Source organism: Paraburkholderia sediminicola (assembly GCF_046026895.1).
Classification (GTDB): Bacteria; Pseudomonadota; Gammaproteobacteria; order Burkholderiales; family Burkholderiaceae; genus Paraburkholderia; species Paraburkholderia sediminicola_C.
This window is the reverse complement of record NZ_JAQQEU010000045.1, coordinates 1-57,671: the sequence shown is the minus strand read 5'-3', so window position 1 is coordinate 57,671 and position 57,671 is coordinate 1. Positions and strand designations below refer to the sequence as shown.

Here is a 57,671-nt window from a genome sequence, read left to right as displayed (position 1 = left end):
CGCGAGGCACGAGGAAGCCCGCCAACTCAGGCGCAACGAGGGTGCTCAGGAAACACTTGCCGTGGTTAAGAAAAAGCTCGCACCCAAGGGGTGCGAGCTATGAATCAGTTCGGCGTGGAAACGGCACCGTACGAAAGCGCCTCATCTGCAATGAGGGGAAGCAGGCCCCGTTTCCTTGCCACCGCCGCCATCTGACGCACAATGGCGAACTCGCGCGCGTTGACCTCGAGCGTCACATAGCACTTCCCGCTCGTTAGCTGTCTCCAGAACTGCGAGCTCCCCGGAGAGCTCGGGTAGCTGCCAGGAGGAAGCTTCAGGCTGCTCTCTTCCCTGGCCATCCAGTCATACGGCTCAAGGAAGCTTGCCCACGGTATCTCGTCCATGCCAAACTCGGCGGCCCATTCATCGCCTGAATTATGGGCAACCGGAAAAAACAGCCCGGACGGCACAAACCCAAAGTCGGCGGTTGCGGCAACAACCTCCGCCGCAACCACCCACTCCATCTTCATCAATGCCTCAGCAACGTCTTCCGTTATCAACATGAGTTGTCCTTTCGCGTCGTTTGATTTGGGCAGGGCTCCATGCAGCCCCGTCTTATTTGTATAGTCACCCGTGATTCACTCTGCTCGGTACGGACTCCACTCCGCGCTTGCAACCGTTTTGCTGCAGACGCTTCACGCGAGGCAGCAACCTGCCCGGCAGCGGCGCATAAAGGCGCGGACCGTCAGATTGACAGCAACCAGACAGACGCGTACGCTCATTACCCCTTTTTTAAAACCGCATGAGACTTGCCGAGGGCTGTGATGGGTGACGTGATTGACCTGCTCGCATTCAGACGGGCGCAAGGCAAACCGCTACAAGTGCAAGATGTCCCCGAGTTGGCGCCCGAGGCAAAGGCGGGGCCGGCAATCGAACCGAAGCCCAATGCCGAGCCCTCTGCTCGCGGGAGCCGGTTGCATCGCACGACGCGCCAGGGAAGGGGCCGGCACGTGCCGCCCATACGCCTGACTGAATCTCAGAGGGCGGCGTTTCTCCAGTTGCTCGATTTCCAGATGTCGACCAACATCGTCGTCGACGAGCACGACAGGGACTATCTGGCCGACCCGGCGGAGCACGAGCGCGCCCGAGCGTTCTTTCGTGCGTTCGGGTTCGACATTGATGCTATCGAGAATGCCGAAGCAATGTGGGAACTGTGGTCGGCGCTCGATGCGGAATACACCTATTTCGTCAAGATGGTGCTTGATAACCCGAACTCCTTTTGCACGATGACGCTCGGCGAGCCGGAGGTCTGGTTTGAGTACATCGTCGCTGTCGCGAGCCAGGACCTCGATGAGGCGCAACGGCTGTCGTTCATCGTGCACGACGCGCACCTGTACCGCAGGTGACGATGCGGCAGCTCAGACGCGCCTTGCCTCGAGTTGCCACCTCTCTGAAGACCGACTGCGCAACCGGCACTGTTGCCGCGCAGAGATTGCTATACATTGCAGGCCATGACGAATCGCATCGTCAGCTGGCAATGGTGCGCCAACACCGTCAAATTAGGGTGGCGCGCCAACGCCCCCTTCATCCACCCCGGTCTGTGACCGCGTCCGGGTGCCTCCCGGATAGGCTTTGTGGCGCGTAGTGCTCGTAATGGAGCTCGCTACGTGCGAGGGGGAGGCAGCGGATTAATCCCGGCCTAGCGCCGGCGTAACCCCGCTGCTTTATCCCATGACCGCTGGCGTCTAGCCAGAGGAGCTGGTGCGAACGCGAAACGGGCCCGGGTAGGCAATGCCCCGGTGTCCCTGACCATCTGAAAACTGGGTGCGAGTCCCAGTCGGGGAGGAGCGCGAAAGGCGCGCAACCCGTACCAGACACGAGGGCAGCGATATCGCATGTCGCGAGGCATGCCTCGACCGGACCTGGCGAGTGCCAGGGACCGGCCGGCCGACCTGATGGTGACCGTGGGTAGCGCCACGCGAGCCTGATGGCGGGCTGAGAGCTTAACCGTGTAAATGCGCCCTGTCGAGCGGGGTGCTATCTGGAAAGTGCAAGAGCGATTAGGGCCTTCAGTGCCTGGAACACGCTGGAAGATTCGGACGTCAAACAACATTTGCTAGTAAGCGAGGGCCTTCTCCCGGTTCGACCCGCTGAAAGACGGTAAGCCCGGAATGTTGTCGTTTGGATTGAGGCGGTCGCGGTCTGCATGAACGCAGGACGATGGTCTAAGCGGTGCAAAATGCAGTCGGAAGCTCGCCAGGCTGGCACCTGGCGGGGCGGGCGTAACGACCCCGACCAACCTCGAGACTGTATAAGCGAGCTGATTCGACAACGACGTGCGGGGTCAGTCCTGCATCGAGTCGTGTCAGCGACAAAGCAACAAGGTGGAAGAAGGGCAGGCCATCGCGCGTGGCAGCGGATGGCTGATGGACGACGGGTTTGGCGACCCTTCGTCCGCTGATGGTCCCTGGCCGGACCAATCGCAAAGATTGTGCCGCCGTGCGCGCAATCGTATCGATGCAACAGTGAATCCGGGGCGTCGCCGGAACAAAAACGACGTTTGCTTCGAGGCCCCTCAACCGGGGGGCCTTCCCCCCCCCCGATAAGTGTCCATGAGAAGCCTCGCGGCGCCAACCAGGCCGCGTTCGTCCATTGCACAGGCGGCATGTGACACTTGCGCCGCCCCAACCCATTGGCCATCTGCGAATGCACCGGGCGCGTCTCGCCGTCACTCGACTCCTAATCAAACAGGTCCTGCCGCACGGGCCCGAACGGGTCAATGCCGTCGAAGGTCATTCGGTTCGTTACCGGATGAATGCCAATTTCGGACAGTCCCTCGCTTTTTACTTCGCCTGGCAGGTCATTGCACTCGCCGGCAACGACAACGATGCGCCCACTCCTCACCAGATGCACGAGCAGGCATAGATACGCCATGAACAGCATGCCGGACCAAAAAAACGCTTGCCAGAACACGACTGAATGCATCAACCCGAGCAGCGTCGTGGGGTGGTCGTTGCCCCACGCAATGCAGATTGTGAATCCAAGAGGAATGGCTACAACGAGGACCACCACCAATGCGAGAGTTCTGAGCACGTGCATCGTGCCTCCAGTTGTTGGAGTTCGTCTCGTCGACTATATCGCCCGTGCGATGCTGCAGCAAGCCGCCCGGTGGCAGCATAGAAAAGCCTCCCTGACACAAGGGAGGCAATAAGCGGCGTTGGGCCGCGTGGGCGTAATACGACGCCACTTCACTTCTTCATTGGCGACGAGCCGTGCGGCCAGTCAGCGTACCGACAAACACCCTGGCTGGTGGACCAGGGCGATTGCCGGTGGTCACGCCGTCATGGTTGTCGCTCCTTGTCGATGGCTATGGGGCGCCTCTCCATGCGTTGCAACGTCGCAATTTCCTTTCGTGTTCAATGGTCCTGAGATGTCGGCGACGCTATAGCGGCCACCACGATAGGCGTAGCTACCGCCTGGATGCGGCGACTAGCGAACGCAGTCGACCGATTGCGTATCCGGCAAAAAACGTCAGCACCAAGACGAGCACTGCGTCACTGTATGACCAGCCAATCATAAACCCCTCCAACGTGGATGAATGGCAAGGGCTGTCCTCGCCGCCCGAGCGTAAAATGCGCTGTCGCGCTCTACATCAATTCCCAAGGTCCGAAGGACCCTGGTTGCCTCTTACGTCTTGCGCATCACAAACCTAAACGGCTCCGTTTCAAACCGGTCCGTCAAATCCTTCATGACCGCCTCGCCGTCATCGCCGAATATCTCGCAAAAGCGACAGGGCGTCATAAATCGGCGCCACCTCATCACACACAGCACGTCGCGGAAATGTCGGTCATCAAGGTACCAGCATAGCTTGTCTGTATCGACGCGAAACTGAATTCCATCATGTAGATTGAGAAGGAATTCCGCTATCAGACCTGTATATCGGTCAAGCTGACGGCATGCCTGTAAAAGGCGCCGGGCAGCCTGAGCTCCGGGTTCCCTGGAATGCTTCGGAGCAAGGGGAAAAAGGCTTTTTTCTTTTGTCATGGTGTGCAGCAGCGAGTTGAGATAAATCGTATAGCCACTGTTTTTATCTCGACCAAGAACCATCTATCCTTCGCTACTGCACCCCAACTTGCTCAACTTGCTCAACATTTTTGAGTTACGAAAGTTGAGCAGGTTGAGCAAGTTGACGACCAAGCTGGAAACTGTCGCACGTTGCACGACTGGCTAAACCCGCAAGATAGTCCAGTCGGCAAGTGCGCGTTAAATCAGGTATCAACGCACGGCATTCGCCGGTGCAGGTCCCGAACGCAAACCCGGCAAAGATATTGGGAAAGCGGGCCGACCTTCAATCATCCGACTCATTGAGCGGGCCGGTAGTCCTCGGCAAAGACCAGTACCACTTCGTGTCCTTGCCTTTTCGCGCATCCACGCCCAGATTCCCTTGAGCTCTGCGCACCGACGCAGCGGAAATACCCTGCGACGCCGCCTCGGCCATCACATCGTTACTGAGAACAGCGCCATCGCACAGAACGCGCCTCAGAAACGCCTCCGCCGTGGCAACTCTGCTCACCTTCTCATTGGCCTCTACCGCATCAAACTCGCCAGATAGAAGGTCCCTCACCGGACCGTGGAGCGCATCGCCCCAGACAACACATGACGACTCGATTCCTGGAAATGGCTCCGATTGCTCGATGTGGTATTCGAAACCATCGCCTTCGGGGCCGATGTTTGATTTGCCGCGCGCGAGGATGCGTCGTTCGTCGCCGTCGCTGGATTCAGTTTTACCCGCGAGCATGATGATGCGAGGCACGGCGGAAAACGCGATTGAACCGGTCACCCGCTCGACGGGGTCTCCGCCGCCTTTCGACAGGTGGGTAATTCCGATTAGCGCCGCTCGCAGCGCTGCAGCCAGGTCAACCAGTGGTTGCAACCCCCTCCGAACCTCAGTGTTTTTGTGGCTGTCGCCACTCACCGCCGTCACGATGGGGTCCACGATGATGAGTCGAACGTCGCCGATTCGTTCCGCTTCTGCCTGCAACTGCGCCATATGACGGCTGGGGTCAAACGGAAGCAACTCGCCTCGTGACCGATACCCAGTCACAAAGAAAATGCGCGAGTCATCCCCACCGGCCGCCACCAGTCGGGGTTTGAGCGTGTCTGCTGGGTCATCCTCGCCGGACCACATCAGTACATGGCCTCGCTCGCACGTCGAGCCGTCGGGCCATCGACCGCCGCTCGTCACCGGTGCGGCCATCGCCATGGCTAGCGTGGTTTTGCCCAGGCCCGGTGAGCCGGCGAGGAGTTGCAGCTTGCCAGCGGCCAGCCAGCCCCGCCAGAGCCAATCGACGGGCTGCGGCTTTAACTCCGCGCCGTTCAGGAGCACAACACCGTCCTGCGGGTGCTGCTTTCGAGTTTTATCGACTGTACTCATACGCAGGCTTCCCTCGCCATGCGTGTCGGCAAGACGCCGGTCGCGACCGCGCGGCTCAGCAGGCCACGTCGCAGGTATCGCTTTATCATGCTAGACCACCCTCCTTTATGAAAGAACAGTGATGTCTAGTCACGCTTTTTAGCGGATGGCCTCGGTGGCCATCTCGCTCAGTTTCCGTGCATTACGCGCGCGGGCGCGTTGGATTGCCGGAGCGGCCGATGACGGGGACTGTGAGACAATCACCGGGTCGTCGATAGCCGGTGACGCCGATGCGGCTGCGCTCGGCACGTTGGCAGCCTCATCAGCTTTCACACTGGCAATAGCAAGACCGAAGCGCTGACCCAACCAACTCTGGATGAGGTCGTCATGCCAGTAGGGCCTTCTGCCGATATGTATAGGGGCGGGAATTTGCCCCGCCTTGACAAGATATTCGACGGTCCTGATAGAGCAACGCAGCAGCGCGGCGACATCGGTTTTGGTACGTAGGGGACCGGAATGAGCGGACATCAGAGAACTCCGTAATTGAGATTCTCTGTATATCAACCGGAAGTTAGATTTCCGGTTGAGGCCATTCCACTGCAGGCGTCTACGATGAACGCGCACAGCTTGATGTCCGTCATGAACTCCGCCTGAATAAGCGCGCCACTTACAAGCCAGAGAACTGGCTCAAGAGTCCGTTCCCACCGGAGCCGAATTGACGTGGTGCGACCGTTGTGAGGTCGACCCTGAAGCGCACGCCGGTAACTTCCGGCGGCAACGCTGGATGAACAGAGGGGATGTCCGCTGCCGAAAAAAAGCGCAACGACGCCAGCGCCGCTTGCTCGTCAAAGGCCAGTGAGGCCTCGCCATACAAGGCCCCATGCAACGTAGCGTTTACTCTGGCAAGAAGCGAGCGATATTCAGCCGGCGTCACTGCATCGCCGATTCTCTCGACCAAGTCAGAGATGCGAAGGCCACCAGCCGAGGGCTGGAGCAACATTGACGCGACGAAGACCTGGACGCCGTCGACTGGACGTAGCTGCTCCAGCGAGAAGACATGAACCCTTGACGTGCCAAGGGCGGTCTTCACCTCAAGGCGGACCTCGGCGTCGCTGAAGTCATAGCGCTCTGTGTCTTGCACTCGCCAGCATGCCAGCGCTTTCTGGACATCTTTCGCCCGCGAAAGCAGAAACAACTCCCCCCACACCCCCCGGACGCTCTCCGGGGCCGCGTCCGTTTGAGAAAACAGTTCGGACGCGGTGTCAACGAGCGCGCGGATGTCCGCAAATGATGGCGGCACACTAACGTCCTGACGCCGCAGCCCTCGTAAACCTGCGTGAAATCTGCGTTAGTACGCAGAAAATTTGTCTTCTGCGCAGCGACGCGCAAGTGAGCGCAACAGAACGCAAGTTGTTGTTTTTTAAAGAAGTGCCTATACTTGAAAACCTCGTATAGGGGGCCGGATTGGCGTTCGGGACGTAGAGGCCGGAGGTTCGAATCCTCTCACCCCGACCAGATTTTGGTTAAAAATCAATGGCTTAGAAAATATTGCCGTTGTTGCTGTACTACAGTGAGCTGTGTAGTACAAACCTTTGATAAAGCCTTGCGAAACTCTTCGGTTCGCAGGGCTTTTTTCATTTCATTTCATTACATTTCATTACAACAACGCAATCAGGTCGATAACAACAACAGATACGACGCCATCACAGGCAATGTCCGCCCAATCGGACAGTGCCCATCCCAGACACCCTTGAAAGCATCACGGGCTATCCAGACAAGCTCAAGATTTATCTGATGCCAGCCAGTTCGTACTGGCAGATTCGCTATTTTGACGGCATCAAGACCCACAAGCGCAGCACCAAGACGTCAGACAAACGTGAAGCCGTCGAGTTTGCCAAAGCGATGTACCGGCAGATCATCACCGGCAATTTCGCCGGCGTATCGAAAGCGCCCCAGACCAGTTTCGAGTACTTGACGCAACAGATGCTCGAATCTCAGCAAGGACGCGTCGACCGCGAGGAAATCACTGGGGATGCGCATCGCAACGACAATTACATGCTCGAGGCGAGATCGTCCCGGAACTCCGCACCCATAACGTAAAAGACGTTTCATTCGACGTGCTTGACCGATTCGTCATTAAGCTCAGTGCCGAAAAGCTAGACCCCTCAACCATTCAGCGGTACGTGGGCATCATCAACAAGGTGCTTCAGTATGCGGCGAAGCGGAGCGCAATCGACGCACTGCCCCGCTTTCCGAAGATCAGCAAACAGGGCAAGCCGCGCGCTTGGTTTAACCCATAGGGGTACCGACAGCTATACACTCGGGCTAAGGCGCTCATTGGCACCGAGCACGTCGTTACCTCGCCAAACGGGAGCGGGCGACAGAACGAAACCCGCAAGGTCAAGGTCACGGCCGACCTCTACAACACGATTGTCTTCATGGTTAACGGCTTCATCCGGCCGACCGACCTGAAAAACATGCAGCACAAGCACGTTGATATCGTCCGGGAAAATCGCACCTATCTGCGTTTTTGACGCTCCCTGAGAGCAAGAAGCACGACAAACCGATTGCCACAATGCAGCGTGCCGTTGACGTGTACGAGCGTCAATGCAAGCTGTACGAACCGGACGTCCTTACCAAGCCGGATGACTACCTGTTCATGCCCCAGTATTCAAACTGGGACACTGCGCTAAAGCGCCTCCAGCACCAGTTCAATTTTCTGCTGGATGACCTCGGCATGAAAACGGACGCACGCGGTAACGAGCGCACCATCTACAGCCTGCGCCATACCTGCATCATGTTTCGCCTACTAAACGCGGACGGCATTGACATGCTGACGCTGGCCCGTAACGCTCGGACTTCCGTCGAAATGATCGAGCGCTTCTATGCCAGCGAGCTTACAGGCGAAATGAACATCGACGTGATCCAGTCGCAACGCAAGAGCAAGAACAAGCCAGAAGCGAAGGCTGAGGTACCGCACCAAGAAGCTGCCGACAAGCCGAAAGCGAAAAAGCAAGGTGAAAGCAGCGCCGGTAAGTCCGTCTGTCATGCCCGGCACCGGTAGCGAAGAGCTGAACCTTCCAGCCAGTTCCATCCCTCCACTGTCCTTGTCGTAATCACCCCGCCTGGAGCCGGACTTTTCGTTAAGTCCGGCCTTTCCCTTCATTCTTGAATTTCCCCTACGACAGGCCAGACGAGCCGCCGTGTACTTGGCTGGCCTGCTCGGTACCTGCGCAGCCCCGCACTCAAGCAACGCGCCAGAACGCCGTTAAATCGCTAGACGGCTATGGCAACATTGATCGTGACAACCCCAGACTGCCTCACTTGCCGACCTGGTTGACGTCGCCACGTGACATACGGCATCCCTGATCTTGCCAGCATTCCGCATCTATTCTCTGAATCAACGAAATGAGCAGTTTCAACACCATCCTCGCGACGCTTCGGTCCGGACTGCCCGACAATTACTACCTCGCTGGACCAGACTACGGACCTGCACAAGCTCGTCAAGCTGGTCGTCACCGCCAACCCGCAGCTCACGTCCGGGTACGTGCACGTCTTCTCTGTCGCGCAAGCAGAGAACAAGAAGCCGGACGAGTTCCTCCCGTGGCTCAAGGAAGCGGGCGGCATTGAGACCGTGCGCAAGAAATTCCTCGCGGATGGAACGCTTAACCCCAAGTACGAGTCTCAGCGCGAGAAGAATCGCATGGGCAAGATTCACCATCGCTCGTAATGCCCCGCAAGCCGCATGTGTCACCATCGACGCGCTTACGCTCGCGGATGCGAATCTTGATCCAGTCGAGAAGCCGACGGAGTGCGTGGCCATCGTCGTGCGCAATCCGGACGGCAGCATCCGTATCAAGGGATTCGGCTCCAGCAAGAGCCTGATCGATTCCGCCTATCTGGAGCATGCCGCCGAGCAGAACAAGAAAGCCGTGTCCGAATCCAGCGGAACACCTTCCCTAACGGTAGCGCAAGCTGTCACACAATCCCCGTCGGCGTTGCCCGCCGAAGACCTCGCAACCATCGCGGACGCACTGATCGCCGTTTAACCAGCCCGTTGGTCAGCGTGATACCGACCGCCATTTAAATAGGAATACGAAACATTAAACTTGCTACTATGATCTACCCTACTGCTTCCACAGAAGCCATGATCCGCATGTTCATTACGCCTGGGCACTCATTTCCGGGTACGAACCGCAACGGCATCATCCTGTACGGTCCCTTCGGAACAGGGAAATCGACCTGCGCGAAGCTCCTGCCTGCTGCCATCGAAGCCAAATACTCGACGCAGACGCCGAACGTGCGGTACGAAAGCTGTGTGGCTGGGAACAACGGGGTCAGCATGATCGAGTCCATCCACAACGAGAGCATGACCTCCCCTGTAAGCGGAAGCTTTCACTACGTTATTCTTGACGAAGCCGACAATCTGACAGCGGACGCGATGAAGCAGCTTAAAAGCGTCATGAACTCGACCGACTCAACTGGCCGATTCACCACCGCCTTCATCACGACGACAAACCACATCGACCGAATCGATGCGGGTGTAAGGTCCAGAAGCCAATGCATTTCGTTCGCGCCGTCAAGCACAGATGTTTGGATTCCGCTTGTCCGCAGTTTGCTTGACGAACACGGCGTGCCGAACGTCAGCAGGATCAGCGACGACTATCCGAACCAAGATCATCGCCCTCGGTAATGACCCCCGATCCATCCAGGGGAACAGCGAAATCGTAGCGATGCAACTAAAAGCCGCGATCGCGCAGCTTCAGGCGCGGTCTGCCGCGGCATGATCCCATAGGCCAGCATAAGACCTTGTCTTGGCACACTTGACCGGACAGGTCTACGTGCAGCGATAGGTTTAACTAGCGCATCTCTTTGCAAGGGCCTATGGCCCCCAGCAATTCGGCCAGTTGCAGCTCGCGCTGGCACTCGCATTTGCATTCAGCAGCCTTGGCCTCGCGTTCAGCGACGAATCCGTAGCGCCGATGCTCGGCAGGTATAGCCGCCTGCGCCACTTCGTCTGTTACATGACCTTCCGCTTACGCTTCGTTTCGACGCTCGGTGTCATGCTTGCATTCGCCGTCGGAGTTTGGGTCGGTATTGATCGGGCCGATGCGTATTTCACGCTGGCAGTCAGCGCTGTCCTCATCGTCGAGCCTGCGACACGGCCGTGTAGAGATCGTGGAACTTGTGGCCGATGGCGGCGTGCAGCCGGTTCCACGCCTGCCAGAACGTGACGGAGGTGTCCGGCTTGCGGAGCAGCAGACAAGTCGCCCGCACGAGGTGGTCCGAACCGCCGCTCGCGCGGTCCATGGCGCCGAGCTTCTGGTCCAGCACGCCAGCGAAGGCAAGCAGATTGTTACGCTGGTTCTACAGGGCAACGCGCGTCGCACCGATGCGCGACGGATCCTCCGGTTCGCGCCAATGAAGTTCCTCGACGAAGAAGTTCCTCGACGATGAAGTCGACATTTCTTATCGCTTCTGAGGGGTAGCGCACGAAATACATCGCGGGCCTATACATTTCCCTAGACTTTTTACGTCACAATCGTACGTAAAACCAAACGAGAGAAAGGGCAACAGCACCTTCGCTTTTTCTGGTTATTTATCGAGATGAAATATGCAATGATCGCCGCGGAATCAGCGGAGCATGTCTGAACCCCGCGCGAGCAGACGTTCCGGCAACCCTGCGGCGGGCTCAAGGACCTGTTCAGCGGAGAGCTGGTCGGTTACGCGATGAGCGAGCGTATGACCAAGCATCTGGTGATGCAGGCGGTGTTTCGGGCGGTCGCGTCGCACCGCCGGGCGGTCGCGTCGCACCGCCGGCCGGTCTCATTCACCACACAGACCGCGGCAGCCAATATTGCGCGCATGCTTACCAGAATCTTGTCAGCCAGTTCGGCATGCAAGCCTCAATGAGCAGACGAGGAAACTGCTTTGACAACGCATCGATCGAATCATTTTGGGGCACGCTGAAGAGCGAGTTGGTCTATCGTCGGCGGTTCGCCAGTCGGCAGCAGGCGCAGCAAGAGATCACGGAATACATCGAGATCCTTAATAACCGGCAGCGGACACAAGCGCAGCTTGACTATCTGTCGCCCGCGGTTTTCACGCAGCGTTTCTACTTGAACAAGATCGCTGCTAAACCCGTTGGCGTCCACGGACTCCGACCGACCTCATTAACTCTCATGCCATGAATCCACGCCATAGTGCTACTACTGCGCCGCAACTCACCCGTCCTGCGCACGCGGCATACATCGACGGTTTGCGTGCGGTCGCAGTGTTGTCGGTCATCGTTTATCACCTGTACGCGCAGTGGTTACCCGGCGGGCTTATAGGGGTCGACATCTTTTTCGTGGTTTCCGGGTTTGTTGTCAGCGCATCCGTTGGCAACCTCGAATCGATGCAGTTTTCGCGCTTCGTGTTCTATTTCTATTCGCGTCGAATGCAGCGGATCGTGCCAGCGCTCGTGGTGTGCCTGCTGGTGACAGGCTTGTTTTCAGCACTGTTCATTCCAAACGCGTGGCTGAGCGATACCAACAAATACACCGGCTTCTCTGCTTTCTTTGGGTTGAGCAATCTGGTGCTCGCGATAATCGGTGATGAATATTTTTCGCCACGCGTCGAATTCAACCCGTACCTGCATACCTGGTCGCTTGGCGTAGAAGAGCAGTTTTATCTGATCTTTCCGTTGCTTTTCTTCATGTGGGTGAGCAAACGTCCGAGAAAGACGCTTTGCGTTGTTCTGTTCGCCGGCGGGCTCGCTCTGTCCGTGTTGAGCGCATGGTGGCTTTCGAGGCGAAATGACGGGCTCGCCTTTTTCCTGATTTTTGGGCGTTTCTGGGAATTGGCATCCGGTATCCTGCTATACCAGTTGCTCGCGCTCGCGAAGCGCCCGCTCGGCGTGATCGACCGCAATGGGACGCTGGGTTCGATGGCGTTGCTCGGTGGTTCGCTGCTGCTGCTTGCGGCCGGTTTCAAGGTCTTGCGCCCGGCGCAGCTTCCTTTTCCGGGAGCGCTGCTGCCGGTTGCCGGCACGCTTGGCGTACTGTACGCGCTGCACGGAAGAGAGCCGCGGGATTGGCTGCACAGGCTGCTCATTTCACCAGCGGTGATTTTCGTCGGCAAGATCTCATATTCGCTTTATCTCTGGCACTGGCCTGTGATCGTGCTGCTGCGGTGGACGACGGGGATCGATGCGCCTGTCTGGCGCGTGCTTGCGGCCGTACTGACCTTCGCGCTGGCGACAGCGTCCTGGTACTACGTCGAGAATCCTGCGCGGCGCTCGGCGGTCCTGAAAGGCATGCGGCGTCCCGCTGTCGTAGGTGCGGGCTTAGCTACGTTGACGTGCGGAGCGCTGTTGTGGCTCGGCATTCAGGCAGCCCAGCTGAAGCTGAATCTGTCGCTGAGCGTGGTGGCACAACGTGCCGACGACTGGTATCCGAGCCGCTCCCTTGAGCCCAGCAATGACGGATGTCTGGACACGTGGAATAGGACGAAGCTCAACGGGGGGCCCGTATGGACATATTCACGTGCGGGATGTTCGCTTCCGGCGACCTATCGCGGGCGCCTGTACGTGATCGGCGATTCGCACGCGATGGCCTACAACAGGATGTTGCGCGAATTCGCCCGGGATACTGGCGTGAAGGTCTTCGCGTACAACAATGGAGGCTGTCCGTTCATGGCTTTGCTGCCGCGCAAACAAGATGAGGTGGCGAGCTGTGCGCCGGCGACGGATGCGGCAATCGCTCAAATCGAGGCGCAGGTCAGGCCCGGTGACGTGGTCTTCATGCCTTCGCTGCGGCTGCCACGTTTCTCCGACGAGTGGGCCCGCTTCGACGACTCGAGCACCTTTGGCTACATGTTTGGTCCAGAGGCCGTGCAAAGCCGGGTAGACGGCGTGCGAGAGGCTATTCCAATCTTGCAGAAACTGGCAGCCAAAGGGGCGAAGGTCATCCTGGAGGGGCCGACACCCGAGTTTCGGAGCCAGCCATTCCGATGTTCGGACTGGTTCAATCGCGACAATCCCATCTGTTCCGGCGGCGACCGCATCGCCCGTGCGGATCTGGAAGCCTTGCGGGCGCCGGTGCTCGACTCCTATGCGCACATCGCGCAGGCGGTCCCCGAAGTTAGCGTATGGGACCCGTTGCCATCACTGTGCCCAGATTCGGTCTGCTTAACGCACACCGCCGACGGCCGGCCGCTCGTCTTCGATGGCGATCACCTCAGCGGCTATGCGAACAGGCTTCTGTTGCCAAGCTTTAAGCAGCTCGTCAGCAAGCTTATGGAAGCGGGGTCCGCGAGCTGATGCGGGGAAGAGTTCCGGCGATGGCTGGCGAGGTAGTTAGTCCGAAGATCGAGTACCGGCTGTGCGAGCTTGGGTACTGTCAGGTTGACGGAGGGGGCGACGAATATAATGGGGCATGCAGAAAGGTTCCCTCTCCGTTCTGCCGTCGGCCGATGCAACCGGTTCCGTTCAAGGGCTATGGAGTGCCGTTACAACCTATAGGGACTCTTCCTTTTTAGCAAGGTCGGTTCGTGGTTCATGTGTCTGTTGCCAGGTTCCCCGCCATGGCGCGCATTGGGCATCCACCGCAACGAGGGGCGCAGGGTTATCCACCGCGGCACCCGCGGCCCTTCTCTGGCCCGAGCGGGTGTCGCGGTGGATAACCTGTGAGAAGGCCCTCCCGGTTCACCCGTTCATCGGTAACATTCCCCAGGTCGTCAGGGACACGATTCGGCATCCAGCGGCGAGACAGGCTGCGCACCTATAAACGGCCTTCTATGAGCAGGAAGCTCACGAATTATCGGGCAGGTCCTTTTGGCGCCTCCGTGCAGAAGCGCCGTAGCGGGGAGTCAGGGGCGGCTGCCTGTTCCCGAGACCCGCCGTCAACCGTTGCCGCGGTCCATTGTGGTCTGAAGCCGATCGTCGCGCCCGTGAGACTCCAGTGTCTCACCGCCTTCTATCCGCCGGCGCGAGGCCAGCCTCATCCCGTATGCGCGTTACGCCGGAATCACCTGCCGGGAACACACCCCATCTTGAGAATCGGTTGCGTTAGCAACCCGGCCGTTTAGCGGGCATGTTCACTCCAGACCGTATGTGCTGCGTAGTTGCCTAACCGACCGTTACCTCCTGCCTGCCAGACCCGTTAGGGGGCCTTACGCCGACTTCAACTGCGCTCCTTCAGGGATCACCCCGTCCTTCAGATAGCGCCACAGCGCGATCGCGAGGCGCCGCGCCACCGCGACGATGGCAATGCGCCGCGCCCGCCGATTCGGTCCCGTGCCCTGCGTGCGCTGGTTGAACCACTGCGTCAGCGCACTGCCGGGCTGGTAGCGCAGCCAGCACCACGCCATCTCGACCAGTAACGCGCGCACGCGCCGGTTGCCCTGCTTGCTGATCCCCTGATCGACCTGGCTCTCGCCACTGTCGTAGGGTTGCGGCACCAGCCCGACACACGCACCGACCTGGCGCCGGTTGCTGAACTCCCGCCAGAACAACTCGAGCGCGAGGCGCGTCGCGCCCACTTCGCCAATGCCCTTCAGGCGCGCGAGGGCATCGCTTCGCTGGCGCGCGGGGGCCGGCGCACTCGCCTGCCGCGTCTTCTCAAGCGCCGCGAGTTGCTGCCTGACCAGCGCCAGCCGTTCACACTCGCGTAGCAGCCGCTCGCGCAATTCGGGCGGCAGCGGCGTGCCGTCGTGGCATCTCACCTCGTCACGGGCGAGCCGGTCGGCGAAGTGCTTGTGATCGACCTCATCCCAGCAACCCAGTGTGACCAGCAGTTTGCGCATCCGGTCGCGATGCTGCAGCACCTCCTTCTGCAGTTGGCCGCGATCGCGCATCAGTTGGCGCGACGCCTCGTCCTGCGGCGACGGCACGTGAACCACGTGCATGCGGTCGCGCTCGCCGCGCAGCCACGCGCGCAGGTTAATTACTAGCTTGATCGCGTCAAGCCGGTCGGTCTTCGCGCGCCGCCTGTGACGTTCAACCGGAATGCTCGCCGGATCGACCACATAACACTCGATGGCGTGCGCCTGCAGCGCGCGACAGATCCAGAACCCGTCCTGGCCGGCTTCGTAGCTCACGACGACCCGCACGCCCGCGGGCAGCGACCACTTGTCCTTGTACCGGTCGATCAAATCCAGCACGGCCTGCAGGCGGGCGGCGGCTTGCGCTTGGGCCACACTGTGTGTACGGCCGGCTGCTCGCGCCGGCCATCCTGCAGCGCGACCTTCCACTTTGCCGCAGCGAGCTCGAGTGAGACTGCCAGCACCACCTCTTCACCACCCGTCGTGAACGTCTGATGCGTGCGCATGATGCTCTCTCCTTTGAACAGGACTCGACACGCTGATTTTACGTATCAGTTGGTCGACGCCCCTGCTCATAGGATCTTGCTGGGCGGTGTCGTTGCATGCCCGGGCCCGGATAATAACCGCGCAGCAGGACTCCATTCGGGACTCGGTGTACGTTGTCACGTCACTAGGTTGTAGCTCGAGTTCCCCGCTGCCGGTCTGACCTTGTCGCTACCCTTGCCGTTGCGTCCTTGGTGTGGTCCCTACGTGCGTGGAGATGAACCGTACGGCATTAGCGCGGCCTCGTATGCGAACGACGTGGTCTCCACGGTGCGTGCGTAGGGATGAGCCGATGACAAAATAGTCGTGGACGGCGCCAATCAAGTTGGCCGACCGGCCGTGCTGCTTGACGCTGTCTAAGTCGCCCGATCAGGCGCGCGAGTGGTCCCAACGCGCTTCCTCCAACGAAGCGTCGGAATCGGCGCAACCAAGCACCAGACGGTCGTTGCCAAGCGCGCCGACATCCAACATAAGATGCAGAAGAAGCTGCCAAAGCAGCTTTCCGACCTCAATTCAAACCGCTCTGATCTACCGGTCAGCGCATCCCATTGAAAGGGGTCGAATCACTGATTTTCTGCGTGTACGTTGTACACCCAGCGCAGACCCAGCTTGACTTGATAACGTTTAGTTATGCAAATTCCTCACTTTAGTACTTCGTGTAGTACTCGATGAGAAATTCCTTTAAAAAACAATGCAAATGTGAGTTGTGCGCATTCTTCGGGACGTAGAGGCCGGAGGTTCGAATCCTCTCACCCTGACCAGAATTTCCTTGTTAGTTCAAGGTTCGAAAACCGCCCAGCTTGCTCGGCGGTTTTTGTTTTTGGCGCGCTTTTCCTGCTTCTTGCGCCGTCCTCCACACCGCTACGGTTTTTGGGGTAACGCCATCCCGCTGGCGGCTCCCGCGCGCCCCTCTGCTATATTCTCTTCATCCTCTCCCCTATTCTTCACGCCGCGTGGAACAACTTCCCTTATGGGCGCAGATTGGCGCCGTCTTTCTGCTGCTTATCTGCTCCAGCTTCTTTTCCATTTCCGAAACGGCGATGATGGCGCTCAACCGGCATCGGCTGAAACATCTTGCCAATCAGAACGCGCTCGGCGCGAAGACCACCCAGAGCCTGCTCGCGCACACCGATCAGCTGCTGAGCGTCGTGCTGATCGGCAACAATCTGTTCAACACGATCATCCCGGTGCTCACCACGTCGATCGCGCTGCACACGTTCGGCCGCAACAACCTCGTGCTGTCGATCGCAACCGGCATCGTCGCGTTCCTGATCATCGTATTCGCGGAAATCACGCCGAAAATCGTCGGCGCGACGTTCCCCGAGAAGATCGCGCTGCCCGCGAGCCTGCTAATCGCGCCGATGATGCGCATCGCCAAGCCGCTCGTCTGGTTCGTGAATCTGTTCGCAACCGGCATCCTGCGGGTGCTGCACATCAACACGAAAGGCGCGCGCGATATGCGCCTGTCCACCGAAGAACTGCGCACCATCGTGCTGGAGTCGGGCAGCTTCATGCCGACCAAGCACCGTAGCATTCTGCTGAACCTGTTCGACCTCGAAAACATTTCAGTCGACGACGTGATGATCCCGCGCCGCCGCATCGAGGCGCTCGACTTCGAGGCGCCCTTCGAACAGATCCTGCATCAACTGGAAACCTGCTATCACAACAAGCTGATCGTCTACCAGGGCGACATCGACCGCGTGCTGGGCGTGCTCCACGTCCGCAAGACGCTCGCGGCCCTGCACAACCAGGAGCTTGAGCGCGAGACGCTGCGTGAATTGCTGGCCGAGCCGTACTTCGTGCCGACCGGCACGCCGGTGTTCCAGCAGCTCCAATACTTCCAGGAGAGCCGTCACCGCACCGCGCTGGTCGTCAACGAATACGGCGAGCTGCAAGGTCTGGTCACGCCGGAAGACATCATCGAAGAGCTGATCGGCGAATTCACCACGTCGATTCCGCGTAGCGCCAATTCGCGTGGCGGCTGGAACGAGAAGGGCGAATGCATCGTCGCGGGCAGCATGCCGCTGCGCGAGCTGAACCGCTGGCTGCAACTCACGCTGCCCACCGACGGGCCGAAAACGCTCAACGGCCTGATCCTGGAAATTCTCGAAGACATTCCCGACGGCGACGTGTGCGTGCAAATTGGCGAGGTCAAACTCGAAGTCATGCGCAGCGACGATCAGGCGATTCGCACGGTCAAGCTGTTCAGGCCGCCGTCGCGCGCGAAAGCCGGCAAAGCCGTGCTGCGCTGAACGCCGCGCCGTCTGGTTTCGAGACGCCGCCAGCATCGCACACCCGCACGACGCGCGCCATTGGCCGAATGGCTGAATGGCGGCGCCGGCCGCGCTACCGGAAGATGAAGCCGTCATGTTCTACAGGCGGCTCATCCCCGGTCTCTCATGCAAACCTCCACTCAATACGCGTCGTCGGGGCCGCCCCGGCCCATTGCATTCGACAGCGACGGCATGCCACGGGCGAAGCCCAATCCCTTCGCCGCCGAAGGTAGCGCGGCCCTTTTCGCCGATCCCGACCGCGCGCCCGCCGTGCGTCTTTTGACCGACACCTTGCAGGAAGCAACCCGGCGCAACGCGTCGGACCTGCATATCGAACCGGCCGAGCACGGCTGGCGCATGCGATTGCGAATCGACGGCGTGCTGCATGAAATCGCGCCGCCGCCCGCTCATCTGCGCGATGCGTTCATTACGCGCGTGAAGGTGCCGGCGCGCATGGATATCGCCGAACGGCGCGTGCCGCAAGATGGCCGGCTGCGCATCGCGACGACGCCCGGCCGGGTCGAAGACTATCGCGTCAACTCGCTGCCCACGCTGTTCGGCGAAAAACTGGTCCTACGCCGGCTCGATGCATTGCCCGCCGATCTTTCGCTCGACTCGCTCGGCCTCGATCCGCGGCAACGCGTGACGGTCGATGCGGCGATTCGCGCGCCGCACGGTCTCGTGCTCGTGACCGGCCCCACCGGAAGCGGCAAAACGCTGTCGTTGTACTGCTTCCTGAATCTGCTGAATGGCGAGGCGCGCAACCTGTGTTCGGTGGAAGACCCAGCGGAAATACAACTGGCCGGTATCAATCAGGTGAGCGTGCGCGAAAAGGCAGGGCTGACGTTCGCGGTGGCGCTGCGCGCCTTTCTGCGACAGGACCCCGACGTGATCATGGTCGGCGAAATCCGCGATAACGAAACCGCCGATGTCGCCGTGAAAGCCGCGCAAACCGGCCACCTCGTCCTGTCGACCTTGCACACCAACGACGCGCCTGCGGCCATCGCGCGCCTGATCGACATCGGCGTCGAGTCATACAACCTTGCCGCTGCGCTGCGGATGGTCACGGCGCAGCGGCTGGTGCGGCGCCTGTGCGTCGCATGTCGCGCGCCCGCGCCGCAATCGGCGGCGGCGCTGCGCGCAGCGGGCTTCGACGAGCATCAACTCGACGGTTGGCAGCCCTACGCGCCGACCGGATGCGCGGCGTGCCACGGCATCGGCTATCGCGGCCGCGTCGGGGTTCATCAAGTGATGCCCGTCTCCGACGCGATGCGCGAGCTGATCGTGGCGAGTGCCGGCACACATGAGCTTGCGCGGCTCGCGCAAACCGAACAGGTAGCGACCCTACGTGACGCGGCGTTGGCGCGTGTGCGCGACGGCACCACCAGTCTCGCTGAAGCACTCGCGGCTACCGAACTCGCATGAATACGGGCACGACTCACCCGCTCATTGGGGGCGACACGCGCTTCGCGTGGCGCGGCGTCGACGCCGACGGCATCCACAAAAACGGCACGCTGATCGCGCCGGACGCGAGCGCTGCGCGAACCATGCTCAAGCGCGACAGCCTGTTCATCGTCGAACTCACGGCGCGCGGGCCGGCGCCGCGCCCGACAGCTCGCGCCGCCGAAGTCACGCTGTTCACCCGGCAGCTCGCCAGTCTACTGCGTGCCGGCTTGCCGCTCGCGCCAGCGCTGGACCTGCTCGCACAAGCGCAGGCGTCGAGCCGGCAGGGCATGCCGCGCATCGTCGGCGCACTGGCGCGAGATATCACTGCGGGCCTGCGTTTCTCGGCGGCACTACAACGACACCCTGCGCAATTCAATGCGCTGTACTGCCAGCTCGTCGAAGTGGGCGAAGCGGCCGGCGCCCTTGCCCCCGTCCTCGCCAGAATCGCCGACGACCGCGAACGCGCCGCCGCGCAACGCGCCAAGGTGCGCGCGGCACTGACCTATCCGGGGGCGATCCTGTTGCTGGCCATCGCGATTACGGCGGCGTTGCTGGTGTGGGTCGTGCCGACCTTCAAGCAGATCTTCGACGGCTTCGGCGCGACGCTGCCCGCGCCGACGCGGTTCGTGCTGGCGCTATCGTCCGGCGCGGCGCGCTGGAGCATACCGGCGTTCGCGACGATCTTCGCATCGACCTCGGCTGCGACGTTTCTGCTGCGGCGTTCCGAAACAGCGCGCGTCCGGTTCGCACGTTTATCGCTACGATTGCCGCTCGCCGGTCCGCTGCTCGGCACACTGTGCGCGGCCCGCTGGAGCCGCGCGCTCGGCACCTTGTTATCGGCCGGCACACCTCTCGCAGACGCGTTCGATTCGCTGACTCACGCCACGGGCAATGCCTTTTTCGATCGCGCCACCGCCGGGATCGCCGAGCGGCTGCGGCGCGGCGAGCGGCTCGCCGCAGCGATGCGCGCTTCGCGCTGCTTCCCACCCGAGGTCGTGCAACCGGTGGCGGTTGCCGAGGAGTCCGGAGCACTGGACACCATGCTGATCGACGTGGCGTCGCTGGCGGATCGCCAGGTAGATGAAAAGATCGGCATGCTTTCGAGCCTGTGCGAGCCGCTCGTGATCGTCGTGCTGGGAACGCTGGTCGGCGGCCTCGTGATCGCGATGTATCTTCCCATTATTCAACTCGGCAACGTGGTGTAGGATCGCAGCCGAATCCATCCCTTACCATGCGGGCTCCGCTTTCACTCGTGCCAGAAACTTCTTCCAGTCTGCTCTCGGGCTTACTGCCGGGCCGCTTCACGGCCGGTCTAGGCCTGGCGTTCGGCAGCTTGCCCGCCGGCTTGCAGATCACGTTCGCCATCGTGTTCGGCCTCGTCATCGGCAGCTTTCTGAACGTGGTCGTACATCGGCTGCCGATCATGCTGGAGCGTGCCTGGCGCGCGGAAATCAGCGACGCCACCAAGGAACCGCCGCAAAACGACGGTCTGCCAGAGCGCTACAACCTGTGGGTGCCGCGCAGCGCATGTCCGCATTGCGGCCACGTTCTGAGCGCGTGGGAGAACCTGCCGGTGCTCAGCTACGTGCTGCTGCGCGGACGCTGCTCCGCATGCAACGCGCACGTGAGCCTGCGCTATCCGCTGCTCGAAATTGCCAGCGCCGCGTTCGCGGCAGGCGCACTCGCGCTGTTCGGCCCGACCCTCACGGCGCTCGCCGGGTTCGGACTGTGCGCGGCGCTGCTCGCGATGAGCGCGATCGACATCGACACTCACCTGCTGCCGGACTCGATGACGCTGCCGCTTTTGTGGGCAGGCATCATCGTCAATTTCAACGGCATGTTCGCGAGCCTGCACGATGCCGTGCTCGGCGCTATCTTCGGCTATCTGGTGCTGTGGGTCGTGTATTGGCTGTTCCGGCTGGTGCGCGGCGTCGAAGGCATGGGTTATGGCGATTTCAAACTGCTGGCGGCGCTCGGCGCCTGGCTCGGCTGGGCCGCATTGCCACAGATCGTGTTGATCGCAGCGGTCACCGGCGCGGTGGTCGGCCTCGCGGCCACCTGGCGCGGCCGCATGCGCTTTGAAGAGCCGCTGCCGTTCGGGCCGTTTCTCGCAGCGGGCGGCGCGCTCACGCTGTTTCTCGGCACACCGCTCTATCTGGCTCTGGGAGGCTGAAGCATGTTCGTCGTGGGACTGACCGGCGGCATCGGCAGCGGCAAATCGACCGTCGCCGATCTGTTCGCCGCGCACGGTGTGCCGCTCGTGGACACCGATCTGATCGCGCACCGCATCACCGCGCCACACGGATTGGCGATGCCGCAAATTGCCGCTGAATTCGGCGCTGCCTTCGTCGCCGCCGACGGCTCGCTCGACCGCGCCCGCATGCGCGAGCGGGTGTTCAGCGACGACGGCGCGCGCAAACGGCTCGAGGCCATCACGCATCCGTTGATTCGTGCCGAGACCAACCGCGAGCAGCGCGAAGCGCAGGGCCCGTACGTGGTCGTCGTCGTACCGCTTCTGGTCGAATCCGGGAGCTGGAAGAGCCGCGTGAATCGCGTGCTCACCGTCGACTGCAGCGTGGAGACGCAGATCTCGCGCGTAATGAGCCGCAACGGCTTCAGCCGCGACCAAGTGCTCCCGATCATCGCCCGCCAGGCCACGCGCGAAGCGCGCCTCGCCGCCGCCGACGACGTCATCGACAACGACAACGCGCCACTCCACGCGCTGAAGGCGCAAGTCGACGCGCAGCACCGCGCGTACCTGTCGCTCGCGGGCGCATGAACCGCGGGTGCGCCGGCGCGCAAGGCGAACATGCGTGCAGCGCGCGAACACAGAGCGCCAGTCTTCGCACATCCGAGCCCTGTACGACACCGCGTTTGCCGATGCACGCAGAATCCACCCAAAACACATGAAAAAAGTTGCGAATGCGAGCTGAAAAAGTGCGTGATTGCTAGGGTAGTCTCACGGCATTAGAATGTTCTGCATTCCCGTCACCGACCACGCCCGAGGCGAGCCCGCTTGATCCTTTACGAGTATCCATTCAACGAGCGAATCCGGACGCTGCTGCGCCTCGAAGATCTGTTCGAGCGCTTCACGTTCTTTCTGACTCAGGAAGACGCCAAGGAACATCACGTCGCACTGACAACGTTGTTCGAAATCTCAGAGGTTGCGGGTCGCGCGGATCTGAAGTCGGATCTGATGAAGGAGCTCGAACGTCAACGGCAAACGCTGGCGCCGTTTCGCGGCAATCCGGGAATCGAGCAGAACGCGTTGGAAGCCGTGCTCGGCGAAATCGAACAGACCCTCGCGGGGCTCGGGCAGATGCAAGGCAAGACCGGCCAGCATCTTGCGGACAACGAGTGGCTCGCCAGCATTCGCAGCCGCGCCATTATTCCCGGTGGCACCTGCAAATTCGACCTGCCGTCCTACTACGCGTGGCAACAGCTTCATCCCGATCAGCGCCGCCAGGACATCGCCAAATGGGTCACGCCGCTGCTGCCGCTGCGCGACGCGGCGACCATCGTTCTGCGGCTCGCGCGCGAGTCCGGCCAGGCATCGAAAGTCATGGCCATGCAAGGCAGCTATCAGCAGATGCTCTCGGGGCGTTCGTATCAATTGATGCAGGTTCGCGTGGCACCTGAATTGCGGGTGATCCCGGAGGCGAGCGCCAACAAGTACATGCTGTGGGTGCGCTTCACAGTGCAGGACGGCGATCTGCGTCCCCGTGCGGTGGATGTCGACGTGCCGTTTCAGCTCACGCTTTGCAGCCTGTAAAGGCTTACAAGCCGGACCACACCCGGCTCGCAAGGTGCGCCCGCTAGGTCCGGATCGAGGGGCGCGCCTTTGAAGCGGCGCGAAATACCCCTATATTCGTTACTTGTTCCGTTTTGCGATTGACTGCCTGACCGTATGCCTACCGTCGTTAAATGCCCCACTTGCGGCAGGGACGTCCGCTGGACCCCTGAAAACCCCTTCCGCCCGTTCTGCTCCGACCGCTGCAAGCAGATCGACCTCGGCGCCTGGGCCGCTGAGAAGTACAAGATCGGCGGGACCGATCAGGAAGCGGGGTCGGACGAAACACCCGGCGGGGACTACAACCCGCATTGAGCGTGGCCCGCTACGGCAATGACGCGGGCAGGCGCCGCTGGTGCGGCGCCCGCTCTTGCGCGTACCCCTCTATTGGTGCTCTTCCGCCGCGAGCCATTCGAGCACAGGAATGGTCGCTGGCAACAGCGGCGCGACATCAGCCGGCAACGTCTGCCAGACGAACGCCTGGCCTTCGCGGCCGTGCGGCTCGCCGGACCACTGCGTGACTTTGCAGAAGAAGAGCCGCACATAGGCATGCGGGTAATCGTGTTCGAGCGTATGCCAAAGATGGCTCGCCTGAACGTCGATCCCCAGTTCCTCGTGCAGTTCGCGTGCAAGCGCGGCCTCGACCGACTCGCCCGCTTCCAGCTTGCCACCAGGAAATTCCCAGTAGCCCTCATATGGCTTGCCCGCCGGACGCTGCGCCAGCAGATAACGCCCATCCGGCTGAATCAGCACGCCGACGGCGACTTCCGTCACCGAACGACCAGCGGCGTTCTTCGGCGCGTCGTTCATGCCGAGGTTTTCCGGCCGGACCAGTCACGCGCGAACTGCCACGCCACCCGCCCCGAGCGCGAGCCGCGTTCGAGCGCCCACACCAGCGCGTCGCCGCGCGCCGCTTCGACTTCGGCGTCGTCACAGCCGAAATGCCGCAGCCAGTGGCCGATGATCGACAGGTAGTCGTCCTGCTTGAATGGATAGAAGCTGACCCACAGCCCGAACCGCTCGGACAGCGAGATCTTTTCTTCGACCAGTTCGCCCGGATGAATCTCGCCGTCGGACGTGTGCTTGTACGTCTCGTTGTCGCTCATGTACTCGGGCAGCAGATGGCGGCGGTTCGACGTCGCGTAAATCAGCACGTTGTCCGACTGCGCGGCGATCGAGCCGTCCAGCGCCACCTTCAGCGCCTTGTAGCCGGACTCGCCGTCTTCGAACGACAGATCGTCGCAGAACACCACGAAGCGTTCGGGCCGCTTCGCGATCAGGTCGACGATGTCGCCGAGATCGTGCAGATCGTCCTTGTCCACTTCGATCAGACGCAGGCCGTCTTTCGCATACGCGTTCAGGCACGCCTTGATCAGCGACGATTTACCGGTGCCGCGCGCGCCCGTCAGCAGCACGTTATTGGCCGGCTGCTGGTGCACGAACTGACGCGTGTTCTGTTCGATCAACCCTTTCTGCCGATCGATGTTTTTCAGGTCGTCGAGCGTGATCGACGAAATGGCGGGCACGGGCTGCAGGTAGCCGCGCCCCTGGCGCTTGCGCCAGCGAAAGGCCACCGCGCCCGACCAATCGATCTCAGGCGCGGCGGGCGGGAGCATCGCTTCCAGGCGGACGAGCACGGCTTCGGCCCGGGTCAGAAACTGTTCGAGTTTGTCCATGACGGTGAGGTAAGCGGTCAGATACGCGGCCAAGGGGCCGGGCAACCAACCTGATTACGAACGATAGTCGGCGTTAATGCTCACGTAGTCGTGCGACAGATCGCAAGTCCAGATCGTGGCTTGCGCATTGCCGCGGCCGAGTACGACGCGAATGCCGATCTCGCTCTTTTTCATGACGCGCTGGCCGTCTTCTTCACGGTAGGCCGGATTGCGGCCACCGGCAGTTGCGACCAGCACGTCGTCCAGATACAGATCGATCTTGCCGACGTCGAGATCGTCCACGCCGGCATAGCCGATGGCCGCCAGGATGCGGCCGAGATTCGGGTCCGATGCATAGAAGGCCGTCTTCACGAGCGGCGAGTGGCCGATCGCGTACGCGATCTGGCGGCATTCGCCGATGCTCGAGCCGCCTTCTACATGCACGGTCATGAATTTGGTCGCGCCCTCGCCGTCGCGCACGATCAGTTGCGCGAGGGTCTGGGCGACTTCGGTCACCGCATCGCGCAGCGCTGCATAAGCGGGCGAATCGGTGGACGTGATCGCCGGCAGGCTCGATTTGCCCGACGCGATCAGGATGAGGGAATCGTTGGTCGACGTATCGCCATCGATCGTGATGCAGTTGAACGAGCGGTCCGCGACGTGTCTGACCAGCGCATCGAGCACCGGTTGCGCGACGGCCGCGTCGAACGCGAGGAAGCCGAGCATGGTCGCCATGTTCGGCTTGATCATGCCGGCGCCCTTGCTGATGCCGGTCAGCGTGACCGTGTGGCCGTCGATCGTGACCTGGCGCGAGGTGGCCTTCGGCAGCGTGTCGGTCGTCATGATCGCCTGTGCGGCGTCGTACCAGTTGGCCGCCTTGCGGTTGGCCAGCGCGGCCGGCAAACCGGCCTTCAAACGATCGACCGGCAGCGGTTCGAGAATCACGCCGGTCGAAAACGGCAGCACCTGTTCCGGCGAGATGTCCGCGAGTCGCGCGAGTTCGGCGCAAGTTTCGCGGGCGGCCACGAGACCCGGTTCACCCGTGCCCGCATTCGCGTTGCCCGTGTTGATGACCAGCGCGCGAATCGGCTTGCCGCCCGCGCGCACGCGCTCCAGATTCTCACGACACACCGTGACGGGCGCCGCGCAAAAACGGTTCTGCGTGAACACGCCGCCGACCGTCGCGCTTTCGTCCACGGAAATGACGAGCACGTCCTTGCGGTTCGGCTTGCGGATATTCGCCTCCGCCCAGCCGAGCGTAACGCCGGCCACGGGATGGAGTTGAGCGGGATCAATCGAGGGGAAATTGACAGCCATGGTCGCGACCTGTCGAAGAAAATGCCGGCAGGCGCCGGCATCGAGGGGAACGAAACTGATGGCCCGGGCGGGTTGCGCGAACCACCGCGAAATCAACGGCGAAGCCCAGCGTAAAACGACGCGGCGCGCTCAGGAGCGCGCCGCCTTCGGTCTTACGCGATCTTGCCGTGACACTGCTTGTACTTCTTGCCGCTGCCGCACGGGCACGGATCGTTGCGGCCGACCTTCGGCACGCTGTCCGCGCTCACGTTCGGCCCCGCTTGCGACGACGAGCCGTGGCCGTGGCTCATCGCGTCGCCGATCATCGCTGCGGTGGCCGCTTCGGCCGCGACGGGCGCCGCCGCCGCAGCGGCTTCGGCGAATTCGGCGTGGCGAAACTCGACGTTCTCGAGATGGCTGCCCTGCTCTTCCAGTTGCTCCGCGGCTTCTTCCAGTTGTTCCGGCGACTGGATCTGCACGTTCATCACGATGCGGGTGACTTCGAGCTTCACGGCGTCGAGCATCGCGGCGAACAGTTCGAACGCCTCGCGCTTGTATTCCTGCTTCGGGTTCTTCTGCGCATAGCCGCGCAGATGGATGCCCTGACGCAGATGGTCGAGCGCGGCCAGATGTTCACGCCAGCTGCGGTCGAGCGTTTGCAGCATGATCGAGCGTTCGAACGCGCTGAACGACTCGCGGCCCACCAGTTCGACCTTTGCCTCGTATGCTTCGTCCGCGGCGGCTTCGACCGCCTCGAGAATCTCGTCCGCGTTGATCGAGTTCGACTCGTTGATCATTTCCTGGATCGCGAGGTCGAGCTGCCATTCGTTGCGCAGCACTTCTTCCAGCTCGGGCACGTCCCACTGCTCTTCGATGCTGCCGGCCGGCACGAACTGGTGCACGATGTCGGCGATCACGCCATGACGCATGGCGCCGATGGTCTCGGTGATGTCGTTCGCTTCGAGCAATTCGTTGCGCTGCTGGTAGATGACCTTGCGCTGATCGTTCGACACGTCGTCGTATTCGAGCAACTGCTTGCGAACGTCGAAGTTACGCGCTTCGACCTTGCGCTGCGCCGACTCGATCGAACGCGACACGATGCCCGCCTCGATCGCCTCGCCCTCGGGCATCTTCAGACGGTCCATGATCGCGCGTACGCGATCGCCGGCGAAAATGCGCAGCAGCGGGTCTTCCAGCGACAGATAGAAGCGCGACGAGCCTGGGTCGCCCTGACGGCCGGCACGGCCGCGCAACTGGTTGTCGATCCGGCGCGATTCGTGACGCTCGGTGCCGATGATGTGCAGACCGCCCGCGCTCTTCACCTGATCGTGCAGCGCTTGCCATTCGTCGTGCAGCTTCTGGATGCGGCGCTGCTTGTCGTCGTCGGCCAGCGTCTCGTCCTGCTCGATGAACGACGCCTGCTTTTCCGCGTTGCCGCCGAGCACGATGTCGGTACCGCGGCCGGCCATGTTGGTCGCGATCGTGATGCGCTTCGGACGCCCCGCTTCAGCGACGATCTCCGCTTCACGCGCGTGCTGCTTCGCGTTCAAGACTTCGTGCGGCAAACCGGCCTGTTTGAGCAGATGCGACAACAGTTCGGAGTTTTCGATCGACGTCGTGCCGACCAGCACCGGCTGACTGCGCTCGTAGCAATCGCGGATGTCGCGGATCACCGCGTCGTAGCGTTCCTTGGCGGTCTTGTAGATCTGATCCTGCTTGTCGATCCGCTTGGGCGGACGGTTGGTCGGGATCACGACCGTTTCGAGACCGTAGATCTCGTTGAATTCGTACGCTTCGGTGTCGGCCGTGCCGGTCATGCCGGCCAGCTTCGCGTACATGCGGAAGTAGTTCTGGAACGTGATCGACGCGAGCGTCTGATTCTCGCTCTGAATCTTCACGTGTTCCTTCGCCTCGACGGCCTGGTGCAGGCCGTCCGACCAGCGGCGGCCCGCCATCAGGCGGCCAGTGAATTCGTCGACGATCACCACTTCGCCGTTCTGCACGACATAGTGCTGATCCTTGAAGAACAGCGTGTGCGCGCGCAATGCCGCGTACACGTGGTGCATCAGCGTGATGTTCTGCGGCGCATACAGGCTCTCGCCCTCGCCGATCAGGCCCCACTCGGCGAGCAGGCGCTCGGCTTTTTCGTGGCCCGACTCGGTCAGGAACACCTGACGGCCTTTTTCGTCCAGCGTGTAGTCGCCCGGCTTTTCGACGCCGGTGCCGTCCGCCTTCTCTTCGCCGATCTGGCGTTCGAGCAGCGGCGGCAGAGCGTTCATGCGGACGTAAAGTTCGGTGTGATCCTCGGCCTGGCCGGAAATGATCAGCGGCGTACGCGCTTCGTCGATCAGAATCGAGTCGACCTCGTCGACCACCGCGAAGTTGAGTGCTCGCTGCACGCGCGCTTCGGTCTCGTAGACCATGTTGTCGCGCAGGTAGTCGAAGCCGAATTCGTTGTTGGTGCCGTATGTGATGTCGGCGGCGTAGGCCTGCTGTTTCGACTCGTGATCCATCTGCGACAGGTTGATGCCGACCGACAGACCGAGGAAATTGTACAGACGCGCCATCCATTCGGCGTCGCGCTGCGCGAGGTAGTCGTTGACCGTGACCACGTGCACGCCGCGGCCCGACAGCGCGTTCAGGTAGACCGGCAGCGTGGCGACGAGCGTCTTGCCTTCGCCGGTGCGCATTTCGCCGATCTTGCCGTAGTGCAGGACCATGCCGCCGATCAGCTGCACGTCGAAGTGGCGCATTTTCAGCACCCGCTTGCTGGCCTCGCGGCACACCGCGAAAGCGTCCGGCAGCAGCTTGTCGAGCGACTCGCCGCTCGCGACGCGCTGGCGGAATTCACCCGTTTTGGCGCGCAGTTGATCGTCCGTCAATTGCTCGATCTGCGGTTCGAGCGCATTGATCGCCGCGACGGTCTTTTGATATTGCTTGACTAGCCGTTGATTGCGGCTGCCAAAAATCTTCTGTAGAAAACCGGTGGTCATCGGATCGGTGTCTGCGTCGCGGCTTCGGCTGGGTTGCGGCGTACGGTTCGTGCACGCGCGCTCCGGGGTCGGAAGGGCCTCGGCGGCTTAGTCCAAGAGTGAATTCGAATCGGGCATTTTAGCACGCGCCCCCGGCTGCGCCTGTGTCGGAGGCGCGACGACGGCCGGGCATCCGAAGCCCGCCGCTGCGCGCTTTGACAGTACGCATTGAGGCGGACCCGCGTGCATCCCGCACGGTACAATCGCAGCGTGAACGCGCATTGGGTGCGAACACGCCGTCACCATTAAACATGAGCCGTATTCCGTCCTTTTCAAGGCCGCCGTCCAAGCAGTTTGGCGGGCGCCGCCCGCAGCCGGTCGCCGAGGTGCTCAATCGCACGGATGCGTTCGCGGCGCTGCGCGCAGGCGTCGAGCAGATTGCGGCGTTGGAAAAGGATCTGCGCGCGCTGTTGCCCGATTATCTGGCAACGAGCGTGGAGCCGGGCTTCATCAAGGACGGCGTGCTGGCCCTGTTTGCCGCGCATAACGCGCTCGCGGCGCGCTTGCGGCATCTGGAGCCGCGGCTGCTGGCAGACCTGCAGCAGCGCGGCTGGCCGGTCAATGCGCTGAGAATTCGCGTGCGGCCGCAGCCTGCCAAGGAGCCTCCGCCGGTCAAACAGGCGCGCATGACGCCGGTCGGCGCCGACGCGCTGCACGCGCTGAGCGAATCGCTCGCGCCGTCGCCGCTACAGGAAGCGCTGGCGAGAATGGCGGCCCGGCATCGGAGAAATCGCTGAACGAAAAAAACGGCCCGTGTGGGCCGTTTTTCATGTGTCTGACTGGGCTCGTCTGCGTCAACCCAGCCGATCTCAATCACACGTGTCATGCAAAAGCCGTCTGCGTCTCGTAGGCGAACCCGCGCGGCGCTTTCTGCGTGTCGTCGAAAGTGACGATTTCGTACGAATCTTCATGTGCCAGCAACTCGCGCAGCAGCGCGTTGTTCAGGCCGTGACCCGACTTGTACGCGGTGTACGAAGCCAGCAACGGATGGCCGACCACATACAGGTCGCCGATCGCGTCGAGCATCTTGTGCTTCACGAACTCGTCGTCGTAGCGCAGGCCGTCGTTGTTCAGGATGCGGTACTCGTCGAGCACGATCGCGTTGTCCATGCTGCCGCCGCGCGCCAGACCCAGTTCGCGCATCATTTCCACTTCATGCGCAAAGCCGAACGTGCGGGCACGCGCGATTTCCCGCACGTACGACGTGTTGGCGAAATCCACTTCCAGCGCTTGGCCGGTTTTATCCACGGCCGGGTGACGGAAGTCGATCGTGAATTTGAGCTTGAAACCGAAGAACGGATCGAGACGCGCGAATTTGTCGCCGTCGCGAATTTCGACCGGCTTGGTGACCTTGATGAATTTCTTTGCCGCGTTCTGCTCTTCGATACCCGCCGACTGGATCAGGAACACGAACGAACCGGCACTGCCGTCCATGATCGGGATCTCTTCGGCAGTGACCTCGACATACAGGTTGTCGATGCCAAGACCGGCGCAAGCGGACATCAGATGCTCGATGGTCGAAACGCGCGCGCCGTCTTTCTGCAACACCGAAGCCAGACGCGTATCGCCAATCGCCATTGCCGCCGCGGGAATGTCCACCGGCGTGGGTAAATCCACGCGCGAAAACACAATGCCGGTGTCCGGCGCCGCCGGACGGAGCGTCAGATTGACCTTACGGCCGGAGTGCAGGCCGATGCCAACTGTCTTGACGATTGATTTGATAGTGCGCTGCTTCAACATGGTGATCTTCTGGTCGATTGAAAATCCCAATCGGGACTTTTTATTTCATAGCACGAATTATACTCCAATACCCCAGGGAGCGTTGTTGCACGGAAGGTATCAATCTGTTTCGCTGCATTACCCATCGGGCACCGTCAGGGAAGCGTGACGGGCCGATGTCCCGGAACGGAGGCGTTTCCGGTCATCGGCCCGCGTAACGGCCTGTCACAAAAGCGTCTTACTCACCGTTGCCATGGCACAACGCGGCAAAGCGCGCAGGCCCGAGGCGAAGGGGCGACGCCCAGGTTACTAGCTCAACGTGGCGAGAATACTCGTTGCATCGCTAACTTCGAATTTGCCGGCAGCCTCGACGTTCAACGTCTTGACCACGCCGTCGTCGACCACCATCGCGTAGCGCTGGGAACGAATCCCCATGCCGCGCGCCGACAAATCCTGCTCGAGACCGAGCGCCCGTGTGAAAGCCGCACTGCCGTCCGCCATCATGCGCACCTTGCCCGAGGCGTGCTGATCGCGTCCCCACGCGCCCATTACGAACGCGTCGTTGACGGACACGCACCAGATTTCGTCGATGCCCAGAGCGCGCAACTGCTCGGCGTGCTCGACATAACCCGGTACATGCTTGGCCGAACAGGTCGGCGTGAACGCGCCCGGCAATCCGAAGATCACCACGCGCTTGCCTGCCGTCTGCTCGCGCACGTCGAAGCTGTTAGGCCCGATCGTGCAGCCCGCCCGCTCGTCTTCGACCAACTCGAAGAGCGTCGCGTCGGGCAGCTTGTCACCTGCTTGAATCATGCTCAGTCCTTTGCATCGATGCGAAGCACGCTCGCACGCTGTCGTGTCGCAGTGAAATCCGGCGCTTGAGCCCAAAAGGCTCCGCCGTCCGGCGACAGTCGCCCAATCCGCTTCGCGAATCCGAAGAGGGCACTTGTCCTTGCCGCGAATCTGACGATACGCGACCTGTCCGCCGTTCACCCGCCACGCTCGTGCATTCGTCGGCCAGCGCCGCTGAAGCGGCGCGGCAACGAAAGCCTGCTCGCGCGCTCAGTCCGCCTGCTTGCGCAGGAATGCCGGAATGTCGTACGTGTCGACGCCCTTTTCCTGCAGCGCCTGAACGTGCGATGCCGCCGTATCGCGCGAGGTGCGCCACACGGCCGGCGTGTCCAGCGCGCCGTAATCGGCCGTGCTCGCGTGCGCTGCCGACGGTGCGTAGGTCGCGTGCTGCATCGCGCCGATCGGCTGGTTGTCGGTGCCGGTACGCAGCAGCGTCATCGGTGCCGACTGCTGCTTCTTCGCCGCACGGCCCAGACCCGTTGCTACGACCGTCACGCGCAGCGCGTCGCCCATTGCATCGTCGTACACCGCACCGAAGATCACGGTTGCATCTTCAGCAGCGTAGCTCTTGATGGTGTTCATCACTTCGCGCGTTTCCGACAGACGCAGCGAACGGCTCGACGTGATGTTGACCAGCACGCCGCGCGCGCCCGACAGATCCACGCCTTCGAGCAGCGGGCTGGCGACAGCCTGCTCGGCAGCCAGACGCGCACGATCGACGCCGGCGACCGTCGCGGTGCCCATCATCGCCTTGCCCTGCTCGCCCATCACCGTCTTCACGTCTTCGAAGTCGACGTTCACCAGACCGTCGACGTTGATGATTTCCGCGATGCCGGCCACTGCGTTGTTCAGAACGTCGTCTGCGCACTGGAAGCATTTGTCCATCTCGGCGTCGTCGCCCATCACCTCGAACAGCTTGTCGTTCAGAACGACGATCAGCGAATCGACGTGATCCTCCAGTTGCTGCGAACCGGCTTCAGCGACGCGCATACGCTTGCCGCCTTCGAACTCGAACGGCTTGCTGACCACGCCAACGGTCAGGATGCCCATTTCCTTGGCGATCTGCGCGACCACGGGTGCGGCTCCCGTACCCGTGCCGCCGCCCATGCCGGCCGTGATGAAGACCATGTGCGCGCCGCGCAGTGCGTCGGCGATGCGCTCACGTGCTTCCTCGGCTGCGGCGCGGCCCATTTCCGGCTTGGCGCCAGCGCCCAGACCCGTGTTGCCGAGCTGGATCACCGCGGTGGCGCGCGAACGCGACAGGGCCTGCGCGTCTGTGTTCATCACGATGAAGTCGACGCCTTGCACGCCTTTGTTGATCATGTGCTGGACGGCATTGCCGCCAGCGCCACCTACTCCGACCACCTTGATGATGGTGCCGTTCGTTTCGGTTTCCAGCATCTGGAATTCCATGTTGCCTCCGTCAAGATAAAAAATTACAGCCACTCGGCCGTTATTCGGCAGGAGATCGGGCAACCCCCTGTCGCGCGCCGGCCGCCGGCACCAGCGCGTATTTTCAGAACCTGTTCGAAACCCGTTCAGCCAAATCTGTGCAGCAAAACCGGTGCGTCAGAAGTTACCGAGGAACCAGTCCTTCATGCGTGTGAACACCTGTCCCATCGAGCCCGACTGCACCGCGACCTTGCGGCCGCGCATGCGTTGCGAGCGTCCTTCGACAAGCAGGCCCATCGCCGTCGAATAGCGCGGATTGCGCACGACGTCGGCGAGTCCGCCCGCGTATTCCGGCACGCCGATACGCACCGGCTTCAGGAAAATGTCCTCACCCAGTTCGACCATGCCGAGCATCATCGACGCGCCACCGGTCAGCACCACGCCGGAGCTCAGCAGTTCCTCGTAACCCGACTCGCGCACCACCTGCTGCACGAGCGAAAACAGTTCTTCGACGCGCGGCTCGACCACCGCCGCCAGCGCCTGGCGCGACAGCGTGCGCGGACCGCGCTCGCCGAGTCCCGGCACTTCGATCATTTCGTCCGGATCGGCGAGCGCCTGCTTGGCGATGCCGTAATCGACCTTGATGTCTTCGGCATCCGGCGTCGGCGTGCGCAAGGCCATCGCGATGTCGCTCGTGATCTGGTCGCCGGCGATCGGGATCACCGCCGTATGACGGATCGCGCCTTCGCTGAAAATCGCAATATCCGTCGTGCCGCCGCCGATGTCGACCAGCACCACGCCGAGTTCCTTTTCGTCTTCGGTCAGCACCGCGAGCGACGACGCCAGCGGTTGCAGAATCAGATCGTTCACTTCGAGCCCGCAGCGGCGCACGCACTTGACGATGTTCTGCGCCGCGCTCACCGCGCCGGTGACGATGTGCACCTTCACTTCGAGGCGGATGCCGCTCATGCCGATCGGCTCGCGCACATCTTCCTGACCGTCGATGATGAATTCCTGCGTGAGGATATGCAGCACCTGCTGATCGGTCGGGATGTTGATCGCCTTCGCCGTTTCGATCACGCGCGCCACGTCGGTCTGCGTGACTTCCTTCTCCTTGATCGCCACCATGCCGCTCGAATTGAAGCTGCGAATATGGCTGCCCGCGATCCCGGTGAAGACGTTCGTGATCTTGCAATCGGCCATCAGCTCGGCTTCTTCGAGCGCGCGCTGAATCGACTGCACGGTGGCTTCGATATTCACCACCACGCCTTTCTTGAGCCCCTTCGATTCGCTCTGGCCGAGGCCGATCACCTCGTAGTGACCTTCGCCCTTCAACTCGGCGACGATGGCCACGACCTTCGACGTCCCGATGTCGAGGGCGACCAGCAGATCTTTATAGTCTTTACTCATAGCGTGCTCATTGCGTGTGATGTCCGTTTACTTCTTGCCCTTGTCGGGTTCGCTGATAAAGCGCATGCCAGCCGCGCGAATCGCGAAACCGTTCGGATAGCGCAAGTCCGCATACTCGATATCCTTTCCCCAACGTTGCGTCACCGCGCTCCACGCCGCCGTCAGGCGCTTGCTGCGATCGAGCAGCGTGTCCTGATTGCGTTCGCGGCCAAGTTCCACCTGCGTTCCATTCGACAGCTTCACCGTCCACGCGTAACGCGGCGACAGCGTCACTTCTTCGGGCGTCGCGTTAAGCGGCGCAAACCACTTCTGGAAGTCGTGATAACGCGTGACCACCTCCTTTGCCGTGCCGTCCGGGCCGTCGAACGCGGGCAGGTCTTCTTCGAGCTCGCCCTGGTTCGCGGTGAACAGCTCGCCGTCGACGCTGACCAACTGATCGCTGCCCCACGTCCCCAGCGGTTTGTACTCCTCGAGCGTGACAGCCAGCGCGTTCGGCCAGACGCGCCGCACGCTCGCGTGACGCACCCACGGCATCTGCTCGAACGCCTGGCGCGCGACGTCGAGATCGACCGTGAAGAAGTTGCCCTTCAACCGCCCTACTACGCCGGCGCGCACCGTCGGCGAATTGATGTGCTCGGTGTCGCCGTCGATCTGGATTTCGCGCAGCGCGAAATTCGGGCGCTGGATCAGCCAGTAACCGCCCGCCGCCAGCAGCACGAGCACCAGCAACGCATGCAATGCGTTGGCGGCGAGATTGAGCTGGCGAACGTTGTTCCACATGGTGTTGCTTTCGGGTTGTCCCGGTTAGTCCTGCAGCGTCAGCGCCAACACGCCGACAACCAGTTCCTGATAGCTGATGCCCACCGCGCGCGCCGCTTTCGGCGGCAGCGAGTGATCGGTCATGCCAGGCGCCGTGTTCACTTCCAGAAAGTACGGATTGCCTTCGCCGTCGAGCATGAAATCGGCGCGGCCCCAGTCGGTGCAGCCGAGCACGTCGAACGCGCGGCGCGCCAGCACTTTCAGGCGGGCTTCCTCATCTGCCGCGAGGCCGCACGGAATCAGGTACTGCGTGTCGTTGGCGATGTACTTGGCGTGGTAGTCGTAGAACTCGCCGGCCGGCACGATCCGGATCACCGGCAGATCCAGATCGCCCGCGATGCACGCGGTGTATTCGCCGCCGCCTTCGATGCTCTTTTCCACCACGACGATCCGGTCGTACTTGACCGCTTCGAGCAGCGCAGCGGGCAGCGCATCGGCGCTCTTCACCTTGATCACCGCGACGCTCGAACCTTCGCTCGCCGGCTTCACGAAGAGCGGCAAGCCGAGCTTCGCGACGATGTCCTTCGCGCGCGCTGCGTAGTCGTCGCCGCGCAGCACCGCTTCGAACGGCGGCGTCGGAATGCCGAGCTGCTGCCACACGAGCTTGGTGCGGAACTTGTCCAGACCGAGCGCCGAGCCGAGCACGCCGCTACCCGTGTAGCGAATGCCGTAGAAGTCGAGCGCGCCCTGAATCTGGCCGTTCTCACCGTAGCCGCCATGCAGCGCGTTGAACGCGCGCACGAAGCCTTCTTCCTTCAACGCGGAGAGCGGACGCTCGGCCGGGTCGAACGGATGCGCATCGACGCCGGCGTCGCGCAGACCTTGCAACACGAGGCGCCCGGAGTTGAGCGACACCTCGCGCTCGGCGGAATCTCCACCGAGCAGCACGGCTACCTTGCCGAATTGTTTTGCGAGTTCGTCCGATTTAATACTGCTCATGTCACACCTTCGTTTCGAGCGCGAGGCGACCCGGCACACCGCCGATCGAACCCGCGCCCATCGTAATCACCACATCGCCGTCGCGCACCACTGCCGAGAGCGCGTCCGGCACTTCATCCACCGTATCGACGAACACCGGCTCGACCTTGCCCGCCACCCGCAGCGCGCGCGCCAACGCGCGGCCATCCGCGGCGACGATCGGCGCTTCGCCTGCCGAATAGACTTCGGTCAGCACGAGCGCGTCGACGGTCGACAACACCTTCACGAAATCCTCGAAGCAATCGCGCGTGCGCGTGAAGCGGTGCGGCTGGAACGCCAGCACCAGACGCCGGCTCGGGAACGCGCCACGCGCCGCCGCTACCGTGGCCGCCATTTCGACCGGGTGATGGCCGTAGTCGTCGACCAGCGTGTAGGTGCCCGTGGCTTTACCTTCGGTTGCGACCGGCACTTCGCCGTAGCGCTGGAAACGCCGGCCCACGCCGTTGAAATCCGCGAGCGCTCGCTGGATATCGGCATCTTTCACTTCAAGTTCAGTCGCGATTGCAATCGCGGCCAACGCGTTCTGCACGTTGTGCTCGCCCGGCAGGTTCAGCACGATGTCGAGCGGTGCCGCGTCTTCGCGCAACACCGTGAAATTCATCCTGCCGTCGTGCGCTTTCACGTTGACCGCGCGCACTTGCGCGTCGGGCGCAAAGCCGTAGCGGATGATCGGCTTCGACACGAACGGCAGGATCTCCTTCACGTTCGGATCGTCGACGCACAACACCGCGATGCCGTAGAACGGCAGACGGTGCGTGAATTCGATGAACGCCTGCTTGAGCCGCGCGAAGTCGTGGCCGTAGGTGTCCATGTGATCGGCGTCGATGTTCGTGATGACTTCGATCACCGGGAACAGGTTCAGGAACGACGCATCCGACTCGTCCGCTTCGGCGACGATGAAGTCGCCCGTGCCGAGTCGCGCGTTCGCGCCCGCGCTGATCAGACGCCCGCCGATCACGAAGGTCGGGTCGAGCCCGCCCGCGGCCAGCACGCTCGCCACCAGCGAGGTGGTCGTGGTCTTGCCGTGCGTGCCGGCAATCGCGATGCCCTGTTTCAGGCGCATCAGTTCCGCGAGCATCACCGCGCGCGGCACGATAGGAATGCGGCGATGCCGCGCAGCCAGCACTTCGGGGTTGTCGCTACGCACGGCGGTCGAGACGACCACCGCATTCGCGCCTTCGATGTTCTCCGCCGCGTGACCGATCGCGATGCGCGCGCCGAGCGCGGCAAGGCGATCCGTGACCGCGTTGCTCGACAGATCCGAGCCGCTCACCTGATAGCCCAGGTTGACCAGCACCTCCGCGATGCCGCTCATGCCGACACCGCCGATGCCGACAAAGTGAATGTGTTTGACGATGTGTTTCATTGCTTTCCTTCTGGGCTCGCGCCCGAAATCGAACCCGCCACGGTTGCGCAAATTTGCGCGACCTGTTCCGTGGCGTCGGGTTTCGCGAGCGAGCGCGAACGCTCCGCCATCTCCGCGAGACTTTCCCGCGTCTGGCTGCGCAACCAGTCGGCGAGTGTTTCCGCCGACAGGTCACGTTGCTGCACGACCAGCGCCGCGCCGTTGTCGGCGAGAAACGCTGCATTAGTGGTTTGGTGATCGTCCACCGCGTACGGGAACGGCACGAAGAACGCCGCCACGCCAACGGCCGAGATCTCCGACACCGTCATCGCACCCGAGCGGCAGATCACCAGATCCGCCTTCGCGTAAGCGCTCGTCATGTCGTCGATGAACGGCACGAGTTCCACGTCGGGTTGCTCGCCGCTGCCCGACTGCAGACCCGCTGCCGCGTAGTTCTCGCGCAGCGCTTCGATATGCTTCGCACCCGCCTGATGCACGATGCGCGGCCGTTCGTTCGGCGCGAGCAGCGCGACCGCGCGCGGCACCACTTCATTCAACGCCGCGGCGCCGAGACTGCCGCCCACCACCAGCACATTCAACGGACCGCTGCGTTGCGCGTAGCGTGCTTTGGGTGCAATCGCGCGCGCAAGTTCCTCACGAATCGGGTTGCCGGTCCATTCGCCGTGCGGCAGCGCATTCGGGAACGCGACCAGCACGCGTTTGGCGAGTTTCGCGAGCACCTTGTTGGCGAGGCCCGCGATCGAATTCTGTTCGTGCAGCACCAGCGGACGACCGCTCAACGCGGTCATCAAGCCCGCCGGAAACGTGATGTAGCCGCCCATGCCGAGCACCACGTCCGGCTTCACGCGACGCAGCACGGAGAGGCTCTGCGTGCAGGCGCGCAGCAGATTCAGCGGCAGCATCAGCTTGGTCTTGAGACCTTTGCCGCGCAGTCCGCCGAAGCGCACGTATTCCATCGGGATGCCGTGCTTGGGCACCAGCGTCGCTTCCATGCCCGCGGGGTTGCCGAGCCACACGACCTTCCAGCCCCACGCCTGCATCAGATGCGCGACCGCGAGCCCCGGGAACACGTGTCCCCCGGTGCCGCCGGCCATCACCATCAGCGTGCGTTGGTGGAGAGCCGTCATACCTTGCCCCCCCGCATCAATACACGGTTCTCATAGTCGACGCGCATCAGCACGGCGACCGCGACGCAGTTCAGCAAAATGCCCGAGCCGCCATAACTGACGAGCGGCAGCGTGAGACCTTTGGTCGGCAGCAAGCCGAGGTTCACGCCCATGTTGATGAAGGTCTGGGCGCCGAACCAGATGCCGACGCCCTTCGCGACCAGGCCCGCGAACGTGCGGTCGAGTGCGAGCGCCTGGCGGCCGATCTCGAACGAGCGGCGCACGATCCAGTAGAACATCAGGATCACCACCAGCACGCCGACGAAACCCAGTTCCTCGCCGATCACCGCGAGGATGAAGTCGGTATGCGCTTCCGGCAGATAGTTGAGCTTCTCGACGCTGCCGCCGAGCCCCACGCCGAACCACTCGCCGCGCCCGAACGCGATCAGCGAGTGCGTCAATTGATACGCCTTGCCCTGCGCGTAGCGGTCATCCCACGGATCGAGGTACGCGAAGATCCGCTCACGACGCCATGGCGACGCCCACACCAGCAGACTGAACGTGCCGACCGCGGTCGCCACCAGGCCGCCGAACAGCTTGCCGTTCACGCCGCCGAGAAACAGCACGCCCATCGCGATCGCCGCGATCACCATGAACGCGCCCATGTCCGGTTCGAGCAGCAGCAATGCGCCGACCAGACCGACCGCGACCGCCATCGGCAAAAAGCCCTTGGCGAAGCTGTGCATGTATTCCTGCTTGCGCACCGTGTAATTCGCCGCGTAGATCGTCACCGCGAGCTTCATGATTTCCGACGGCTGCATGTTCGTGATGCCGAGCGGAATCCAGCGGCGCGCACCGTTCACGCCCTTGCCGACGTGCGGGATCAGCACGATCACCAGCGCGACGAGCGAGATCAGGAAGAGCTTCGGCGCGTATTTGTCCCACGTCGAAATGGGGATGCGGAACGACACGACGCCGGTCACCGCGCCCATCACGACGAAGATGATCTGGCGCACGAGGAATGCGTAGTCGCGGTACGACGCGTACTTCGGCGAATCGGGCATCGCGATCGACGCCGAATACACCATCACGATGCCGAGTCCCAGCAGCGCGACGACCACCCACAGCAGCGAGTGATCGTAGTCGAGCATCCGCGAGCGCAGCGGCCGCACGCCGTTGACGGCGCTCGCGAGCCCGCTGCCGCCCGTACGGCCGCCGACGCGCGCCGCGCCGCCCGAGCCACCCGCGGCTGCCTGCCGCGAACCGAAACGTTCCGACCAGCTCATATCATCGTCCCCCGTTCCGCAGCGATGTCTTCTACCGTGCTGCGAAATACGGCGGCACGGTGTGCGTAACCCTTGAACATGTCGAAGCTCGCGCAAGCCGGCGACAACAGCACGGCGTCGCCGGGCTCAGCCAGCGCGGTGGCGGCACGCGTCGCTGCTTCGAGCGTGGCGTGATCCGTCAGCGCGATGCCGCTGTGTTCCAGCGCCGCGCGAATCAGCGGCGCGTCACGGCCGATCAGCATCACGGCGCGGCACCAGCGCATCACCGGCGCGGCGAGCGGTTCGAAATCCTGGCCCTTGCCGTCGCCGCCGGCGATCAGCACCGCGCGCTGCGCGAGGCCGTCGAGCGCGGCCACCGTTGCGCCGACATTGGTGCCCTTGCTGTCATCCACATAGTCGATGCCGTCGATCGACGCGATCAGCTCCACGCGATGCGGCTCGCCACGGTATTCACGCAGAGCGTGCAGCAGCGGCGCGCCAGGCAGACCGACCGCGCGCGCGAGCGCATAGGCGGCCAGCGCGTTCGCGGCGTTGTGCAGACCGCGAATGCGCAAAGCGTCCGCGGGCATCAGGCGCTTGAGTGCGATGTCCGGCGCTGCCGCCGCTTCGCTCTTGCGACGGCGCTTCGGTGCGGCTGCTTCATCGCTCGCATCGCGATCGTGCGCTTCGACCAGCCAGATCATGCCGTTATCGCGCAGCAGACCGTAGTCGCCGTCGTTCTTCGGTTCGGTCACGCCGAACGTGACCGTCGCCGCTTCAACTTCGGCGGAAGGCGCGAGCGACATCACGCGCGAGTCGTCGCGGTTCAGCACGCGCACGGTCCGTGTCCCGAAGATGCGGCCCTTCGCGGCCGCATACGCATCGAGGCCGCCGTGCCAGTCGAGGTGATCCTGTGTGATGTTCAGCACCACGGCCGCGTCCGGCGAAAACGTGTGTGCGGTTTCCAGCTGGAAGCTCGACAGTTCGAGCACCCACACGTCGGGCAATGCGGTGTGATCGATCGCTTCGCTGAGCTTGTCGAGCAAAGCCGGGCTGATGTTGCCCGCCACCGCGACCTTCTTGCCGGCGCGTTCGCACAGCAGGCCGGTCAGGCTCGTCGTCGTGGTCTTGCCGTTGGTGCCGGTGATCGCGATCACCTTCGGCGCGTAGCCGCTTTCGCCGAGCGTGTTCAGCGCCTGCGAGAAAAACTCGAGTTCGCCCCACACGGGAATGCCCTGCTCGCGCGCCGCCGTGATCAGCGGCAACAGATCGGCGGCAAGCGGCGATAAGCCCGGGCTGATCGCGACCAGCTCGACACCTTCGAGCAGCACCGGCGAGAACGGGCCGCCGACGAAGTCCGCGTCGACGCTATGCGCTTGCAGTGCGGACAGGTTCGGCGGCACTTCACGCGTGTCGGCCACACGCAGCCGACAGCCGTGCCGCGCGCACCAGCGCGCCATCGCGAGACCGGATTCACCCAGTCCCAGCACGAGCACCATCGGCTTTTGCCGATCCCGAAACTTCTCGCCGAACATCGCTTGCTTTCCCTTAACTTCGACTACTGCTTAACGCAATTTGAGCGTGGACAAACCGAACAGACACAACATCAGCGTGATGATCCAGAAGCGCACCACCACCTGCGTTTCTTTCCATCCCGACAATTCGAAATGGTGATGCAGCGGCGCCATCTTGAAGAGTCGCCGCCCTTCGCCGAAGCGGCGCTTGGTGAACTTGAACCACGTGACCTGCAACATCACCGAGAGCGTCTCCGCGACGAAGATGCCGCCCATGATGAACAGCACGATTTCCTGACGCACGATCACCGCGACCGTGCCGAGCGCGCCGCCGAGCGCGAGCGCGCCGACATCGCCCATGAACATCTGCGCCGGGTGTGTGTTGAACCAGAGGAACGCGAGACCCGCGCCGCCCATCGCGGAACAGAAGATCAGCAACTCCCCGGCGCCGGCGATGTGCGGAAACAGCAGGTACTTCGAATAGACCGAGCTGCCCATCACGTACGCGAACACGCCGAGCGAGCCGCCCACCAGCACCACCGGCATGATCACGAGTCCGTCGAGGCCATCGGTGAGATTGACCGCGTTGCTCGCGCCGACGATCACCAGATACGTCAGTACGATGAAGCCCCACACGCCGAGCGGATAGCTGATCGACTTGACGAACGGCAGCATCAGGTCGGCGCGCGCCGGCAAGCCCATCGACAGGCCGCTGCGCACCCACGCCATGAACAGGTCGTACACGCGCACGTTGCTCGCTTCCGACACGCTGAACGCGAGATACACGGCCGCGAACAGACCGATCACCGACTGCCAGAAATACTTCTCGCGCGACGACATGCCGCGCGGGTCCTTGTAGACCACCTTGCGGTAATCGTCGACCCAGCCGATCACGCCGAACCCGAACGTGACGAGCATCACGATCCAGATGAAGCGGTTGGTCAGGTCGGCCCACAGCAACGTGGCCACCGCGATGCCGAGCAGAATCAGCACGCCGCCCATGGTCGGCGTGCCGGATTTGACCAGATGGGTCTGCGGGCCGTCTTTGCGGACGGCCTGGCCGACCTTCATCGCGGTCAGCTTGCGGATCACCGCCGGGCCGCAGACGAGCCCGATCAGCAGCGCGGTGATGGTCGCCATCACTGCACGGAAAGTCAGATAACTGAACACGCGCAAGAAGCTTGCGTCATTCTGCAGCCATTGCGCCAGCGCCAGTAGCATGCTTCGGTCCTTCTATTTCAATGTGCGGCGGGCGTCGAGCCCGCTGCGTTGGGTTGTGGACTCGTTACGGCGTCCACCACGCGCTCCATTTGCATGAAGCGCGAGCCTTTCACGAGAAGCGTTGCGGCAGCGCCGAAACCGGCCTGCTGCAATTGCGCGATCAACGTGCCGAGATCGGCCACGTGATGCGCACCTGCGCCGTACGCAGTGCAGGCGTCGCGCGAGGCGTCGCCCATTGCGTACAGCGCGTCGATGCCGCGCTCTTTGGCGTACGCACCGATTTCGCGGTGAAACGCCGGACCGTTGTCGCCGACTTCACCCATGTCGCCCATCACCAGCACGCGCGGCGCGGCGCGCGACGCGAGCACGTCGATCGCGGCGCGCATCGAGTCGGGATTGGCGTTGTAGGTGTCGTCGATCACGGTGGCGCCGGCGAGCGTGCCGAGCGCGGCCTGCTTCACCTGCAGCCGACCCTTCACGGGGCCGAACGATTCGAGGCCGCGTTTGATCGCGTCGAGCGCAACGCCTGCGGCCAACGCGGCGGACGTCGCGGCGAGTGCGTTGTGCGCGTTGTGATCGCCGAGTACTTGCAGCGTGACGTCAAGCGGGCCTTCGGGCGTCTCGATGCTCAGGCGCTGGCCGTCGAACGTGCCTTTGACGGCAGCTTCCGTCACACGCTCCGCCGAATTCAAAGCGAAGTCGACGATGCGGTTGCCGGTTGCCGCCACGCGCCAGATGCTCGCGTAAGCATCGTCCGCCGGGAATACGGCGACGCCCTCGGGTGACAGCGCGTGAATCACGCTTGCGTGTTCGAGCGCGACCGCTTCGACGGTCGCCATGAACTCCTGATGCTCGCGCTGCGCGTTGTTCACCACGGCCACCGTCGGCTCGGCGATTTTTGCGAGCAGCTCGGTTTCGCCCGGATGATTCATGCCCAGTTCGACCACCGCCAGCCGATGCGCGGCGTGCAAACGGAACAGCGTGAGCGGCAAGCCGATGTCGTTATTGAAATTGCCGGCGGTCGCGAGACGCGTTTGCACGCCGACCGCGGCAGCGAAAATCGACGCGATCATTTCCTTGACCGTGGTCTTGCCGTTGCTGCCCGTCACCCCGACGAGCGGCATGCCGAACTGCCGGCGCCAGCCGCGCGCGAGCGCGCCCAGCGCGGCCCGCGTATCGGCCACGCGGATCGCGGGCGCGTTCCAGCCATCCGGTGTGCGCGTGACGAGCACAGCCGTCACGTGGCGCGCCGCGACCTCCGGCAGGAAGTCGTGCGCGTCGAAACGCTCGCCCTTGATCGCGACGAACAGATCGCCGGGGCCGGCGCTGCGGCTGTCGGTCGACACGCGTTCAAACGCAACGCTGTCGTCGCCGAGCACGGTCGCGCCGGGGATCAGCGCGGCGGCATCACGTAGCGTGAACATGCTCATTCGCCACCTCCGCGTGCGTGCGTCGCCCGCGCGGCGAGCGCGAGGCGGGCGTGGTCCTGATCGGAGAAAGCGCGCTTCTTGCCCATGATTTCCTGCGTAGCTTCGTGCCCCTTGCCGGCCAGCACGATGACGTCTTCGCGTGCGGCGCTGCGGATCGCTTGCAGGATCGCGCTTGCGCGGTCTTCGATCCGGCGTGCCCGCGACGCGTCCTTCATGCCCGCGGCGATCTGGTCGATGATCGACTGGGGGTCTTCGCTGCGCGGGTTGTCGCTGGTCACGACGACGCCGTCCGCCAGCTTCTCGGCGATCGCGCCCATCAGCGGGCGCTTGGTGGCGTCGCGGTCGCCGCCGCAGCCGAACATGCAGATCAGTTCGCCACCGCGCGCGGCCGCCATCGGGCGCAGCGCTTCCAGAGTCTTTTCCAGCGCGTCCGGCGTATGCGCGTAATCGATTACAACGAGCGGCTCATCGTTTTGCAAACGGCCACCGAGGCGCTGCATGCGGCCGTTCACCGGCTCGAGTTTCGCGAGTTCGGCGAGCGCTGCGTCGAATGGCACGTCGGCGGCGAGCAGCGCGCCGAGCACGCCGAGCAGATTGCTGACGTTGAACGCGCCGAGCGTTTGCACTTCGACTTCGGCGCTGCCCCAATCCGATGTGCCCAGATGGAACGCAGTGCCGGTGGCGGTTGCGCGCACGTTCGACGCGAGCAGCAGCGCGTCGGCTTGCGGCGCGTCTTGCAACCCGGCGTCGAGACCATAGGCGATCGTGCGCGCGTGGCCCCGCGTGCTGGCGAGCAAACGGCGGCCGGCGGCATCGTCGCGATTGATCACGGCCGCGCGCAGTTCCGGCCACGCGAACAGGCGCGCCTTGGCCGCCTCATAGGCTTCGAACGTGCCGTGATAGTCGAGGTGGTCTTGTGTGAGATTCGTGAACACGGCGATGTCGAACGCCGTGCCGTTCACGCGCCCTTGATGCAGCGCGTGCGACGACACTTCCATCGCCACCGCCTGCGCGCCCGCGTCGCGCAAGTGCGCGAGGCTGCGTTGCAGTTGCGGCGCGTCGGGCGTCGTGAAGCCGGTTTGCAAGAGCTGGCCCGGCAAACCGGTGCCGAGCGTGCCGATGATCGCGCAACGCGTGCCGAGCGACCCGAGTGCCGCGGCGATCCACTGGCTGCACGAGGTCTTGCCGTTGGTTCCGGTGATGCCGAGCGCCAGCATCGCGTCGCTCGGATCGCGATACCAGCCGCTCGCGATCGACCCGGCGAGTTCGTTCAACGCCGGCACGGCGAGCGTGATGGACGGATCGGTCGCGCCGCTGAAGCCTTCGGGCTGCACCAGCACCGCGGCTGCGCCACGCTCGATCGCGCCGTCGATGAACGGGCGGTTGTCCGCACCGTCCACCGCATAGGCGAAAAATGCGTCGCCGGGCGCGAGCGAACGCGTGTCGGCGTGCAGATGCGCGTCTGGCTGCACGTGCGCGTGCAGCCAGGTGAGGGCGTCGGCGATTTGCCGGTGCGCTGGATGCTTGCTACGCAGCGCGTTCATCGCACAACTCCGGGGTGGTTTTTGGCGTCGGCGGAAATCGTCATCTTCTTCGCGCCGGCGCTGGTGGAAAGTTTCTTGACCGCCGACGGCGTGGCCGGCGTGCCGGGCGCGGCCGGGGCCGAATCGTCGGACACGACCATCTGCTTGACCGGCATGTCGGGCGGCACGTTCAGCGAGCGCAGCGTATCGCCGACGATGCCCGAGAACACCGGACCCGACACCTGGCCACCGAAGTGACTGCCCGCCGTCGGCTCGTCGACCGACACCGCGACGACGATGCGCGGATTCGGCATCGGCGCCATGCCGACGAACGACGCGCGATATTTGGAGTGGTCGTAGCCGTGAGCGCCGTGCTTGTATGCGGTGCCGCTCTTGCCGCCGACGCGATAGCCCGGCACGGCCGCATCCGGCGACGTGCCGCCCGGCGCCGTAACGGTTTCGAGCATCGCGCGCACTTCACGCGCGGTGGTCGGCGAAAAGATCTGCGGACCGGTGGCCGGCTGCTCGCCGGGCGAACGGAAAATCGACACCGGCATGATCTCGCCGTCATGCGCGATCGCGGTGTACGCGCGGCCCAGCTGGAACAGCGACACCGACAGACCGTAGCCATACGACATGGTCGCCTGCTCGATGCGGCGCCAGCTCTTCCACGGGCGCAGACGGCCCGCCGCCGCGCCAGGGAAACCGACCTTCGGCGCCTGGCCGAGACCGATGCTGGTATACATGTTCCACATCTCTTCGGGCTTGAGCTGCATGGCGATCTTCGTCGCGCCGATGTTGCTCGACTTCTGGATCACGCCGCCCACCGTCAGCACGCCGAACGCGCTGTCGTCGGTAATCGGCGCACCGTCGAGCACGAAGCGGCCCGGCCCCGTATCTACCAGTGTAGTCGGCGTCACGCGGTGCAGATCGAGCGCCAGCGAAACCGTGAACGGCTTCATGATCGAGCCCGGCTCGAACGTGTCGGTCAGGATGCGGTTGCGCAACTGATCGCCGGTCAGGTGCGTGCGGTCGTTCGGGTTGTACGTCGGGTAGTTGACGAGGGCGAGCACCTCGCCCGTGCGCACGTCGATCACCATCGCCGCGCCGGCCTTCGCCTTGAATTTTTCGACGGCCGCTTTCAGGTTCGTGTACGCGATGTACTGGATCTTGCTGTCGATCGACAGATCGACGTCCTGGCCGTTGTGCGGCACGACCTGCTCGTCCACGTCCTCGATGATGTGGCCCATGCGGTCCTTGATCACGCGCCGGCTGCCCGACATGCCGGCGAGCAGCTTCTGGTCGCCGAGCTCGACGCCTTCCTGGCCTTCGTCTTCGACGTTCGTGAAGCCGATCAGGTGAGCCGTGATCTCGCCTTCCGGATAGAAACGCTTGTACTCGTCGCGCGCGTAAATGCCGGGGATGTCCAGCGCCGTCACTTGCGCGGCGACGTCGACGGGCACCTGACGCTTCACGTAGACGAAGTTCTTGTCCTCCGACAGCTTGGCGCGCAACTCCTTATTGGTCATGCCGAGCAGTTTGCCGAGCGAATTCAGCTTGTCGGCGCCGAGGTCGTCCGGCACCGATTCAGGGATGGCCCAGATCGCGCGCACCGGCAGGCTCGTGGCGAGCACGAGACCGTTGCGGTCGAGAATCTTGCCGCGCGTGGCCGGCAACTCAAGCCGGCGCTGATAGCGGATTTCACCCTGCTTCAGATAGAACGCATTCCCCGGCCCCTGAATCCAGAACGCGCGCGCGGCCAGCGCGACGAACGCCATGAACAGCAGGAACACGACGAGTTTCGAGCGCCACATCGGCAGGCGCACCGAGAGGATCGGATTGGCCGAAAAGGCGACGCTCTTGCGAGCCGACGATTTCTTCATCGCACGCCTCCGCGACGGGTCGCCGCCGGCGCCGACGCCTGCGCCGGACCGGACGTGGGAATTGGCGCGTCCTCGGCCTTCACCGAGCCCGGATTGAGCGTCAGATATTGCGTGCGGCCGGTCGTGACCGATTGCATCTTCAGCGAGTCGGTGGCGATCTGCTCGATGCGCGACGTCTTCGACAGCGCGCTCTGCTGATATTGAAACTGCGAATAGTCCTGCTGCAGCTGGCGCTCCTGCGATTGGGCGCGCTGCAACTGGATAAAGATCTGACGCTGCTGATTGGTCGCGTTGACAACCGACAGGGCGCAGCCCATCACGATCATCAGCAGGAAGATGTTGAGACGATTCATGGCGCGATCCGCTCCGCCACACGCATCACGGCAGAACGGGCGCGCGGATTCGCGGCGACTTCAGCGTCGCTTGCGAACACGCGGCCGATGATCTTGAGCGGGGGGCTCGGCAGATCGACGGCGCGAATCGGCAGACGGCGATCGACCGCAGGCGTACTGGCGTGCACCTGCATGAATCGCTTGACGATCCGGTCCTCGAGCGAATGAAAGCTGATGACCACCAGCCGCCCCCCTTGCTCCAGCAGCGATAGCGCTGCTTCTAAAACGACTTGCAGCTCCGCAAGCTCTTGATTGATGTGAATCCGTATAGCTTGAAAGGTGCGGGTTGCCGGATCCTTGCCCTTCTCACGGGTTTTGACGACGTTAGCCACGATTTGGGCAAGCTCGCCCGTGCTGACGAGAGGCCCAAGACGGTCGGACTCTGCCCGGCGAGCAACAAGCGCCTTTGCAATCTGAAAAGCAAACCGTTCTTCCCCATAATTTCGTATCACCTCCGTCAGTTCCTGCACCGTGGCCCGCGCCAGCCAGTCAGCGGCAGACTCGCCGCGCGTCGGGTCCATCCGCATGTCGAGCGGGCCGTCGGCGCGGAAGCTGAAGCCCCGCTCCGGATCGTCGACTTGCGGCGACGACACGCCCAGATCGAGCAACACGCCCGACACCCGTCCCACTCCGCGCTCCGCAATCGCGGTGCGCAGTGAAGCAAAACTCTCGTGCACGATGCCAAAGCGCGGATCGGCGATCTGCTGCGCCGTGGCAATGGCGAGCGGGTCCTTGTCGAACGCGATCAGCCGCCCCGACTCGCCCAGCCGCTCCAGCACCAGCCGGCTATGACCGCCGCGCCCGAAGGTGCCGTCCACATACACGCCGTCCGCGCGCGTCACCAGCGCATCGACCGCTTCTTCCAGCAGCACCGTGCGATGCTGCAATTCGTTTCCCATCGCAGGTGCCATATATGTAAGCCGCGATCAGAACGTGAAATTCTTCAACGCTTCGGGCATGCCCTCGGCGATTGCCGCCTGTTCCTTCGCGGCGTAGGTTTGCGCATCCCATAACTCGAAGTGACGGCCCATGCCGAGCAAGGTCACTTCTTTTTCCAGCGCGCCAGCCATGCGTAATTCCGGCGACACAAGCACGCGGCCCGCGCCGTCCATATCGACATCCATTGCATTACCGAGAAAAATGCGGCGCCACCACGTGGCGTTCATCGGCAGATTGCCGACCTTCTCGCGAAAGACTTCCCACTCCGGGCGCGGAAAGAGCAACAGGCAGCCGTCCGGGTGCTTGGTGATCGTCACCCGGCCCTCTGCCTGTGTTTGCAGCGCATCCCGATAGCGAGAGGGAATCGACATCCGCCCCTTCGCATCGAGCGTCAGCGCCGACGCCCCTTGGAACACTTCGCTCTCCCCTGTCGACCGGAGTTCGCGCTTTTGCGCTTACTCCGGTCCCATGCAACTAGTTGCTTGCGGCACTTTTGCGCCGGCTGCCCGATTCGTGAAAATCTACCCCAAAGTGCTGGCGAGATCACACAAAAATACACTTTCTCACACTGTCTCCCACTTTAGAGGAACGATTATCGGGGGTCAAGGGAGCCGCCGCGTTTTTGCGCCGATTTTGTTTGATAGAACAAGGACTTAGCGCGACTCCTTCACGTCACGCATAAAACGGAAAACCTTTATAAATGAATGAGCTAGTGCGACTTGTGAAGGTGATACGTGAAAAGTGCGGGGAACAGCGGGGAATGAAAGAGATCGCGCAGGGGGAATTAAGAGACGTAGAAGGACGATGCGGGAATGTCCGGCGCAAGGCGCGCAAGGCGCCGTCCCACTTCCGAAAATGCGCGCGGCGGCCCCTCAGTTATACGTAATAGGCCGTGCGCGTCATGACTTTCGACACCGCGCGCATCAGCGCACGCGCGGGAAAGGGCAACTCGATGCCGCCCGCGTCCATCGCGGCCTTGCCGTGCTCGATTTCATCCACGCGCATCTGCTCGACGATCGCGCGGGACTCGTGATCGGCGGCCGGCAGCTCATCCAGATGGCTGTCGAGATGCTGCTCCACCTGGCGCTCTGTTTCAGCCATGAAGCCAAGGCTGACGCGATCGCCCAGTCGCCCCGCCGCGAGACCGATGGCCATTGCGCCGGTGTACCAAAGCGGATTCAACAGACTGGGACGCGAGTCGAGCGCCTGCAGACGTTTGGCAGTCCACGCCAGGTGATCTTCTTCCTCGGAAGCGGCGTGATCGAACATGGCGCGCAAGGAAGGTGAACGGGTCGCGAGTTTCTGAGCCTGGTAAAGCGCCTGCGCGCAAACCTCGCCGACGTGATTCACACGCATCAATCCCGCTGCATGCGCACGCTCGGCCGGTGAGAGTTCCGGCGCCTCCGCCGTCACCACCGACGCCTGCGGAACCGGCAACGGCCGGCTCATCCGCGACACGCCAGTCATTGAGCGTAAACCCCGATCAAACTCGCTAATCAACACGTCCAGAAACATTGAGCACTCCCTGATTCGACGACTGCCCCAGCGAACCGGAGGTGCTTACGACAAGCTTTGCGGGGCAAAACCAGCGACGCGGCAACCTCGGATCCGCATTAAATGAGCAGCTAACTTTTGATTCTAGTCCATGTTGCGTAAACGAAACAGGAGCCTTCATGCCCACCTCCTTTTTCTTTGTGCCATGTATGCCTTTTGTTACATTACGTGGCAACTTCTCGCGAAGTTCGAAGCAAGGCCTCAACGCTAGATAAATATTCGCCTTGTACAAAAGATTCGTCATCCTTGGAGATCATTCGATGAAAAAGTCGCTTCTCGCTCTCGCAGCACTGGGCGCATTCGCAGGCGTCGCTCATGCTCAGAGCAGCGTGACCCTGTACGGTATCGTTGACGTTGGTATCAACATGAACACCAACGCGGGCGGCCACCACAAGTACGACATGTCCAGCGGTGTTCTGCAAGGCTCGCGTTTCGGCCTGCGCGGCACGGAAGATCTGGGCGGCGGTCTGAAGGCGCTGTTCGTGTTGGAAAACGGCTATGACGTGACCAACGGCAAGCTGGGTCAAGGCGGCCTGATGTTCGGTCGTCAAGCTTACGTCGGCCTGTCGAGCCAGTTCGGCACGGTCACGCTGGGTCGTCAGTACGACTCCGTCGTCGACTACGTCGGTCCGCTGGAAGCCGGTGACCAGTGGGGCGGCTACATCGCCGCTCACCCGGGCGACATCGACAACTTCAACAACGCGTACCGCACCAACAACACGGTCAAGTACACGAGCGCGAACTACGGCGGCCTGACGTTCGGCGGCACGTACAGCTTTGGCGGCCAGTCAGGCAACTTCACGGGCAACCAGATCTGGTCGTTGGGTGCTGGCTATAACAACGGTCCTCTCGTGTTGGGCGTCGCCTACTTGAACGCACGTACGCCGGCAGCTTCGGGTGGCCTGTTCAACAACGGCGGTACGATTGCAGCGCCGGCCGCGGCTGTGCCGAATACGATCTACGGTGGCTTCTCGTCGGCTAACACGTACCAGGTGGTCGGTGCAGGCGGCGCCTACACGTTCGGCGCGGCAACGATCGGTTTGACGTACTCGAACATCCGCTTCATCAACCTGGGCTCGGCGTTCGCGTCGCCGGCCCGCGGCCAGTCGGCTACGTTCAACAACGGCGAAATCAACTTCAAGTATCAGTTGACCCCGGCGTTGCTGGTCGGCGCAGCGTATGACTACACGCGCGGCGCGGAAATCAACGGCTCATCGCGTGCTCAGTACCACCAAGGCGCAGTTGGCGTGGACTACTTCCTGTCCAAGCGTACCGACGTGTACCTGACCGGCGTGTACCAGCACGCTCTGGGCGAAACGCTCAGCCAGACGGGCAATATTGTCGCTGCAACGGCAAACATCAACAACCTGACGCCATCGTCGAACCAGAACCAGTTCACGGCTCGTATCGGCATCCGCCACAAGTTCTAATAAGTCGTAAAAAAGCAGTTTGCCTCAAAGGCGCCTTCGGGCGCCTTTTTTTTTGGGCACGCTGCGCGCGGGTTTGTGACTCGTTGCGCGACGTCAGGGAATCGCGCAAATAGAGAAGCCCGGCAGACTTCCGCCCGCCGGGCTTCTCTTTCTTGCTACACGTTACTTCGTGCAGACTCGTGTGCTCATGCCCGTCCGTCGCGCAACTCGCGGCGCAGAATCTTGCCGACATTGCTCTTGGGCAACTCGGCGCGGAATTCGATGATTTTCGGCCGCTTGTAGCCGGTTAATTGCGTCTTGCAGTATGCGAAGACATCCGCGTCAGTTAGCGCCTGGTCCTTCTTCACGACGAACAGCTTCACTGCCTCGCCCGAGTGCTGATCCGGCACGCCGACCGCGGCGACTTCGAACACGCCCGGCAGTTTGGCGACCACGTCCTCGATTTCGTTCGGATATACGTTGAAGCCGGACACCAGAATCATGTCCTTCTTGCGATCGACGATCTTCACGAAGCCATCTTCGCTCATCACGCCGACATCGCCTGATTTGAAGAAACCGTCCGGCGTCATCACCTTTGCGGTTTCGTCGGGCCGGTTCCAGTAGCCCGCCATCACCTGCGGCCCGCGAATGCAGATTTCGCCTGGCTGGCCGAGCGGCACTTCATGGCCTTCGTCGTCCCGAATCGAGACTTCGGTGGACGGCAGCGGCAAGCCGATCGTCCCACTGTATTCGGTGACGGTGACCGGATTGCAGGTCACGCACGGCGAGGTCTCCGACAACCCATAGCCTTCGACGATCGGCGTATGCGTGAACTCGTACCAGCGTCTGGCAACCGCTTCCTGCACCGCCATGCCGCCGCCGTTCGCGGTCAGCAGCTTCGAGAAGTTGAGCTTGTGAAAGTCCGGGCTGTTCAGCAGCGCGTTGTACAGCGTGTTGACGGCGGGGATCGTCGTGATCGCATAGCCTTCCAGCGCCTTGATCATGCCGGGAATGTCGCGCGGATTCGGAATCAGCACGCCGAGGCCGCCGGTACGGATCGTCAGCAGCCCGCACACGGTCAACGCAAACACGTGATAGAGCGGCAGCGCCACGACCGTGATGAACTGATTGATGTCTGTGCGGTTCGCGCGAACCGGATGGAGCCACACTTCAGATTGCAGCACGTTGGCGACCAGATTCCGATGCAATAACGTTGCACCTTTGGCTACGCCCGTGGTCCCGCCCGTGTATTGCAAAAATGCGACGTCGTCGGGTCCCTGCCGGACCGCCTTGAAACTCTGCCGGCCGCCTTCCGCGATCGCCGTATTGAATTTGACGTGGTTCGGCAAGCTCCACGCGGGCACCATCTTCTTCATCTTGCGCACGACGAAGTTGACGAGGGTGCCCTTGATCCCCATCAGATCACCCATCGCCGCGACGACGACGTGCTTGACAGAGGTATTGCGCACGATCGCCTGCAACGTCACCGCGAGATTTTCGAGCAGGATGATCGCTTCCGCGCCGCTGTCCTTCAGTTGATGCTCGAGTTCGCGGGGCGTGTAAAGCGGGTTCACGTTCACGACGATGTAGCCGGCGCGCAGGATGGCGGCGATCGCCACCGGATATTGCAGCACGTTCGGCATCATGATCGCGATGCGCGCGCCGCGCGCAATGTCCTTCGACTGGAACCACGCAGCGAGGTTGCGCGAAAGCGCGTCGAGTTCGGCGTAGCTCATCTCCTGACCCATACAGACGAACGCGGGCTTGGCACGATGCTCGCGGAAAGCTTCTTCGAGCAGGTCGGCCACCGACGAATAGCGGCTTGGGTCGATCTCTGCGGGAACTCCGGGCGGATAAGATTTCAGCCAGATTTTGTCCATGCAGCGTCTCCTGATTTATTTTCGAATGGTCGTGCTAAAAACGCATCGTAGCATGGCCGCCTCGCCGCTAATCGCGAAATGCGGGCCGGTTAGACTGCAGCCTCGAACCTTCAATGGAGCGAGTGCTGCAGGAATTGATAGCGTGCGTCAGGCGCGTTCGACTTCGACGAGGCAGTCGTAGAAAGTAGCCGATCCGCCCAGATCGGTGAGCGCCTGGCTCGTCACCTGGTTGGCGTTGCGACCGTCCGGCGCGAGCTTCTTCCACCAGATCGACAGGCCGACGACGAGCCCCTCGCGCGCTTTGTCGGTGACGCAGGCGCGCGCCCGCATCGAGCCGCGGTCGTTGAAGATGCGGACCTGGTCGCCGTTGCCGATGTCTCGGGCGTGCGCGTCGGCGGGGTGGATGTCCAGATGCGGCTCGCCTTCCGTTGCGCGAAGACTTTCGATGTTCACGAACGTGCTGTTCAGGAAATTGCGGGCGGGCGGCGAAATCATCGCGAGCGGGTAACGGGCGGCGAGTTCCGGCGCGCCGTCGGCGGATTCGTGCGGCGGCAGATAATCCGGCAACGGGTCTAGACCCTGCCGCGCGAGGCGTTCGCTGTAAAACTCGCATTTGCCGGACGGGGTGCGGAAACCACCATCGGCGAACGGCGCGTCTGGCAGATTCAGCTTCGCCCAGCCGGTTTTCTTCAGGCTTTCCCAGTTCACGCCCTCAAGCGTTTTGTCTTGCCATCGGAACGCGGCCTGCGCGACGGTTTCGTCGGTTTCGAACAGCGCCGGTTCTTCGAGTCCCATCCGGCGCGCGAGGCCGCGAAAGATCTCCGTGTTCGGACGCGCGTCGCCGACGGGGGCGATCGCCGGCAAATTGAGCATCACGTGCGTATGCCCGTATGACTTGTGCACGTCGAGGTGTTCGAGCTGCGTCGTTGCTGGCAGAAGCAGATCGGCGTAGTCCGCGGTGTCGGTCTGAAAATGCTCGAGGACGACGGTGAAAAGATCGTCGCGTGCAAAACCCGCGGCGACTCGCTCCGAATCCGGCGCCACCGCCACGGGGTTCGAGTTGTAGACGACGATTGCTTCGACCTTCGGGCCGAACGCGGCATCGCCCGGATGCAGCAGCGCATCGCCGATCGTGTTCATATTGATGACGCGGCTCGCTTTGGCCGGCCAACCCGGCATCAGGTCGGGGCGCTGCAGCGCCTGCGAGTCGACCGGCGCCCAGCCGCCCGACGACAGCAGCGCGCCACCCGCTCTCTCGCGCCACGCGCCTGTCAGCGACGGGAGGCACGCAATCGCGCGCACCGCATTGCCACCGCCGCGCACGCGTTGCAGACCGTAGTTCATGCGGATCGCGGCCTTCCTCGTACTGCCGTAAAGTCGCGCAAGTTCGACGATCACTTGTTCTTCGATACCGCAAATTTCGCTTACACGCGACGGTGGATAGCCCAGCGCGCGTGCCTTCAGTTCAGCGAAGCCCAGCGTGTGGGCAGCAATGTAGGCTGGATCGAGCAGATTCTCCGTGATCAGCACGTGCATCATGCCGAGCGCCAAAGCGCCGTCGGTGCCGGGCTTCAGCGCGACGTGTTGATGGCATTTTTCCGCCGTCAACGAGCGATACGGGTCGATTGCGATCAGGCGCGCGCCGCGACGTTTGGCTTCCTGGGCGCGTGTCCAGAAATGCAGATTCGACGCGATGGAATTGGATCCCCAGATCAGGATCACCTCGCTTTCCGCAAAAAACTCGGTGAGCATGCCGATGCCCGCGCCGTATGTGTACTTCAGACCCGCCGCGCCGGCCGCCGAGCAGATCGTGCGGTCGAGCTGCGAGGCCCCGAGCTTGTGAAAGAACCGCTGCGCGATGCTGTCGCCTTGGACCAGACCCATCGTGCCGGCGTAGCTGTACGGCAAAATCGCTTCCGGTGCACGCCCTGCAATTTCCGACAGACGCGTGGCAGCGAGTTCGAACGCCTCATCCCAACTGATCGGTTCAAAGCGGCCCTCACCTTTGCGGCCGATTCGCTTCATCGGCGTAGTGAGCCGGTGCGGGTGATAGACACGTTCAGCGTAGCGGCTGACCTTGGTGCACAGCGCGCCCTGTGTCGGTGGATGATCGGGATCGCCGACGACCTTGATCGCGCGGCCATTCTCGACGGTCACACACATCGCGCAGGTGTCGGGGCAATCGTGCGGGCACACGGCGCGCGCGAAATCAGTCGGAGCATTCATCGGCGGTCCGTCACGGAGTATCAGAGCTGGGGGAAATGGGCGATTTTATTACGTCCGTTGGCGGCTAGCCTGCATGGCGCCGCCAAAATCACCTTCAGCGTAGAATTGATTATCACCGTGCCCGGGCCGATGTGGGCCCGAGCGATCCCACGCAAGTCAAAGCACATAAGCAACATCACTCCATCATGAAACTGATTCCCGAAATCCAGGCTGCTCACGGCGAAATCCAGACCCTTCGACGAACGATTCATGCCCATCCCGAACTGCGTTATGAAGAGACGGCAACGGCTGATCTCGTTGCCCAAAGTCTTGAATCCTGGGGCATAGAGACTCATCGTGGATGGGGCAAGACCGGTGTAGTCGGCATACTAAAGCGGGGCAATAGTTCACGTTCTATTGGCCTGCGCGCAGACATGGATGCGCTGCCGATTCAGGAACTGAACAGCTTCGACCATCGCTCGAAAAACGACGGAAAAATGCACGCGTGCGGCCATGACGGACATACCGCGATGCTTCTCGGCGCAGCACGACACCTGGCCAAACACGGTGAATTCGACGGCACGATCGTGTTCATTTTCCAGCCGGCCGAAGAAGGCGGCGCTGGGGCGAAGGCTATGATCGACGACGGCCTGTTCGTGAAGTTTCCAGTAGATGCGGTGTTCGGCATTCACAACTGGCCAGGTATGCCGGCGGGCCACTTCGGCGTGACTGAAGGTCCGATCATGGCGTCGAGCAACGAGTTCCGCATTGAGATCAAAGGTGTCGGCGCGCACGCCGCACTTCCGCACAATGGGCGCGATCCTGTGTTTACCGCGGTGCAGATCGCGAATGGACTGCAGAGCATCATCACGCGGAACAAGAAGCCGCTCGATACCGCTGTGCTGTCGATTACCCAGATTCATGGCGGCGACGCGGTTAATGTCGTTCCAAATGATGCGTGGATCGCGGGGACGGTGCGAACATTCACCACAGACACGCTCGATCTGATCGAAGCACGCATGCGCAAGATCGCGGAGAGCACTGCCGAAGCCTACGATTGCTCTGTCACGATCCATTTTCATCGGAACTATCCGCCGACGATCAACAGTGGCGAAGAGGCGCGTTTTGCTGCGGCGGTGATGAAAGAGATCGTTGGAGCTGAAAACGTCGACGACGCAGTGGAACCAACGATGGGCGCCGAGGACTTTTCCTTCATGCTTCTGGCAAGGCCGGGTTGTTACGCGTTTCTGGGTAACGGCGATGGCGGCCACCGCGATTCGGGGCACGGCGCCGGCCCTTGTATGCTGCATAACGCGAGCTATGACTTTAACGACGAGTTATTGCCGATCGGCTCGACGTATTGGGTTCGTCTGGCGTTACGCTTCCTTGAGCAAGGGAAGTAATCGTCGTTGGAGCGGCATGATCTGCATATGGCATGCCGCGCCCTTGTGTCGGCGCTTGCGGGGAGCCAGTGCGTAGTTTTGAGTGGCGAGTGCTTTTTACAGCTGCGTTTTCTTCCTTTGATGCGCGAAATCGAAGGATGTTATTTGAAACGCGCCAAACGCAGAAACCCCACCTTTTGG

General features: G+C 62.4%; 48 protein-coding genes and 2 pseudogenes. 18 read left to right on the top strand and 32 right to left on the bottom strand.

Going from position 1 to position 57,671, the window contains the following annotated elements; genetic code table 11:
• Window positions 1–104: 104 nt before the first annotated feature.
• Complete coding sequence (locus PQR02_RS26565; RefSeq protein WP_408238260.1) at window positions 105–542, bottom strand: hypothetical protein; 438 nt, start codon at window positions 540–542, stop codon at window positions 105–107.
• A gap of 258 nt (window positions 543–800) precedes the next feature.
• Between PQR02_RS26565 and PQR02_RS26560 the strand changes: the two genes are divergently transcribed.
• Window positions 801–1,385 carry a hypothetical protein gene (locus PQR02_RS26560; RefSeq protein WP_408238257.1) on the top strand — a complete coding sequence of 195 codons (585 nt, stop codon included), beginning with the start codon at window positions 801–803 and terminating at the stop codon, window positions 1,383–1,385.
• A gap of 1,333 nt (window positions 1,386–2,718) precedes the next feature.
• Here the strand turns inward: PQR02_RS26560 and PQR02_RS26555 are convergent.
• The 5 genes from PQR02_RS26555 to PQR02_RS26535 all read right to left on the bottom strand — a co-directional run bounded on the left by PQR02_RS26555 (window position 2,719) and on the right by PQR02_RS26535 (window position 6,692).
• Window positions 2,719–3,078 carry a hypothetical protein gene (locus PQR02_RS26555; protein ID WP_408238254.1) on the bottom strand — a complete coding sequence of 120 codons (360 nt, stop codon included), beginning with the start codon at window positions 3,076–3,078 and terminating at the stop codon, window positions 2,719–2,721.
• A 588-nt stretch (window positions 3,079–3,666) separates the two neighbouring features.
• Complete coding sequence (locus PQR02_RS26550; protein ID WP_408238251.1) at window positions 3,667–4,086, bottom strand: DUF7673 family protein; 420 nt, start codon at window positions 4,084–4,086, stop codon at window positions 3,667–3,669.
• A 241-nt stretch (window positions 4,087–4,327) separates the two neighbouring features.
• Entirely contained in the window at window positions 4,328–5,413 is a 1,086-nt protein-coding gene (locus PQR02_RS26545; RefSeq protein WP_408238248.1) for an AAA family ATPase, read from the bottom strand.
• Between the two features lie 138 nt (window positions 5,414–5,551).
• On the bottom strand, window positions 5,552–5,920 hold the full coding sequence (locus PQR02_RS26540; RefSeq protein ID WP_408238245.1) for a helix-turn-helix transcriptional regulator: 369 nt from the start codon (window positions 5,918–5,920) through the stop codon (window positions 5,552–5,554).
• A gap of 139 nt (window positions 5,921–6,059) precedes the next feature.
• Window positions 6,060–6,692, bottom strand: a complete 633-nt coding sequence (locus PQR02_RS26535; RefSeq protein WP_408238242.1) for a PD-(D/E)XK motif protein — start codon at window positions 6,690–6,692, stop codon at window positions 6,060–6,062.
• A 431-nt stretch (window positions 6,693–7,123) separates the two neighbouring features.
• Between PQR02_RS26535 and PQR02_RS26530 the strand changes: the two genes are divergently transcribed.
• The 5 genes from PQR02_RS26530 (at window position 7,124) to PQR02_RS26510 (ending at window position 10,085) form a co-directional block, all read left to right on the top strand.
• Window positions 7,124–7,492 carry a hypothetical protein gene (locus PQR02_RS26530; RefSeq protein WP_408238239.1) on the top strand — a complete coding sequence of 123 codons (369 nt, stop codon included), beginning with the start codon at window positions 7,124–7,126 and terminating at the stop codon, window positions 7,490–7,492.
• Between the two features lie 475 nt (window positions 7,493–7,967).
• The gene (locus PQR02_RS26525; protein ID WP_408238236.1) at window positions 7,968–8,456 is read left to right on the top strand and encodes a hypothetical protein; all 489 of its coding nucleotides are present in this window, start codon (window positions 7,968–7,970) and stop codon (window positions 8,454–8,456) included.
• Between the two features lie 483 nt (window positions 8,457–8,939).
• On the top strand, window positions 8,940–9,122 hold the full coding sequence (locus PQR02_RS26520; protein ID WP_408238233.1) for a hypothetical protein: 183 nt from the start codon (window positions 8,940–8,942) through the stop codon (window positions 9,120–9,122).
• A gap of 85 nt (window positions 9,123–9,207) precedes the next feature.
• Window positions 9,208–9,441 carry a hypothetical protein gene (locus PQR02_RS26515; protein WP_408238230.1) on the top strand — a complete coding sequence of 78 codons (234 nt, stop codon included), beginning with the start codon at window positions 9,208–9,210 and terminating at the stop codon, window positions 9,439–9,441.
• A gap of 68 nt (window positions 9,442–9,509) precedes the next feature.
• A complete protein-coding gene (locus PQR02_RS26510; RefSeq protein WP_408238227.1) occupies window positions 9,510–10,085 on the top strand; it encodes an AAA family ATPase in 576 nt (191 codons plus the stop codon).
• Between the two features lie 449 nt (window positions 10,086–10,534).
• Here the strand turns inward: PQR02_RS26510 and PQR02_RS26505 are convergent, their stop codons facing one another.
• Window positions 10,535–10,726, bottom strand: a complete 192-nt coding sequence (locus PQR02_RS26505; protein ID WP_408238224.1) for a hypothetical protein — start codon at window positions 10,724–10,726, stop codon at window positions 10,535–10,537.
• A gap of 354 nt (window positions 10,727–11,080) precedes the next feature.
• Between PQR02_RS26505 and PQR02_RS26500 the strand changes: the two are divergent.
• Together PQR02_RS26500 and PQR02_RS26495 are read left to right on the top strand one after the other, a co-directional pair.
• Window positions 11,081–11,583 (top strand): annotated as a pseudogene (locus PQR02_RS26500) (DDE-type integrase/transposase/recombinase); the annotation flags it as partial.
• Complete coding sequence (locus PQR02_RS26495) at window positions 11,580–13,694, top strand: acyltransferase family protein (protein ID WP_408238221.1); 2,115 nt, start codon at window positions 11,580–11,582, stop codon at window positions 13,692–13,694. The pseudogene PQR02_RS26500 and the gene PQR02_RS26495, both read left to right, overlap by 4 nt.
• 851 nt (window positions 13,695–14,545) lie before the next feature.
• Here the strand turns inward: PQR02_RS26495 and PQR02_RS26490 are convergent.
• Window positions 14,546–15,702 (bottom strand): annotated as a pseudogene (locus tag PQR02_RS26490) (IS110 family RNA-guided transposase).
• Between the two features lie 990 nt (window positions 15,703–16,692).
• Between PQR02_RS26490 and PQR02_RS26485 the strand changes: the two are divergent.
• From PQR02_RS26485 to yacG, 7 genes are all read left to right on the top strand, one after another.
• Window positions 16,693–17,991, top strand: a complete 1,299-nt coding sequence (locus PQR02_RS26485) for an HlyC/CorC family transporter (protein ID WP_408238218.1) — start codon at window positions 16,693–16,695, stop codon at window positions 17,989–17,991.
• A gap of 147 nt (window positions 17,992–18,138) precedes the next feature.
• Complete coding sequence (locus tag PQR02_RS26480; RefSeq protein ID WP_408238215.1) at window positions 18,139–19,437, top strand: GspE/PulE family protein; 1,299 nt, start codon at window positions 18,139–18,141, stop codon at window positions 19,435–19,437.
• The gene (locus tag PQR02_RS26475) at window positions 19,434–20,663 is read left to right on the top strand and encodes a type II secretion system F family protein (RefSeq protein WP_408238211.1); all 1,230 of its coding nucleotides are present in this window, start codon (window positions 19,434–19,436) and stop codon (window positions 20,661–20,663) included. The genes PQR02_RS26480 and PQR02_RS26475 overlap by 4 nt, the downstream gene beginning before the upstream one ends.
• Before the next feature lie 26 nt (window positions 20,664–20,689).
• The gene (locus PQR02_RS26470) at window positions 20,690–21,631 is read left to right on the top strand and encodes a prepilin peptidase (protein ID WP_408238208.1); all 942 of its coding nucleotides are present in this window, start codon (window positions 20,690–20,692) and stop codon (window positions 21,629–21,631) included.
• A gap of 3 nt (window positions 21,632–21,634) precedes the next feature.
• Window positions 21,635–22,237: a dephospho-CoA kinase gene (gene coaE, locus PQR02_RS26465; protein WP_408238205.1), complete on the top strand. Its 603-nt coding sequence runs from the start codon at window positions 21,635–21,637 to the stop codon at window positions 22,235–22,237.
• A 237-nt stretch (window positions 22,238–22,474) separates the two neighbouring features.
• Window positions 22,475–23,230 carry a cell division protein ZapD gene (gene zapD, locus PQR02_RS26460; RefSeq protein WP_168665852.1) on the top strand — a complete coding sequence of 252 codons (756 nt, stop codon included), beginning with the start codon at window positions 22,475–22,477 and terminating at the stop codon, window positions 23,228–23,230.
• 135 nt (window positions 23,231–23,365) lie between these two features.
• A complete protein-coding gene (yacG, locus tag PQR02_RS26455; protein WP_408238201.1) occupies window positions 23,366–23,563 on the top strand; it encodes a DNA gyrase inhibitor YacG in 198 nt (65 codons plus the stop codon).
• Window positions 23,564–23,632: 69 nt separating this feature from the next.
• On the opposite strand, the gene mutT is transcribed toward yacG, so the two are convergent.
• The 4 genes from mutT to secA form a co-directional block, all read right to left on the bottom strand.
• Entirely contained in the window at window positions 23,633–24,058 is a 426-nt protein-coding gene (gene mutT, locus PQR02_RS26450; protein WP_408238198.1) for an 8-oxo-dGTP diphosphatase MutT, read from the bottom strand.
• Entirely contained in the window at window positions 24,055–24,924 is an 870-nt protein-coding gene (locus PQR02_RS26445; protein ID WP_408238263.1) for an ATP-binding protein, read from the bottom strand. The genes mutT and PQR02_RS26445 overlap by 4 nt, the downstream gene beginning before the upstream one ends.
• Before the next feature lie 54 nt (window positions 24,925–24,978).
• The gene (gene argJ, locus PQR02_RS26440; protein ID WP_408238195.1) at window positions 24,979–26,220 is read right to left on the bottom strand and encodes a bifunctional glutamate N-acetyltransferase/amino-acid acetyltransferase ArgJ; all 1,242 of its coding nucleotides are present in this window, start codon (window positions 26,218–26,220) and stop codon (window positions 24,979–24,981) included.
• A gap of 152 nt (window positions 26,221–26,372) precedes the next feature.
• Window positions 26,373–29,192, bottom strand: a complete 2,820-nt coding sequence (gene secA, locus PQR02_RS26435; RefSeq protein ID WP_408238192.1) for a preprotein translocase subunit SecA — start codon at window positions 29,190–29,192, stop codon at window positions 26,373–26,375.
• Between the two features lie 290 nt (window positions 29,193–29,482).
• Between secA and PQR02_RS26430 the strand changes: the two genes are divergently transcribed.
• Complete coding sequence (locus PQR02_RS26430; RefSeq protein ID WP_408238189.1) at window positions 29,483–29,968, top strand: DciA family protein; 486 nt, start codon at window positions 29,483–29,485, stop codon at window positions 29,966–29,968.
• Window positions 29,969–30,053: 85 nt separating this feature from the next.
• Here the strand turns inward: PQR02_RS26430 and lpxC are convergent, their stop codons facing one another.
• The 18 genes from lpxC to coq7 form a co-directional block, all read right to left on the bottom strand.
• Complete coding sequence (lpxC, locus tag PQR02_RS26425; protein WP_408238186.1) at window positions 30,054–30,971, bottom strand: UDP-3-O-acyl-N-acetylglucosamine deacetylase; 918 nt, start codon at window positions 30,969–30,971, stop codon at window positions 30,054–30,056.
• Window positions 30,972–31,259: 288 nt separating this feature from the next.
• Window positions 31,260–31,763, bottom strand: coding sequence for a peroxiredoxin (locus PQR02_RS26420; protein ID WP_408238183.1), 504 nt, complete (start codon window positions 31,761–31,763; stop codon window positions 31,260–31,262).
• A 249-nt stretch (window positions 31,764–32,012) separates the two neighbouring features.
• A complete protein-coding gene (gene ftsZ / locus PQR02_RS26415) occupies window positions 32,013–33,215 on the bottom strand; it encodes a cell division protein FtsZ (RefSeq protein ID WP_408238180.1) in 1,203 nt (400 codons plus the stop codon).
• A 156-nt stretch (window positions 33,216–33,371) separates the two neighbouring features.
• Window positions 33,372–34,604, bottom strand: a complete 1,233-nt coding sequence (gene ftsA, locus PQR02_RS26410) for a cell division protein FtsA (protein WP_007180311.1) — start codon at window positions 34,602–34,604, stop codon at window positions 33,372–33,374.
• A 27-nt stretch (window positions 34,605–34,631) separates the two neighbouring features.
• Complete coding sequence (locus tag PQR02_RS26405) at window positions 34,632–35,384, bottom strand: cell division protein FtsQ/DivIB (RefSeq protein ID WP_408238177.1); 753 nt, start codon at window positions 35,382–35,384, stop codon at window positions 34,632–34,634.
• 24 nt (window positions 35,385–35,408) lie between these two features.
• Window positions 35,409–36,362: a D-alanine--D-alanine ligase gene (locus PQR02_RS26400; protein ID WP_408238174.1), complete on the bottom strand. Its 954-nt coding sequence runs from the start codon at window positions 36,360–36,362 to the stop codon at window positions 35,409–35,411.
• Between the two features lies 1 nt (window position 36,363).
• A complete protein-coding gene (murC, locus tag PQR02_RS26395; protein WP_408238171.1) occupies window positions 36,364–37,767 on the bottom strand; it encodes a UDP-N-acetylmuramate--L-alanine ligase in 1,404 nt (467 codons plus the stop codon).
• Entirely contained in the window at window positions 37,764–38,894 is a 1,131-nt protein-coding gene (murG, locus tag PQR02_RS26390; RefSeq protein ID WP_408238168.1) for an undecaprenyldiphospho-muramoylpentapeptide beta-N-acetylglucosaminyltransferase, read from the bottom strand. The genes murC and murG overlap by 4 nt, the downstream gene beginning before the upstream one ends.
• Window positions 38,891–40,159 carry a putative lipid II flippase FtsW gene (gene ftsW, locus PQR02_RS26385; protein WP_408238165.1) on the bottom strand — a complete coding sequence of 423 codons (1,269 nt, stop codon included), beginning with the start codon at window positions 40,157–40,159 and terminating at the stop codon, window positions 38,891–38,893. The genes murG and ftsW overlap by 4 nt, the downstream gene beginning before the upstream one ends.
• A complete protein-coding gene (gene murD / locus PQR02_RS26380; RefSeq protein WP_408238162.1) occupies window positions 40,156–41,673 on the bottom strand; it encodes a UDP-N-acetylmuramoyl-L-alanine--D-glutamate ligase in 1,518 nt (505 codons plus the stop codon). The genes ftsW and murD overlap by 4 nt, the downstream gene beginning before the upstream one ends.
• A 30-nt stretch (window positions 41,674–41,703) precedes the next feature.
• On the bottom strand, window positions 41,704–42,873 hold the full coding sequence (gene mraY, locus PQR02_RS26375; RefSeq protein WP_408238159.1) for a phospho-N-acetylmuramoyl-pentapeptide-transferase: 1,170 nt from the start codon (window positions 42,871–42,873) through the stop codon (window positions 41,704–41,706).
• Between the two features lie 17 nt (window positions 42,874–42,890).
• On the bottom strand, window positions 42,891–44,303 hold the full coding sequence (locus PQR02_RS26370) for a UDP-N-acetylmuramoyl-tripeptide--D-alanyl-D-alanine ligase (RefSeq protein ID WP_408238156.1): 1,413 nt from the start codon (window positions 44,301–44,303) through the stop codon (window positions 42,891–42,893).
• Complete coding sequence (locus PQR02_RS26365) at window positions 44,300–45,847, bottom strand: UDP-N-acetylmuramoyl-L-alanyl-D-glutamate--2,6-diaminopimelate ligase (protein WP_408238153.1); 1,548 nt, start codon at window positions 45,845–45,847, stop codon at window positions 44,300–44,302. Before PQR02_RS26365 ends, PQR02_RS26370 begins: the two co-directional genes overlap by 4 nt.
• Entirely contained in the window at window positions 45,844–47,709 is a 1,866-nt protein-coding gene (locus PQR02_RS26360) for a peptidoglycan D,D-transpeptidase FtsI family protein (RefSeq protein ID WP_408238150.1), read from the bottom strand. Before PQR02_RS26360 ends, PQR02_RS26365 begins: the two co-directional genes overlap by 4 nt.
• The gene (gene ftsL, locus PQR02_RS26355) at window positions 47,706–48,062 is read right to left on the bottom strand and encodes a cell division protein FtsL (protein WP_408238147.1); all 357 of its coding nucleotides are present in this window, start codon (window positions 48,060–48,062) and stop codon (window positions 47,706–47,708) included. The genes PQR02_RS26360 and ftsL overlap by 4 nt, the downstream gene beginning before the upstream one ends.
• Window positions 48,059–49,012 (bottom strand): 16S rRNA (cytosine(1402)-N(4))-methyltransferase RsmH, encoded by a 954-nt coding sequence (rsmH, locus tag PQR02_RS26350; RefSeq protein WP_408238144.1) that lies wholly within the window; start codon window positions 49,010–49,012, stop codon window positions 48,059–48,061. Before rsmH ends, ftsL begins: the two co-directional genes overlap by 4 nt.
• A 15-nt stretch (window positions 49,013–49,027) precedes the next feature.
• Window positions 49,028–49,456, bottom strand: coding sequence for a division/cell wall cluster transcriptional repressor MraZ (mraZ, locus tag PQR02_RS26345; RefSeq protein ID WP_149673462.1), 429 nt, complete (start codon window positions 49,454–49,456; stop codon window positions 49,028–49,030).
• 460 nt (window positions 49,457–49,916) lie between these two features.
• A complete protein-coding gene (gene coq7, locus PQR02_RS26340) occupies window positions 49,917–50,555 on the bottom strand; it encodes a 2-polyprenyl-3-methyl-6-methoxy-1,4-benzoquinone monooxygenase (protein WP_408238139.1) in 639 nt (212 codons plus the stop codon).
• Window positions 50,556–50,854: 299 nt separating this feature from the next.
• Between coq7 and PQR02_RS26335 the strand changes: the two genes are divergently transcribed.
• Entirely contained in the window at window positions 50,855–52,024 is a 1,170-nt protein-coding gene (locus PQR02_RS26335) for a porin (protein ID WP_408238136.1), read from the top strand.
• A 185-nt stretch (window positions 52,025–52,209) separates the two neighbouring features.
• On the opposite strand, the gene PQR02_RS26330 is transcribed toward PQR02_RS26335, so the two are convergent.
• Window positions 52,210–53,883, bottom strand: coding sequence for a long-chain fatty acid--CoA ligase (locus tag PQR02_RS26330; RefSeq protein WP_408238133.1), 1,674 nt, complete (start codon window positions 53,881–53,883; stop codon window positions 52,210–52,212).
• 147 nt (window positions 53,884–54,030) lie between these two features.
• Window positions 54,031–56,109: a molybdopterin-containing oxidoreductase family protein gene (locus tag PQR02_RS26325; protein WP_408238130.1), complete on the bottom strand. Its 2,079-nt coding sequence runs from the start codon at window positions 56,107–56,109 to the stop codon at window positions 54,031–54,033.
• A gap of 185 nt (window positions 56,110–56,294) precedes the next feature.
• Here PQR02_RS26325 and PQR02_RS26320 point away from each other — a divergent pair, with 185 nt between their 5' ends.
• Entirely contained in the window at window positions 56,295–57,491 is a 1,197-nt protein-coding gene (locus PQR02_RS26320; protein WP_408238127.1) for a M20 aminoacylase family protein, read from the top strand.
• Window positions 57,492–57,671 lie beyond the last annotated feature (180 nt).

Coding starts and splice junctions, on each gene's coding strand:
- coq7 (WP_408238139.1), bottom strand. CDS start 50,555: ATGTTTCTGGACGTGTTGATTAGCGAGTTTGATCGGGGTTTACGCTCA.
- ftsA (WP_007180311.1), bottom strand. CDS start 34,604: ATGAGTAAAGACTATAAAGATCTGCTGGTCGCCCTCGACATCGGGACG.
- PQR02_RS26360 (WP_408238150.1), bottom strand. CDS start 47,709: ATGAAGAAATCGTCGGCTCGCAAGAGCGTCGCCTTTTCGGCCAATCCG.
- argJ (WP_408238195.1), bottom strand. CDS start 26,220: ATGGCTGTCAATTTCCCCTCGATTGATCCCGCTCAACTCCATCCCGTG.
- secA (WP_408238192.1), bottom strand. CDS start 29,192: ATGACCACCGGTTTTCTACAGAAGATTTTTGGCAGCCGCAATCAACGG.
- PQR02_RS26525 (WP_408238236.1), top strand. CDS start 7,968: ATGCAGCGTGCCGTTGACGTGTACGAGCGTCAATGCAAGCTGTACGAA.
- PQR02_RS26335 (WP_408238136.1), top strand. CDS start 50,855: ATGAAAAAGTCGCTTCTCGCTCTCGCAGCACTGGGCGCATTCGCAGGC.
- rsmH (WP_408238144.1), bottom strand. CDS start 49,012: ATGGCACCTGCGATGGGAAACGAATTGCAGCATCGCACGGTGCTGCTG.
- PQR02_RS26430 (WP_408238189.1), top strand. CDS start 29,483: ATGAGCCGTATTCCGTCCTTTTCAAGGCCGCCGTCCAAGCAGTTTGGC.
- PQR02_RS26545 (WP_408238248.1), bottom strand. CDS start 5,413: ATGAGTACAGTCGATAAAACTCGAAAGCAGCACCCGCAGGACGGTGTT.
- ftsW (WP_408238165.1), bottom strand. CDS start 40,159: ATGAGCTGGTCGGAACGTTTCGGTTCGCGGCAGGCAGCCGCGGGTGGC.
- murD (WP_408238162.1), bottom strand. CDS start 41,673: ATGTTCGGCGAGAAGTTTCGGGATCGGCAAAAGCCGATGGTGCTCGTG.
- PQR02_RS26480 (WP_408238215.1), top strand. CDS start 18,139: ATGCAAACCTCCACTCAATACGCGTCGTCGGGGCCGCCCCGGCCCATT.
- PQR02_RS26495 (WP_408238221.1), top strand. CDS start 11,580: ATGAATCCACGCCATAGTGCTACTACTGCGCCGCAACTCACCCGTCCT.
- PQR02_RS26470 (WP_408238208.1), top strand. CDS start 20,690: ATGCGGGCTCCGCTTTCACTCGTGCCAGAAACTTCTTCCAGTCTGCTC.
- PQR02_RS26475 (WP_408238211.1), top strand. CDS start 19,434: ATGAATACGGGCACGACTCACCCGCTCATTGGGGGCGACACGCGCTTC.
- PQR02_RS26555 (WP_408238254.1), bottom strand. CDS start 3,078: ATGCACGTGCTCAGAACTCTCGCATTGGTGGTGGTCCTCGTTGTAGCC.
- PQR02_RS26325 (WP_408238130.1), bottom strand. CDS start 56,109: ATGAATGCTCCGACTGATTTCGCGCGCGCCGTGTGCCCGCACGATTGC.
- PQR02_RS26330 (WP_408238133.1), bottom strand. CDS start 53,883: ATGGACAAAATCTGGCTGAAATCTTATCCGCCCGGAGTTCCCGCAGAG.
- PQR02_RS26510 (WP_408238227.1), top strand. CDS start 9,510: ATGATCTACCCTACTGCTTCCACAGAAGCCATGATCCGCATGTTCATT.
- murC (WP_408238171.1), bottom strand. CDS start 37,767: ATGAAACACATCGTCAAACACATTCACTTTGTCGGCATCGGCGGTGTC.
- PQR02_RS26445 (WP_408238263.1), bottom strand. CDS start 24,924: ATGGACAAACTCGAACAGTTTCTGACCCGGGCCGAAGCCGTGCTCGTC.
- ftsL (WP_408238147.1), bottom strand. CDS start 48,062: ATGAATCGTCTCAACATCTTCCTGCTGATGATCGTGATGGGCTGCGCC.
- PQR02_RS26370 (WP_408238156.1), bottom strand. CDS start 44,303: ATGAGCATGTTCACGCTACGTGATGCCGCCGCGCTGATCCCCGGCGCG.
- mutT (WP_408238198.1), bottom strand. CDS start 24,058: ATGAACGACGCGCCGAAGAACGCCGCTGGTCGTTCGGTGACGGAAGTC.
- coaE (WP_408238205.1), top strand. CDS start 21,635: ATGTTCGTCGTGGGACTGACCGGCGGCATCGGCAGCGGCAAATCGACC.
- PQR02_RS26565 (WP_408238260.1), bottom strand. CDS start 542: ATGTTGATAACGGAAGACGTTGCTGAGGCATTGATGAAGATGGAGTGG.
- ftsZ (WP_408238180.1), bottom strand. CDS start 33,215: ATGGAATTCCAGATGCTGGAAACCGAAACGAACGGCACCATCATCAAG.
- murG (WP_408238168.1), bottom strand. CDS start 38,894: ATGACGGCTCTCCACCAACGCACGCTGATGGTGATGGCCGGCGGCACC.
- mraY (WP_408238159.1), bottom strand. CDS start 42,873: ATGCTACTGGCGCTGGCGCAATGGCTGCAGAATGACGCAAGCTTCTTG.
- PQR02_RS26365 (WP_408238153.1), bottom strand. CDS start 45,847: ATGAACGCGCTGCGTAGCAAGCATCCAGCGCACCGGCAAATCGCCGAC.
- PQR02_RS26405 (WP_408238177.1), bottom strand. CDS start 35,384: ATGTGGAACAACGTTCGCCAGCTCAATCTCGCCGCCAACGCATTGCAT.
- PQR02_RS26420 (WP_408238183.1), bottom strand. CDS start 31,763: ATGATTCAAGCAGGTGACAAGCTGCCCGACGCGACGCTCTTCGAGTTG.
- PQR02_RS26550 (WP_408238251.1), bottom strand. CDS start 4,086: ATGGTTCTTGGTCGAGATAAAAACAGTGGCTATACGATTTATCTCAAC.
- PQR02_RS26540 (WP_408238245.1), bottom strand. CDS start 5,920: ATGTCCGCTCATTCCGGTCCCCTACGTACCAAAACCGATGTCGCCGCG.
- PQR02_RS26400 (WP_408238174.1), bottom strand. CDS start 36,362: ATGAGCAGTATTAAATCGGACGAACTCGCAAAACAATTCGGCAAGGTA.
- lpxC (WP_408238186.1), bottom strand. CDS start 30,971: ATGTTGAAGCAGCGCACTATCAAATCAATCGTCAAGACAGTTGGCATC.
- yacG (WP_408238201.1), top strand. CDS start 23,366: ATGCCTACCGTCGTTAAATGCCCCACTTGCGGCAGGGACGTCCGCTGG.
- PQR02_RS26320 (WP_408238127.1), top strand. CDS start 56,295: ATGAAACTGATTCCCGAAATCCAGGCTGCTCACGGCGAAATCCAGACC.